Here is a 57,671-nt window from a genome sequence, read left to right as displayed (position 1 = left end):
GTAGGGATCGTCGACCTGCTGAAGGTAGGCGTGGTCACCGTCGTCGGGGAACACGTCGACGTTGCGTCGGGTCGAGCCTCCTGAGGTCGAGAAGAACCGGGCGAGGATCGGTTCGCCCTCGTGGGTGAGGACCTCACCGGCGGTGTCAGCGACGGCCGCCGCCCAGCGGGCGCCGAGTTCGGGGACCTCGATGATCTCGCGACCGTGGAAGACCTGGCACGCGACCGTCGCGCAGATGTCGAAGTCGAGCCCGCGCTCCTGGTAGGAGGCGGCCTCGATCGAGTACCAGGCGTAGGTGCGGGCGGCGACCGCCTGCGTCTTGAGCGCCTCGACGTGCCAGTGCGCCGGCATCTCGGCGAGGCCCTCGACGTAGGCGTCGAGGCCGAGCTCGTTGACGACCACGAGCCTGCCGTCAGGCCCCGGCAGGACCTCGACGGTGTCGCTGTAGCGGCCGTGGCCACCGATCGTGAACGTCGTGCCCGGTTCCGCCTCGAAGCGGTACGCGGCCGGGTGGAGCAGGACGCTGGTGTCCTCGGCGGCGGTCGCCGGCGACGGGAGCGTGGCCAGCGACGCCAGCACGAGGATGGCCGCCAGGGCGATCCGGGATGGGCGGAGCAGGGTCAGGGAGGTGGACGGCACGGTGCCCTCGTGTCGTGTGAGTGGGGGAGGGGTCATCGGTGACCGGCGAGGCGGGCCGCGCACGGGGCGCGGGACGGATCCCGATCTCGTCGCCGGTACAGCCCAACGCCCGGGGCGAGGCGAGGTTCCGTGACGCCGGTCGGCGTGCGTTCTGCGGACGCCGAGTGGCGGGTCAGTTCACGCGGCTCACTCCGGCAGGGTCAGCTGCCACAGGCTGCGCCCGAAGGTGCCCGCGACCAGGGTCCGCGTCGGGACGTTGTAGGCGAGGTCGAGTACCGGGGCCTTGGGCATGCCGTGCCCGACCGCGAGCCACGAGCCGGCGTCGGCGAGCAGGAACACGCCGACGTCGGTGCCGACGATCACCTCGTCCTCGATCAACAGCAGGTCGTTGACGGGTGCGGAGGGGAGGTCACCACTGATGTCGGTGAACGTCGCCCCGCCATCGGTGGTCTCGAACACCAGCGCCCGGTCGTCACCCTGACGGAAGCCTGTGTAGGTCACGTAGGCGTGGTCACGATCGACCGGGTCGATGACGACGCGGCTGACCCAGGTGTCCGCGACCGCCGCATCGACGCCGATCCGCGTCCAGGTCGCCAGGTTCCCCTCCGGAGCGGTCCGAGAGCGGTTTTCGACGTCGCCGCCGCCGGTCCCTGCCGTGACCGCCGATCGGCGCCCCTCCTCGGACTTCCCCGAGAAGGTACGTTATGTCAACCAAGGCGTTCAGAGGCTGCAGGCAGGTCACGAGCTGCGCCGTCGGACCCCGGTCCCCCGCGATCCTCCCTGTGTGGCTCAGTCAGTATCCGGCCGCCACCCGCCTGCGTCCGTGTACGTGATCCGGTGCCAGGTGGCACCGGATCACGTACATCGACCGTGGCGCACGCGTGGGCCCCACGCCGGATGCTTGCCTCGTCGAACAGGTGTTCGGTACGGTGGGAGACATGACGACCGAGACCGCCCGCGACCGCCTGCGCTGGTCCCTCGCGGACCGCCAGCCGCGCCTGTTCGACGACGAGCACGAACGCATCACCTACCCCGAGTTCGCCGGGATCGAGTTCCTCCACGTCCGCGCCAAGACCATCATCAACCAGATCCCGTCGGCCGCGCACCTGCCGTTCGAGCACACGATCAACGTCTACCGAGGCTGCTCTCACGGGTGCTCTTTCTGCCTGGATGGCGCGACACCGATCCTCATGGCCGACGGCCGCACGAGGCCGCTCGCCGACATCCGTCCGGGTGACGTCGTGTACGGAACGAGGCGCGATGGTTCGTACCGCCGCTACGTGCAGACCGAGGTCCGCGATCACTGGTCGACGGTCAAGCCCGCGTTCAAGATCCGCCTGGCCGATGGGACCGGGTTGATCGCAAGTGGAGAACACCGGTTCCTCACGAACCGGGGCTGGAAGCACGTGACCGGCAGCGACCAGGGGCGCCGTCGGCGGCCCCACCTCACCCTTCAGAACTCGTTGCTCGGAACCGGCGGGTTCGCCGAGGCACCCAAGGACGACGCGGAGTACCGCCGTGGGTACCTCGTGGGGATGATCCGCGGTGATGGGTCAATAGGTTCCTACTCGTACGCCTACGGGGATGTGCATCGGTTCCGACTGGCGCTGGCAGACCGGGAAGCGCTCGACCGGTCGGTTGAGTACCTGCGCGACTACGCCCTCCACCTGGAGCCGTACGTCTTCCACGAGGCCACCGATACCACACGGCAGATGCTCGCGGTACGCGCGTCCTCACGTGATGTCGTCGAGTTCATCCGCGAGCTCGTCGCCTGGCCCAGGCGAGCCGGACTGGGATGGTCGAAGGGCTTCCTCGCCGGCATGTTCGATGCCGAGGGCAGCTACAGCGCGGGCGTCTTGCGGATCGCCAACACCGACTCCACGATCCTGGAGCGCATCGTGACCGCAGCGAACTCCCTCGGCTTCGACACCGTGCTGGAACCCGCGCGGGCGAACGGCTGTCGCACGGTGCGGCTCCGAGGCGGACTGCGCGAGCACCTGCGTTTCTTCCTCACCGTGGATCCGGCTATCACCCGGAAACGTGTTCCTCCGCCCGGCTACGCCCTGAAGTCGGACGCCGATCTGCGGGTCGTCGAGATCGCACCCCTCGGCATCGACATCCCCATGTACGACGTCACAACCGGAACCGGAGACTTCATCGCCAACGGGGTGGTCAGCCACAACTGCTTCGCACGGCCCACGCACCGCTACCTCGACCTGGATCCTGGCGAGGACTTCCACCGGGTGATCGTGGTGAAGATCAACGCGGTCGAGAAGCTGCGGGCGGAGCTCGCGTCGCCGCGCTGGTCGGGCGCGACCATCGCGATGGGGACCAACACCGATCCCTACCAGCGGGCCGAGGGCCGCTACGAGCTGACCCGGGGCGTGATCGGGGAGCTGACGAGGGCCCGCAACCCCTTCTCCATCCTGACGCGGTCACCGCTGATCACCCGCGACCTCGACCTGCTCGTCGAGGCCGCGTCGTCCGCGCCCGTCTCGACGGCGTTCTCGATCGGCACGCTCGACGAGGAGCTGTGGCGCTCGCTGGAGCCCGGGGCACCCCACCCGCGCGGGCGCCTCGAGGCGGTCGCGAGCCTGCGGGAGGCGGGTCTCCCGGTCGGGGTCATGGTCGCCCCGATCCTGCCGGGCCTGACCGACAACCGGGCGCACCTCGAACCGGTCGTGCGCGCGGCCGTCGAGGCCGGCGCGACCTCGATCACGCCCATCGTGCTGCACCTGCGTCCCGGCGTCCGCGAGCACTACCTCGGCTGGCTCCGCGAACACCGCCCCGACCTGCTCACGCGCTACGAGCAGCTGTACGCGCGTGGCAGCTACGCCGAGAAGGCGGCACGCACGCGCATCGCCGGCCGCGTCCATGCGCTCGTGCGCGAGCTCGGAGGCCCGCGCGCTCGCACGTAAGGTGGATGACCGAGCCAACGCGCCGATCGGAGTGGACGTGGCCACCGTCACCGCCGAGTTGCAGGACAAGCTCCAGGTCGCCATCGACACCGGCACGCACACGTTGCTCGCCGACGAGCCCACGCGTGCGGGCGGCGACGATGCCGGCCCCGATCCCTACGAGCTGCTGCTCGCCGCGCTCGCCGCCTGCACCGCGATGACCATCCGCCTGTACTGCGAGCGCAAGGAGTGGCCGCTTCAGGGCGTCACGGCGGAGTTACGTCACGAGCGCGTCCACGCGCGCGATTGCGAGGACTGCGACGACGACCAGCGCGGCTATCTCGACCGCATCACCAGCGACATCCGCATCGACGGCGACTTCACCGACGAGCAACGCACGCGCCTGATGGAGATCGCGGTGCGCTGCCCAGTCCACAAGACGCTCGAGCGGAGCGTGAGCCTCAGCGATGACGTGACCGTCACGTAGTCCAGGGTCCGTGTACCGCTCTGCGCGGTCATCACCGACAGGACCGGTACCCCGACTGACCGCGTCGCGCGGTCACGGTGAGGTGAACTCGATCTCGTCACCGGCTGCGTCGCGGACGACGACGTCATCGAACGTCAGCCGCAGATCGAAGACTCTCCCGCGCCCGTCATCGACGTGGAACGTGACGGCGTGGGCGCGCCCATCGAGCGCCTTGCTGCGGCCCTCGAGGCTGAACTGCGGCCCCCAGGCCCCCGGGCCCGGCTCGGGGAGGTCGAACAGCGGACCGCTCAGGACCGGCCCGTCGAACCGGTCGACGATGGCCGCCAGCTGCTCCACGCCGAACGTCTCCACCACCTGGCCCTCCGGGGTCGACCGGCGCAGGCTCGCGTGCACGTCCGCCACCGGGTGCAGCAGCAGCTGCAGACGGTCGTCGCCCCGCCCCTCCCCCGCCGTCGGGTGCCGCTCCGGTGCCACCTCGACGGTCACGGCGGCCACGCGGTAGGCGGGATCGAGCTCGACGCCCCACAACCTCGCGCCCTCGAGCACGGCGTCGAGGCGGTCGAGCGCTGCGGCGGAGCTCGGCACCTCACCCTCCTGTCGGCCGCCGGAGTCTACGGACCGTCCCGCACGACCGGCCTCCGTGCCCTAGCGTTCGGGTCCGACGCAACGGGAGCCGAACCATGGCGGAGGCCGCGGACACACGCGATCGCACCAGCCTCGAGGACGTGCGCAAGCGACGCGAGTCGCTCCACGCCGCCATGGTGGCTCTGGAAGCGGCCAACGCGGCCCCGGCCGAGAGCGACTGGGGCGGGGGGGTGCTCCACGCGCTCGAGGTCACCGTCACCGTCCTGAACGAGCACGTCGCGGTGGTCGAGGCGAACGACGGCCTGTTCGTCAAGATCGCGGCCGATGCCCCGCACGTGCTCGCGCGGGTCGAGACGCTGCGGCAGGAGCATGCGGAGCTCCTGGCGCGCGCCCAGAGCCTGCTCGAGACGTGTCGGGCGGGTGCGTGCTCGGCGGATGAGCTGCGTGAGGGCGTGCTGGCGCTGGTGACGGCTCTGTCGCGTCACCGCCACCGCGGCGCCGACCTGCTGTACGAGGCCTACCAGGTGGACGTATCCGCGGCGGACTGAGCCGCTCTGGTCACGGGGCTCCGGCCTCGACCTTCTCGCCCTCGTGGATGGTGGCGGCGAGCTGCGCGGCCCGGGTCTCGGCGTCGTCGAGCAGCTCGACACCCTCCTCGCGCATGATCGCGATGCGGCGCTCCATCTCCTCGGCGATGCGCTCGTCACGCTCCGACATCTCGTCGACGTCGAGCTCGGAGAAGTCCATGACGCCCATGGACACGAAAGCGTCCTTGACCTTGCCGCTCAGCAGGCCGATGTCGCGCACGGTCGGCACGACACGGCTGAACAGCGCCATCCGGAACGCACCCATGAGCTGTGCCTTGTCGACGTAGGCGACGCACTCGTCGACGTCGAAGCCGAGGCGCTCCCACACCTGCTCGGCGAGGAAGCGGTCGCGCAGCAGGTAGCTGGCCTCGACGACGAACTCCTCACGCTCCTTGCGCTCGGCCTCGGTGAGATCCGCGTACGCGTCCTTGAGCGCGAGCCGGCCGAAGGCCACGTGGCGCGCCTCGTCCTGCATCACGTAGGCGTTGATCGAGGCGGCGAGGGGCTCGCGCGTGTAGTCACGGATCAGCGAGAACGCGGCGAGAGCGACGCCCTCGATCATCACCTGCATCCCGAGGTAGGTGAAATCCCACCGTCCGTCGGTGATGGTCTGGTCGAGCAGGGTCTGCAGGTGCGGGTTGATCGGGTAGGCCAGCTGCAGCTTCTCGTTGAGGTAGCGGGCGTAGGTCTCGACGTGGCGACCCTCGTCCATCACCTGGGTCGCGGCGTAGAACTTCGAATCGAGGTCAGGCACGGTCTGCACGATCTTCGCCGCGCAGATCAGCGCACCCTGCTCGCCGTGGAGGAACTGGCTGTTCATCCACGCCGAGGTGTGGTGGCGCACCTCGTTCTTCTCCTCGCGGCTGAGCTTGTCCCACTGGGGCGAACCGAAGATCGGCACGTACTCGTCCGGCATCATGTCGGTGTTGCCGGGGTCGAAGTCACGGTCCCAGTCGATCCGCGTGTTGGCGTTCCACTGCTTGTCCTTGCCCTTCTCGTACAGGTTCAGCAGCCGCTGGCGACCCTCGTCGTACTCCCAGTTGAAGACGGCATCGCCTCCCACCTCGGGGATGACCCACTGGGTGGTCTCGATGGGCAAGGCGTAGCGGTGCGTGCTCACGGGTCAGCCTCCTTTGATGCCGTGGACGAAGAGGTCGGCGAGGCCGGCGGCGACCTCGTCGATCGGGGCGTCGGGCGGTTCGATCACGTACGACGTCAGCAGGCGGGCGTACGCATCAGCGAAGCGGTGGACCTCGGGGTCGCTGAGATGGGTCAAGCGATCGCGCAGGACGCGCTCGAGCGCGGGTAGGGCGGCCGACACGATCGGCCCCTCCCCCGCTACGAGGTAGGGCAGGATCGCCTCCGGCTCGGTGGCCAGGAGCCGATCGAGGACGGGGTGCTCCCGGGCCAGCTGCAGCGTCGTCGCGATCGCCCGCTCGAGCGCGGGGCGCAGGTCGGTGATCCCGTCCACCGCCGCGAGCACGTCGTCGAGGAAGCGCGATTCCTCGTGTGCTACGGCCGCACGCAGGAGCGCGTCCTTGTTGCCGAAGTAGCGGTAGACGGTCTGGCGCGACACGCCAGCCTCGCGCGCGACGTCCTCGAGCGACAGCTTCCCGAGGCCGAACCGGGCCAGCGCGGTCACGGTGGCGGCGAGGATCCGCTCACGGGTGGGCGCACGTTCGCTCGGGCTCGGCATGTTACGACTCTACGCGATACGTAACATCGTGACAAGCCCCCTCCGACCTGCGACGCGAGCGGTCCGACGTCGGCGAGCGCCCCGCAAGTAGCCTCGGGATATGACGCAGGGTGTGACGCTGGCGGTGGCGTACCTCGTCGGCAGCATCCCCATCTCGAACCTGTTCGCTCGCGTCCTGCGCCGTGCCGACCTGCGACAGATCGACGTCGGCACGGTGTCGGCGACCGGGCTGTACCGGATCGCGGGCTTCGGTCCGCTCGCGACGGCCGGGCTGCTCGACATCGCCAAGGGGGCCGTCGGCCCCTTGATGGCCGGCGCCCCCGGCACGGACCGCCCGGTGCTCGCCGCGGTCTCGGCCGGTGCCGCCGTGGCCGGCCACAACTGGTCACCCTTCCTCCGCTTCGCCGGCGGACGCGGCCTGTCCCCCGCCATGGGAGCGCTCGCGGTCATCGCGTGGCCCGGCGTGTTCGTGCTGCTGGCGGGACTGGGCCTCGGCAAGCTCGCGGACCACACCGGTCTGGGGTCGTTCGTGGCGCTGCTCGCCTTGATCCCGGTCGTCGCCCTGACGCACGGGGCGACCGGTGCGCTGGCCGGCATCGCGGTCGTGACGCCGATGCTCATCAAGCGGATGCTCGGCAACGCACCGGTCACCGGCGCGGGCCGCGCCCGGGTGCTCACCAACCGGCTGCTCTACGACCGTGACCAGCTCGAGCCGTGATGACGCTCCCAGCACCCCTGCGGTCCCGACCGTTCCGCCTCCTCCTCATCGGCCAAACGGTCTCGTCGTTCGGCGACTGGATGGGCACCTTCGCGTTGATGGCGCTGGTGAAGGAGCTCTCGGGATCGGACACGGCCGTCGGCGGGATCCTCGTCCTTCGGCTCCTGCCCTCGGGCATCGCCGGGCCGCTCGCGGCCCGCCTCGTGTCGAGGTGGGACCGCCGCAGCACGATGCTCGCGATGGACCTCGCGCGCGCGGGGATGATGGCTGCCGTGCCGTTCGTCGGCGCGGTCTGGTGGGTCTACATCTGGGCCTTCACCACGGAGCTCGCGAGCCTCATCTTCCTCCCGGCGCGCGACGCCGCCATCCCCGACCTGCTGGACGAGGAGCACCTCGCGGACGCCAACTCGTTCGTGCTCGCATCGAGCTACGGCAACATCCCGATCGGTGGCGCCGCGTTCGCGCTGTTCTCCTACCTCGGCGGGCTCGACCTGCCGATCTGGATCGACGCGGGCACGTTCCTCGTGTCGTACGCGTTCCTCGCCCAGCTGCCGTCGCTGCAGGCCCGCGACCTCGACATCGAGGCTGAGGAGGTGCGCTTCCGCGACGCGTTCCGGCTCGACGTCGTGCGACGGATCATGCCCGCTGCGACCACCGTCTTCGTCGGCGTCGGAGCGCTCTTCACGCTCGGCATCCCGTTCGTCCACGAGGTCATGCGCGCATCGAGTGTCGCCTTCGGGTTCCTCGTGTCCCTGTTCGGCCTCGGCGCGACGGTCGGCCTCGTGGCGGTCCACCTGACGGGTCAGCCCACCATCCTGCGCATCCGCTCCGGCGTGGTCGTGCTCGGCGGAACGCTCGCCGCGATGAGCCTCACCTCGCTGCTGTGGCTGGCCTACATCGGCGCGGTGTCCTTCGGAGCGGCCGCGACCTACGCCCTGGTCGGCGCGGTCACCTACCTGCAGACCAACCTCGAAGGTGACGACCGCACGCTCGGCTTCGCCGTCTTCCACGTCGTGCTGCGGATCGCGATGAGCCTGGCGGCGGTGGGCGCGGGGATCGCCGCCGACGCGCTCGGGCCCGTGACGGTCCTGGGGGTGGGGACGCTGCACCCCGCCGCGACCGTGCTGTTCTGTTCCGGCTTGACGGTGATCGCCGGGGCTACCCTCCTGCACCTACCCTCAGGCCGGGAGGAGCCCACGAGTGACGACGGCGATCATCACCGACACCGCGTCCTCGATCCCTCCGACCCTGGTACGTGAGCACCACATCACGACCGTCCCGCTGCAGCTGATCCTCGACGACGACACCTACCTCGACGGCGAGATCAGCCAGCAGGTCCTGCTCGAGCGCATCCTCGCCGGTGTCTCCGCGTCCACATCGGCGCCGAGTCCCGGAGCGTTCGAGACCGCGATCACGGGCGCACTGCAGGACGCCGATGCGGTCGTGGTGCTGACCATCGCGTCAGCCATGAGCGCGACGCACAAGGCCGCCGTCGTCGCCGCCGAACGGCTCGACGACCCCCGCGTCCGCGTCGTCGACACCCGGACCGCTGCCGGCGCTCAGGGGCTGGTCGTGCTGCGCGCCGCCGAGGCAGCCGCAGCGTCTGCGGACGCCGACGAGGTGGTCGCTGCGGCAGAGCGGGTGATCGAGGACGTGCGCCTGGTCGCGACCGTGGGGGGGCTGGAGTTCCTGGTCCGGTCGGGGCGGGTGCCCGTGCTAGCGGGCAAGGCCGGCGAACGACTCGGTGTAAACCCCGTCTTCGAGTTCCGTCACGGCAAGGCGCGCCCTTCCCGGCCCTCGTTCAGCCGCGAAGCGTCGGTGCAGCGGATGCTGCACACCCTGCGGTCGTCCCGCGTCGAAGGCGCCGACCTGCACGTCGCGGTGCTGCACTCGCTGGCCGCCGACGAGGCCGAGGACCTCATGGACGCGGTCACGTCCACCGACACCCCGCGGGTCGCGTTCATCGGTGAGTTCTCCACCGGGATGGTGTTCCACACCGGGCCCGGGATCCTCGGGCTGGCGTGGTACTGGGACTGACCCTTCTAGGTCAGCGCCCTCTCGCCGTCTCGGTGACCCACGCGACCGCCTCACGGATCGCCGGCGACCCGACCGGGTCGAACGCGTGGCCCATGTCGTCGACCAGGATCAGCTTGCGTGGGCCTCCCGCGTGGCGGTACAGCTCGAGTGCGTCGCGGTGAGGCAGGAAGCGATCGACGCGTCCGTGGACGACCGCCAGAGGTGCGATCATCCGTGTCGCGAGATCCACCGGCGGACACGGGTCCGACCAGCCCTTGCGGATCTGGACGTTCATCATGCGCGCGGCGAGACGACGGCCTGGCGACGTGTGGATGACGAGCGAGGCGAGCAGCGCGTGTGCGGTCAGGGGCAGCCGCCACCGCGCCGGTGACGACACGGTCACGTAGCCATCGGCCCCCCCGATCTCGGCGGCGTACCGCAGCGTCGCGATGGCACCCATCGACGCCCCGATCACCACGACCTCGTCGGAACGCGCTCGCGCCCACCGGACGGCCGCGTCGACGTCGTGTTGCTCGAGGTCACCCAGGGTGCACTCCCCCGTCGACTCGCCGTGGCCACGGGTGTCGAAGACGAGCACGCCGTAGCCCGCATCGACGAGGTCAACCGCGACCGCGGCGACGCTCTCCTCGTTGCGGTGCGCGGCGAACCCGTGCACGAGCACGACCGTGACGGGCTGCTCACCAACGGGACCCAGGGCGTGGGCGGCGAGCTGGACACCATCAGCTGCCTCGATCGTGAGGTCGAGGGCTGTGGGCGCGAGGATCACCGGACGGCCAACCGAACGTTGTGCTTGCGGGCGACGAGTACGAACGCCAGGGTAGACCCTGCGATCGCGGCGACGGTCAGACCGGTGGAGACGGCCGTACGGGCCACCAGGAACGTCCCCACGGACTGGCTGAGCAGCAGCCACAGGCTGATCAGCCCGTTGGCCAGGAAGACGAACGCCCACAGCAGCGAGATGCGGAGGAAGAACCGGTCGAGCCAGTCGGCCGCGTGCAGGTGCTCGGGCAGGGGCACGAAGTCGTGGGCGAGCCTGCGCGCGAGGGGACGGCCGAGTGGCACCGACACCAGGAAGGCTGCGGCGACGAGCAACGTGCCCAACGTCGGCTGCAGGAAGTAGACGAACACGCTGTCGGACGCGAGCGCGACCGCGCCCCGCGCCGCGAACGCGACCGTCGTCAGGATGAGGATCCCCGGGATCGGCTGACGCTGGACACGCCGCACCACGATGGTGCCGACCGCCCACACCAGGCCTAGCACGATGGCCCCGGTGAGCCCCAGGAGCTTCAGGCCGCCGTAGAAGACGAGCAAGGGGGCGATGGTGCCCTCGATGAGGCTCCTGCCCGCGTGACGGGCGGTCGCGCGCAGCCCCGGGAGGCGCAGGATGGTCGGTTCCACGCAGCGTTCCTGTGTCCTGGGCATCACACGGACGCCGGCTCGGTCAGCATGACGTCCGAGATGCACACCTGACGTCTGCTGTCATGTTCGTCGGCACGTGGTCGTGCCAGGTGTAATCGGACCTGTCCGGCCCCGCCCGAAGCTCAGGCGTGCCCGCTGGTGTCGAACGCCTCGGGCGGCGGGCAGGCGCAGACGAGGTTGCGGTCACCGTACGCCTGATCGATGCGTGACACCGGCGGCCAGTACTTGTCGCGCCGCAGGCTAGCGACCGGGTACGCGGCCACCTCGCGGCGGTACGGGCGGTTCCACGTGTCCGTGAGGAGGTCCTCCGCGGTGTGCGGGGCGCGCACGAGCGGGTTGTCGTCGCGGGGCCACTCCCCCGCCTCGACCCGGTCGATCTCGGCACGGATGGCGATCATCGCGTCGCAGAAGCGGTCGAGCTCGGCGAGCGACTCCGACTCGGTCGGCTCGACCATGAGCGTGCCCTCGACCGGGAACGACATGGTCGGGGCGTGGAAGCCGTAGTCGATGAGGCGCTTGGCGACGTCCTCGGCCCCGATCCCCGTCCGGGCCCTGATCCCGCGCACGTCGAGGATGCACTCGTGGGCGACGAACCCGTTCTCACCGCGGTAGAGGACGGGGTAGGAGCCCTCGAGGCGGTGGGCGATGTAGTTGGCGTGCAGGATCGCCGCCTCGGTGGCTCGTCGCAGCCCCTGCGGGCCCATGAGCTGCACGTAGGCCCACGAGATCGGCAGGATGCCCGCGGAACCCCAGGGTGCGGACGCCACGGGACCCGGGCCGGTCTCCGGTCCGGCCTCGGGGCGCAACGGGTGGTTGGGCAGGTAGGGGGCCAGGTGCGCCCCGCACGCGACCGGCCCGACCCCCGGCCCTCCGCCACCGTGCGGGATGCAGAACGTCTTGTGCAGGTTGAGGTGGCTGACGTCGGCCCCGAAGCGGCCGGGGCGTGCGATGCCGACGAGCGCGTTGAGGTTGGCGCCGTCGAGGTAGACCTGACCGCCGTGGTCGTGTACGAGCGCGCAGATCTCGCGGATGCGGGACTCGAACACCCCGTGGGTGGACGGGTAGGTCACCATCAGGGTGGACAGCTGGTCGGCGTGCTCGGTTACCTTGCGCTTGAGGTCGTCGACATCGACGTTGCCGTCGTCGTCACAGGCCACGACGACGACGCGCATCCCCGCCATCACCGCGCTGGCGGCGTTGGTGCCGTGGGCTGAGGAGGGGATGAGGCAGACGTCGCGCGCCGCGTCGCCGCGTGCGTGGTGGTAGCCCGCGATGGCGAGGAGGCCGGCGAGCTCTCCCTGCGACCCAGCGTTGGGCTGCAGCGAGATCGCGTCGTAGCCGGTGATCTCGACCAGCCACGCCTCGAGTTCCTCGATCACCACGCGGTAGCCGTCGGCCTGCTCGGCGGGGACGAACGGGTGGAGATCCGCGAAGCCCGCGTAGGAGATCGGCTCCATCTCCGCGGTCGCGTTGAGCTTCATGGTGCACGACCCCAGCGGGATCATCGCTCGATCGAGTGCCACGTCCCGGTCGCGGAGTCGACGCAGGTAGCGCAGCATCTCGGTCTCGGACCGGTGATCGTGGAACACCGGGTGGGTGAGGAAGTCGGTCGAACGCTGCAACGCCGGTGGGATGGACGCGATGGCGCCGGAGGCGAGTGCGGGGACGTCGACGTCGTCGGCCCCGAACACGTGGAGCAGGCTGGCCACGTCCTCCGTCGTCGTCGTCTCGTCGAGAGCGACGACGACGGTGTCGCCATCGAGGCGCCGGAGGTTGTACCCGGCGTCGGCCGCGTCGGCGATGACGCGGTCGGCCCGCCCGGGTACCTCGATGGCGAGGGTGTCGAAGAAACGCTCGTGGCGGATGCTTCCGCCGGTCTCCGGCATGCCTGTGGCGAGCGCCCGGGCGAGGCCGTTGACCCGCTCAGCGATGCGACGCAGACCGTCGGGCCCGTGGTAGACGGCGTACATCGCCGCGATGACGGCGAGCAGGACCTGGGAGGTGCAGATGTTGCTCGTCGCGCGCTCACGGCGGATGTGCTGTTCGCGGGTCTGGAGCGCGAGGCGGTAGCCAGGCCGGCCCTCGGTGTCGATGGAGACGCCGACGAGGCGGCCGGGCAGCGCACGCTTGTGCTCCTCGCGGGTGGCGATGAAGCCCGCGTGCGGACCACCGAAGCCGAGCGGAACGCCGAAGCGCTGGCTGGTCCCGATCGCGACGTCGGCACCCAGCTCGCCGGGAGGGGTGACCGACGTCAGCGCGAGCAGGTCCGTCGCGACCGCCACGAGCGCCCCGGCGTCGCGGATCCGGGCGATGAGGTCGCGGTCGTCGTGCAACTCGCCCGTGGTGGTCGGGTTCTGCAGGAGCACGCCGAACGTACCCACGGGCAGATCCTCGCTGCGGGGGTCGGCAGCGACCACGTCGAGTCCGAGAGGAAGCAGGCGCGTCCGGACGACCTCGATCGTCTGGGGATGACACGCCGGGTCGACGACGACCACATCGCCAGCCCGCTCGTTCACGCGGTGCAGCAACGTCACCGCTTCGGCCGCTGCGGTTGCCTCGTCCAGCAGGGATGCGTTCGCCAGAGGGAAACCGGTCAGGTCGGACACGACGGTCTGGAAGATGAGCAGCGCCTCGAGCCGGCCCTGGCTGATCTCGGGCTGGTAGGGCGTGTACGCGGTGTACCAGCCCGGTTCCTCGAGGATGTTGCGGCGGATCACCGGCGGCGTGACCGTGCCGTGGAAACCCAGCCCGATGAACGAGCGCAGCAGCCGGTTGCGCCCCGAGATCTCCCGCGCTCGCGCGAGCACGTCCGACTCGCTGCTCGCCGTGGGCAGGTCCAAGGGGTCGTCGTCGCGGATGGCCGCTGGGACAGCTGCATCGATCAGGCTGTCCACGTCGGGGACACCGATGGACGCGAGCATGTCGGTGCGCTCGGCGTCCGAGGTCCCGATGTGGCGCGTGGAGAACGACGTATCGGTCGGCACCGAACGGCTCCTGGGGATCGAGGCTGGCGGCAGGCGGCATGCAACCACCCGCCTCAGGGCGGTGCGAACTGACTTCGGCGACGCCGCATCCGCGTCGTTGATAGAGCGCGACGCATTGCCCGCGACCGACAGCGCGGTGTCGGCCGCGCTGCCTCGTCGCCCCACCCGAACCCACACGGGTGACGCGGGTAGCCTCGCCTCATGCGGTTCGGAGCACACGTCCCACGCGGCAACCCCCTGGCCGAGGCCGAGCGCCGGGAGATCGACGTCGTGCAGATCTTCCTCGGCGATCCGCAGTCCTACCGCGCCCCGGCCCCGCGCGATGACGCCGCCGAGCTGATGGCCTCCGACGTGACCGTCTTCGTGCACGCGCCGTACGTCATGAACGTCGCGTCACCCAACCCCCGTATCCGCCACCCGGGCCGCAAGACCCTCGCGCAGACGTGCGATGCCGCAGCCGCCATCGGTGCCGCCGGCGTGATCGTCCACGGCGGCTTCGTCGGCGAGGACGGCGACCCCGAGGAGGGGTTCCGGAACTGGCGCACGACCCTCGACCGGCTCGACACCGATGTCCCCGTGCTGATCGAGAACACCGCCGGTGGTGACAACGCGATGGCCCGCTACGTGGATGCCATCGCGCGCCTTTGGGATGCTCTCGACGGCACCGCCACACCGTTCGGGTTCTGCCTCGACACCTGCCACCTCCACGCGGCGGGCGAGGACCTGATCACCGCCACCGGCAGGTTGCGCGACATCGTCGGTCGGATCGACCTCGTGCACCTCAACGACTCTCGGGACACGGCGGGGTCGGGGCGCGATCGCCACCAGCGCCTCGGGGCCGGCCAAGTCGATCCCGACGCGCTCGTCGCGGTCGTCAAGGAGGCCGACGCCCCCGCCGTCGTGCTCGAGACCCCCGGCGGCGCCGACGCCCATCGCACCGACCTCGACTGGATCCGCACCCGGCTGTAGGCCAGCAGACCACGGGGGATCCCCCTACGTCCCGAGCGGCCGAGACCGCGCTCTCGGCCGCGGAGGAACCGGGAACGCCCCCATCGACGACGCGGATGCGGCGTCGCCCGGCACAGACCGCGCTCTCGGCCGCGGAGGGACCGTGAACGCCCCATCGACGGTGCGGATGCACCGTCGCCCAGAACTAGTAGGGTCGGAGCGCACCCCGTCGTCGGAGGAAGACCGTGGGCCACAGCGTCGCGCGCAAGATCATCGAGGAGCACCTCGTCGAGGGGACCCCGGAGCCGGGCTCGCCCGTCGGCCTGCGGATCGATCAGACGCTGACGCAGGACGCCACCGGCACGCTCGTGATGCTCGAGCTCGAGGCGATGGGGCTGGAGCGGGTCGAGACCGAGCTATCCGCCCAGTACGTCGATCACAACCTGATCCAGGAGGACCACAAGAACCCCGACGACCACCTCTTCCTGAAGTCCGCCTGCGAGCGCTTCGGGCTGTGGTACAGCCGCCCGGGCAACGGCGTCAGCCACCCCGTGCACCAGGAGCGGTTCGGCAAGCCGGGTAGGACGATGGCCGGCTCGGACAGTCACACCCCGGCAGCGGGGGCGATCGGGATGTTCGCGGTCGGCTCAGGTGGGCTCGACGTCGCGCTGGCGATGGCGGGCGAGCCTCTTCGGATCAAGATGCCGCGGATCTGGGGGGTGCGCCTGATCGGCGAGCTCCCGGACTGGGTCTCCGCCAAGGACGTCATCCTCGAGATGCTGCGGCGTCACGGCGTGGACGGTGGCGTGGGGAAGGTCATCGAGTACCACGGCCCCGGCCTCGAGACCCTGTCGTGCATGGACCGCCACGTCATCGCGAACATGGGCGCGGAGCTCGGCGCGACGACGACGGTGTTCCCCTCCGACGCGGAGGTGCAGCGGTTCCTGACCCGGCAGGGTCGCGCCGAGGACTGGACCGAGCTGGTCGCCGACCCCGACGCGGAGTACGACGAGGAGACCGAGATCGACCTGTCGGAGCTCGAACCGCTGATCGCGCTGCCGACGTCCCCGGGCAACGTCGTGCCGGTCCGTGAGGTCGCGGGACAGCCAATCGCTCAGGCCTACATCGGCTCGTCGGCCAACCCCGGCTACCGCGACTTCGCCGTCGCCGCCGAGATCTGTCGCGCCGTCGGGCGCCCCACGGTCGGACGTGTCAGCTTCGACGTCAACCCCACATCGCGCCAGATCCTGCAGAACCTCACGCGCGACGGTCACCTGTTGTCGCTGCTCCAGGCCGGGGCGCGCATCCACCAGGCCGGCTGCAACGGTTGCATCGGGATGGGCCAGGCCCCGGCCACGGACGAGATCAGCCTGCGTACGGTCCCGCGTAACTTCCCGGGACGCTCGGGCACGCGTGAGGACAAGGTCCACCTCTGCAGCCCCGAGACGGCGACCGCGTCCGCGCTCACCGGCGTCGTCACCGATCCGCGGGAACTCGAGGACCGCTTCGGCGTCGCCTACCCGAGGGTGGTCGAGCCCGACGACATCATCATCAACACCGAGATGTTGCTCGCACCGCCACCGCCCGAGGAAGCGCGCGAGGTCGAGCTGCGCAAGGGCCCCAACATCTCGTCCATCCCGCCGATGGAGCCGCTGCCCGATGATCTTGAGCTGCCCATCCTGCTGAAGGTCGGTGACGACGTGTCCACCGACGAGATCCTGCCGGCGGGCACTCGGGTCCTGCCGTTCCGCAGCAACATCCCCGAGATCAGCCGGTTCTCGTTCGACATCATCGCCCCGACCTACCACGACCGTGCGAAGGCGATCGGCGACCACGCGGTGGTCGGCGGCAAGAACTACGGGCAGGGCTCGTCACGGGAGCACGCGGCGTTGGCGCCGCGCTACCTCGGCCTGCGCTTGGTCATCACGAAGGACTACGCCCGCATCCACTGGCAGAACCTCGTCAACTTCGGGGTGCTGCCCCTGGAGTTCGATGACGAGACCGAGTACGAGGAGCTCGCGGACGGGGACGTGCTCCGCATCGAGGGTGTGCGGGACGCGATCGCCAACGGTGTCGAGGTCAGGATCGAGAACACGACCAGAGGGCGATCGTTCAGCGCCCGGCACCGGTTGTCCGAGCGGCAGGTCGCGGTGCTGCTCGCCGGTGGGATCATCGACTGGATGAAGGACCGTCTCGGGAGGTGAGGGGACTCACTCGTCCTCGCCGTCGAGGTCGTCGTCGAGGCCGAACCGCCGCACCAGCTCGAGGTAGTCGCGTTGGTAGAACAGCTTGCAGCGCACCCCGGGGTGGTGCTCCCGGAGTAGCCGCAGCTTGCGGTTCTTCTTCGTCACCAGGCGCTGCGCCGACGTCGTGATCTCGATGTAGGTGTCGAACGCCGGGAGGTAGAAGTCCGGGCGGAACCACCGCGTCGGCCACTGGTCGTGGTCCCACTCGATGGGGAACTCGTCGGGTTCGTACTCCCACGCGATGCCGTAGAAGTCGAGCAGGCGCGCGAACCGCAGCTCGGAACGGTGCTGGAACCTGATGCGCTCGCTGGGCAGCATCCTGCCCGGGACGCGTCCGATCGGTCCCGCCGCGAGCAGATCGGTCAACCCGAGGTCCGCGACGTCGGGCACGCCTGCCGCAGGACCACGGACGGCGGCCGGGGCGGGGCGGCGGAGCTCACCGATGGAGCGATCGGAGCCGTCCGGCGCGGCAGGGGCGTCCGCCGGGCGGACCGGCGGGATCTGGTGAGGTACGGCGGCGGGCTCGCCCACGTCGCTCCTGGTTCCGGGTCAGCTGCCGGTCTCGGTGGCCTCGTCGACCGCGTCCGCCACCGCCGCGGTGAGGGGCTCCGAGGGGAACGCGGTGACCTCGCCGCGTAGCTCGTCGACGATCGGTCCGAGCGCGATCGCGAACACACCCTGGCCGCGACGGAGGACGTCGACGACCTGGGCGTCGTCCTCGACCGCGTAGACGCTGGTGTCGTCCGCCACGAGCGTGACGTCGGCGAGACTGCGCCCCCTGCGCCGCAGCTCGTCGACGACCTCACGGACACGCTGGAGGGTCACGCCCGCATCGAGCAGTCGCTTGATCACGCGTAGCTCGACCACGTCAGCGAACGAGTACAGCCGCTGGGTCCCCGACCCCTTGGCCTCGCGGACGCTGGGGACGGCGAGCCCGGTGCGCGCCCAGTAGTCGAGCTGGCGGTAGGTGATGCCCACGATCTTGATGACGACCGGACCGCGGTAGCCGCGCTCCTCGTCGCCCACGTCGAGGCGCATCTGCCGTTCATCGGTGCCCGCCATGGCCGTCTCTCCGTCTCCAGATCCCGTGGCTCCGGATCCCGTGGCTCCGGATCCCGCGGCCGGTGAGGGCGCCGGCCGGCGGGTCACACAGCCGTACTTACGTCACTGAGGCTACGGCTCGGCGGGGCCCGAGTCAACGTTCGTGGAGCACCACCCCCCTCCCCCGCTCCACCCCGACCACGCTCCGTGACCGGCCTCCCCGAGGTGGAGCGCACCCCCACTGCGCCGCTCCACCGGCAGCGTCCCGATGCTGGCAGGTGCGTGCCGTACGCCTCAGGAACCAGCGGTTGAGCCACCGGGTCCCCCTACAGGGAGAGCCGCCGAGACCGCGCTCTAGGAGGCCGGGAGGTGGGCCCGGGTCCCCCTGCGGAGAGAGCCGCCGAGACCGCGCTCTCGGCGGCGAGGGGAGCACGACGGCCGCATCGACGGCGCGGATGCGCCGTCGCCAAGATCAGTGGTCGCGGAAGTCCTCGGGCCTGACCTCGTCGAGGAACTCGCGGAACTGGCGCAGCTCCTCGTCCGCATCGATCTCGGCGCCGTCCTCGTCACGGGTCTCGATCTCCAGCCCCGCCTCCTCGAGGACGTCCTCGGCACCGAAGATGGGGACCGCGTCGAGCCGGCTGGCGAGCGCGATGGCGTCCGAGGGGCGCGACGAGATGGTGTAGCTGCGCTCGCCCTGGCTGAGGTGCAGCTCCGCGTAGAACGTGCCCTCGCGAAGCTCGGTGACGTGGACCGCCTCGAGCTGGACGCCCAGCTGCTCCATCACGTCGACGAACAGGTCGTGCGTGAGGGGCCGAGGCGTCTCGACCCCCTGGAGCGCGAACGCGATGGCGGTGGCCTCGACAGCCCCGATCCAGATGGGCAGGTAGCGCGAGCCGGTCTTCTCCTTCAGCAGCACGATGGGCTGGTTGGCGGGGAGTTCGACCCGAACCCCGACGAGTTCCAACTCGATCAACCGGTGCTCCGTCTGCGCGTGCGGGGAGGCTACCCGACGGTTCAGGTGCGTCCGGATCGCGAGAGAGCAGCGGCGACCGCGCCCTCGGGATCTGCCGCGATGGCGTCCCGGTCGTGTACCGCGAGCACCGCCGGCACGTGACGGAGGCGTCCGTCGAGATCGAGCCCGTAGCCGACGAGGTACTCGTCTCCGACCTCGAACCCCACCCAGTCCAACGGCAGCTCGGCGATGCGACGCACCCGCCGATCGAGGAAGGCACAGATGCGCAGTGACGCCGGTGAGCGCATGGCCAGGACCTGCAGCAGGTAGCCCAGCCGCAGGCCGGTGTCGACGATGTCCTCGACGATGAGCACGTGTCGATCGCGGATGTCGACGTCGAGATCCTTCACGATGCGTGCGCGTCCGCCGCCCTGCTCGTAGCGGGTGATCGCGAGGAAGTCGACGGTCAGCGCGAGCGGTACCTCGCGGACTAGGTCAGCGAGGAACACCGCGGAGCCGTGCAGCAGGGAGAGCAGCAGAGGCTGGGTCCCGCGGTAGGCGTCGGTGATGTCGGCGCCCAGTTCGGCCACACGGCCGCGGAGGAGGTCCGGCGGGATCCGGACCTCCACCGGGCTCACCGTGGCCACTCCTCTGCCGCTGTCGTCGCTCGCATGGCAGCGTACGCACGATCCCACAGCCACCACCCGATGCTCGCCTCGGCGGTGACGGCGTTGGGCTCGAGGTCGGTGCTCTTCGGACGCACGACCCACGAGCTGACCTTCACCTCGTCGATGTGCGCCTCGACGGCGATCTCCTCGACGTCGGTCTCGATGGGCATACCGATGGCACCGATCGCGGGGCGCGCCCCGACGGGAACCGTGACGACCGGCTCGAGGTCCGGGGCCAGGTCGATCCAGCCACCGGGATCACGCAGTCGCAACGAGGACGAGAGCGACACGTTGTGGAACGCGTCGAGGCCGTGGGTCAGCAACGCAGCGGCGTCCGTGAACCGGTCCTCGTCGCCGGCAGCGTCGAGGACCACGGCGACGACCTCGCGGTCCCGACGCTCGGCCGATCCGACGATCGACCACCCAGCCGCCGCCGTCTGGCCGGTCTTGATCCCGGTCGCATCGGGGTAGTTCAGGAGCAGCAGGTTCCGTGTGGTCTGTGGACCCCCGCGGGGCAGATCGACGCTCGCCAGGGTGCTGACCCGTCGGAACTCGGGGTCGGCGAGTGCGGCACGTGCGAGTGCGGCGAGGTGGCGGGCGGACAGGCGGTTGCGATCGCTGAGGCCGGTCGGATCGTCGAGCTGGATGCCCTCGAGCCCCATCGATCCGGCATCCGCACGCATGAGCCCGACGAAACGGTCGACGGACCCGCCGACGTGCGCGGCGAGCGCGACCGCGGCGTCGTTCCCGCTGCGCGCGATCATCGCCTGCAGGAGCTGCTCGACGGTCCACTGGTCCCCCGGCTGAAGTCCGACCCCGGCGCCAGCGGCGGTTTCGACCTCCTCCCCGACGGTGACGACCTCGTCCAGCCGGGCCCGTCGCAGAACCGACAGCGCCGTGAGGATCTTGATGGTCGAGGCGACGGGGCGCAGTCGATCCGCCTCGCGGGCGGCCAGTTGCTGCCCCGTGGCGACGTCGACGACCACGTAGGCGCTGGCCGACACCGGCGGCGGTTCGGGCCAGGCGGGCAGATCCGGCTGGGCGGTGAGGGCGAGCAGCACCGCGAGCGCGAGGGTCGTGCTCATGACCGCAGCAAACCTCGAAGCTCACGACCGAGGAGCGAGCGGTGCAGGGACCTTCCGTGCTGGGCGAGCTGCTCGAGCTGCTCGCCAGCGGTACGGCGGCTGTCGGGGTTGCGTTGCCGCAGCAGCGGCGAGACGAGCTGCTCGCACAACGCCACCTCACGCTCGGCGAACTGGCGGTACATGCGTAGGTGGCGGGCTTCGAGCCCGAGCTCCATCAACGACGACGCGGCCCGTGCGACCGCCAGGTCGTCGCCGTCGTAGGGCGGTTCGCGGCGCACGAGTCCGTGCTCGGCGAGCTGACGCAGATCGCCTTCCTCGAGTCCCGAGGAGTCGCACAGCTCGCGCAGTGTCAGGCTCACGTCGGTCGGACCCGCATCGAGGACGGTCTGGGGCGGTGTCTCCGCCGCGGGAGCCGCCGTCGCCTCGGTCATCGGGGCGGGTTCGGGTCGGAGTGCCGTGACCTCCGCGGGGTCGGGTTCAGCCGGGTCGGCATCGACAGGTAGCCCCGCGTCGATGCGGTCGAGCTCGTCCTTGATCACCTTCAGCGGGAGGTAGCGGTCGCGCTGTGCGCGGAGGACGTAGCGGAGACGCTCGATGTCCTGATCGGTGAACTTGCGGTAGCCGGAGTCGGTGCGGTCTGGGTTGATGAGGCCCTCGGATTCGAGGTAGCGGATCTTGCTGATCGTGATGTCCTCGAACTCGTCCTTCAGACGGTTGAGGACCTCACCGATCGTGAGCGCCTTCACCGACCGGCTCCGACGAACAGCAGCTTGAAGCGACCGATCTGCACCTCATCGCCGCTGCGGAGGACCCGTTCCTCGACCCGGTCCCCGTTGACGTACGTGCCGTTGAGACTGCCGAGGTCGCGGACAGCGAGGTCGTCCGCGCGCCGCACCACCTCGGCGTGGCGACGCGACACCGTCACGTCGTCGAGGAAGAGGTGGCTGTCGGGGTGACGACCGACCGTCGTGACGTCTCGATCGACGAGGTAGCGCGAGCCGGCGTTCGGTCCACGCACGACCACCAGCATGGCCGTGCCGGGCTCGAGGTCGGGCACGTCGCCGAAGGGGGTCTCCTCGTCCAGCACGCCGGCCTCGATGGCGGCGGTGGTGGCGTCGCCGCCGGGCTCGGCTTGCTCTGCGGATGTCGGCGCACCGCAACGCGAGCAGAAGCGGGCGTCGTCGGGCAGTTCCTGCCCGCAACTCGTGCAGTACATGGCTCCTCCATCACCGGACGCCGGGCCAGCCTGGCGGGTGGCCGGCACCGGAGCGCGCAGGTCGACCTCAGGTTGAGGTGGAACCCCGCGAAGTGGCTGGCGTCGAGCCTAGACGAGCTACCCGAGGCTCGCGCGGTACGCGTCCGCGGACAGCAGCTCGTCGACGGCTCCGGCGTCGTCGGGTTCGATGCGGATCATCCAGCCCTCGCCGTAGGGGTCGCTGTTGACGAGCTCGGGGCGCTCCTCGAGCGCCTCGTTGCGTTCGCTGATGGTGCCCGAGATGGGAGCGAACAGGTCGGAGACCGACTTGGTCGACTCGACCTCACCGAACGGCTGGCCGGCTTCGACCCGGGCGCCGGACGCCGGCAGATCGACGTACACGACGTCACCGAGCTGGTCCTGCGCGTACCAGGTGATCCCGACGAGGACGGTGTCGCCATCCCGCCGCACCCACTCGTGCTCCGCCGTGTAGCGCAGATCCTCGGGGTACGAGCCGTCGGCCACCGGTCCCTCCTGATCGCGGTCGGCCCGACTCTAGTCGACGCCCTGTGCGGGGGGTCGGTCCTCGACGACAACCGCGTCGCCGCGGCGCACCGCGACGATGTACTGAACGGCCGCGACGTAGTAGAGAACGACGTTGACGGCGAACAGCACCCACGCCACGGCGCGGACACCTTCGTGGCTGAGCTGACCTTCGGGCGAGACGACCGCCGCCAGCAGGAAGAACCCGATGGCGAACATCAGCCCGAACGTCGCCGCCTTGCCGGTCCTCGTGACCGCGGGGGGCGCGGACCCCCGCGCGAGGAAGATGGCAGCACCCAGCACGAGGAGGATGTCGCGCCCGACCAGGACGAGCACGACCCACAGCGGCAGCAAGCCCGCGATGATCATGCCGATGCCGACGAAGGCGATCATCAGGCGGTCGCTGAGCGGATCGAGGAGCTTGCCGAGCTTGGACACCTGACCGAACCGACGGGCCACGAAGCCGTCGAACCAGTCGGTGCTGCCGAAGATGAACAGCACGATGAAGGCCCGGGTGAAGTTGTCCTGGACCAGGTCGTAGAAGGCCAGGGGCAGGATCGCGATACGGGCGAACGACAGGATGTTCGGGAGGGTCCAGATGCGGTCGGTGACGACCTCCACCTCGCCGTCACGCGCGCCGATGTCGAACACGCGCACGTTCGGCCCTCCGTCTCGCCCGCCGTCAGCGTGCGGGTGTGCGGTCGGGCTGGCCGGACTTGAACCGGCGACCCCTCGCCCCCCAGACGAGTGCGCTACCTAACTGCGCCACAGCCCGTGGTCCGGCCGCCTGAACGAGCGGCTCGACCGAGACGCGACGGTACCGGCTCGTCTCGGACCCCGCCACATCGGTGGCGACGTCAGGGCCGCGGATGGGATCGGCGCTCGTGGCTCCGCCGGCTGCGTTCCTCGAGCACCAACGGGACGCCAGGGAAGCCGTAGCGCTCGCGCAGCTGGTTCTCGAGGTACCGGCGGTAGGGCGCTGGCACGGGCCTGTTGGCGAACAGCAGGAACCGGGGCGGTCTCGCGGTCGTCTGCGTCACGTAGCGGATCCGCAGCGGGCGCTGGCCGACGCGGGGTGGCGTCTGGCGCTGGGTGACCTCGTCCAGCCACCGGTTGAGCTCGGCAGTGGGGACGCGGCGACGGTACGCGTCGAAGACGGTGCGCAGCTGGGGAACAACACGCTGCACGGATCGACCCGAGAGGGCCGAGATGTTCACGCGAGGGGCCCACGCGGCGAAGTGCAGCATCCGGTCGACCTCGCGCTTCAGAGCGAAGCGGCGGTCCTCGTCGACGAGGTCCCACTTGTTGAACACCTGCACGATGCCGCACCCGGCTTCGCGAACCATCGCGGCGAGCCGCTGATCCTGCTCGCCGATGGGTTCGCTGGCGTCGACCACGAACAGGGCCAGGTCGGCGTCCTCGACCGCGCGGCGGGTCCGATCCACGCTGTAGAGCTCTGTGTCCTCACCCGTGCGATAGCGGCGACGCAGGCCGGCGGTGTCGACGAACACCCACGGCTCGCCATCGACCTCGATGGTCGTGTCCACCGCGTCTCGAGTCGTGTGTGGCACGGCGTCCACGATCGATCGTTCCTCGCCCAGCAGTCGGTTGAACAGCGAGGACTTGCCGACGTTGGGACGCCCGACGATGGCGACCCGGGGAGGGTCGTCGTCGGTGACCTCCGCCGGTCCCTGAGGGAGGGTCGCGACGACCTGGTCGAGCAGATCGCCCACGCCTCGGCCGTGCTGGGCGGAGACGGGGACGGGTTCGCCGATCCCGAGCCCGTACAGCTCGTGGATGGCCAACTCCTGCTTGGGCGAGTCGACCTTGTTCGCGACGAGCAGGACGGGCCGGTCGGCGCGTCGGAGCAGGCGGGCGTAGCGCTCGTCGTCCTCGAGCGCACCCACGCTCGCGTCGACGACGAAGAGGATGAGGTCGCCGGAGTCGATCGCGCGCTCCGCCTGTCGGACTACCTCGGCGGACAGTCCCTCGGCAGCGTGCTCCCACCCGCCCGTGTCCACGACGAGGAACGGCCGACCCGCCCAGCGTGCGAGGTGCTCGGTTCGGTCGCGCGTGACCCCGGGCTTCCGTTCGACGATCGTCACCCGCGCACCGAGGATGCGATTGACGAGCGTCGACTTGCCGACGTTAGGTCGGCCTACGACGACGACGCGTGGGAGGCGGTCGTGGACGCGGACCGGTGCCAACCGTCGGGCCGCGCGGGCGCGCTCGGCGATCGCCTCGACGACCTCGTCGATGCCGAGGTCGGTGGTGTCGAGTTGCCACGCGTCCGGGGCGGCCTCCAACGGAGCCACCTGACGGGATGAATCGAGTCGGTCGCGCTCGACCAGCTCCGCTTCGACCGCTTCGAGGTCCGCGGTACCCACCTGCGCTCCGCGTCGTCGCGCGCGCTCCTGCGGTGACGCCGTCAGGAACACCTTGAGATCCGCGTCCGGCAGCACGACCGTGCCGATGTCGCGACCCTCGATCACGCCACCCTCGATCCGCGCTGCGTCCCGTTGGAGCGGCATCACGGCGTCACGGACACCAGGGTGAGCCGAGACCACGGAGACCGCCGCGGTCACATCGGGGCCCCGGATCTCGTCCTCTACGTCCTCACCGTCGAGGTAGGTCCGGTCGTCGACGCGCTCGATGTGCACCTCGTCGGCCGCCTCGGTCGCCGCGTCGGCATCGCTCGGAGCGGCACCGCGACGCAGCACCTCGAGGGTCACGGCGCGGTAGTACGCCCCCGTGTCGAGGTGGGGGACCTCCAGCACCTCGGCCAACCGTCGGGCGACCGTCGACTTGCCCGAGCCCGCCGGACCGTCGATGGCGACGATGGGACCGCGTCGGCTCACCGACCCGTCTCCTGGACCTGCACCCGGCCGCCGAGCGCACGCAGATCCTCGAGGAACGTCGGGTAGCTCGTGGCGATCACGTCCGCTCCGACGACCGTGACGGGATCGGTGGCAACGGTTCCGGCGATCGCCGCCGTCATCGCGATGCGGTGGTCGCCGGCCGCGTCCACGATCCCACCGCGCGGTCGCTGTCCGCCGGGGACCCGGAACCCGTCGGGGCGTGCCTGCAGGTCCAGTCCCAGGTTGCGGAACGCCGCCGCGAGCGCGTCGATCCGGTCCGACTCCTTGACCCGTAGCTCAGCGGCATCACGGACCTCGAGCCCGTCCTCGCTCATCGCCCCGGCGAGGGCGAGGACGGGGAGCTCGTCGATGGCGTCGACGGTCGCCTGACCCCGGATCTCCGCACGTGCCAGCGCTCGGCCCGTGACCGTGACGTCAGCGGTGGACTCCCCCGAGACCTCGCGTCGTGCCCGTACGCTCACCGTCGCTCCCATCTCCTCGAGAGCTCGCAGCACGCCGACACGGCGTGGGTTCACGCCCACTTCCGACACCGTCACGCTGGTCCCCGCGATCGCGGCGCCGACCCACCAGAAGGCCGCGCTCGAGAGGTCCCCCGGCACGACGAGCGGGGCCGCACGCAGAGGTCCCGCGGCGACAGAGACCTCCTCCACGTCGGTCACGGACGTGCTCACGGCCACGCCGAGGTGGGCGAGCATGCGCTCGGTGTGGTCGCGACTCGGCGCCGGCGACCGCACGACCGTGGTGCCCTCCGCGGCCAGACCCGCGATGAGCACGCACGACTTCACCTGGGCGCTGGCCACGGGGCTGTCGTAGCTGGTACCGACCAAGCCGCCGCCGCGAACGACCAGCGGCGGGAAACGGTCCGAACGCGCCAGGACCTCGGCCCCCATGGCCCGCAACGGCACCGCGACGCGGTCGACCGGTCGTCGTCTCAGGCTGTCGTCGCCGGAGAGGACCGCCATACCGTCGATGCCCGCCACGACGCCGCTCAGCAGCCGCAGAGCTGTCCCCGAGTTGCCGCAACCGAGCACATCCGAGGCCTCGCGCAGCGGCCCGGTGACCTGGCCGTCCAGGCCGGTCCCGGCCTCGTCGAGCGTGATCTCCGCGCCGAGGGTGCGCAGCGCCCGCGCCGTTGCGGCCACGTCGGCGCTCCTGGGCACGTTGGTGACGTGGACCGGGTGCCCGACGAGTGCCCCGAGGATCAGCGCGCGGTGGCCGACCGACTTGTCCCCCGGCACGGTGAGCTCGCCCGAGAGCACGCCCGGGTGCACCGTGATCCGGGGCCCGATCACCATCGTCTCCGTCGCCGTTGGCGTGGGAGCGTGCCACACCACCTCCCACCGCCTCGCGCCCCAGGTGCCGTGCCGGTCGCCCCGGGCCGACAGCCGACCTTTAGCCGTTTGTCGACTTACCGCTACATCGACCCGTTCTATCGATAGATCGACACGGGGTGCTCGCGCTTCCGTTCCGGCTCAGCGCACCTCGACGTGGGTCGCGTAGCCTCGATCGGCGAGTACCTGCTGGGCCCGACGCAGCGCCTCCTCGCCCGCGATGGCGATGACCATCGCGCCGCGGCCGCCGTCGCTGGCGTGACGCATCGCGAGGTCCTCGATGTTGACCCCGACCTCCCCCAGCGCCGTCGTCACCTCGGCCAGCGCCCCTGGCCGGTCCGGGATCGGCACGAGCAGATCGATGAGGTCCGCCGCCTCGCCGCGCCGTGGCAGCGACCGCCGTGCCCGCCGCGCGTCGGCCAGGAAGCGGTGGAGTCGCTCCTCGTCGTCCGCCTCGAGCAGGCGTCGCAGGGACTCGAGGCGTTCCGCGTAGCGGATCAGCTGCTCGAGGACCGCGACGCGGTTCTCACGGAGGATCCCCGTCCACAGGTCCGGATCGCTCGCCGCGACCCTCGTCACGTCCCGGAACCCCCCCGCGGTCAGGGCGAGCACGGCGTCACGGTCGTCGGCGGTGTCCGCGGCGTGGGCCATCAGGAGCGAGGCCAGCACCTGGGGCAGGTGGCTGACCACGGCGACGAGCCGGTCGTGCAGCTCGGGGTCGACCGCCAGCACCCGCGCCCCCATCTGACGGAGCAGATCGCCCAGGACCCCGAACGCCGTCTCCTGCACCCCGGCGGTGGGGGTCAATAGGTACGTCGCCCCCTGGAAGAGTGTTCCATCCGCCGCATCGACCCCGCTGGCCTCGCTGCCCGCCATCGGATGGCCCCCTATGAACGCGATTCCGGGCGGGAGCTCAGCCTCAAGCTCCAGTACAAGGTTAGACTTCACACTTCCAAGATCTGTCAGGAGTGCACCGCTACGCATCCACTTCGCAGCATCGAGGGCCACCTGGGTGATGGTTGGGACCGGGGTGGCGATCACGACCAGGTCGGCGTCCGCCACGGCTCCAGCGACGTCGGTGGTCCAATGCGTCCCGACACCGAGTTCGCGTGCCCGCTCGACGACCGCTGCACGGCGGTCGACGATGGTCACGGCCTCTACGCCGGGCACGGTGCCGGCGGCCAGCGCGAAGGAGCCGCCCATCAGGCCGCACCCGATCACGGTGATCCGCCCCAGCGAGGAGTCAGCCACCCGCGTCCTCCTCCCGGCCCGCCCCTGACGCGCCACCTGCGAGGACGCGCCCAGATCGATGCTGAGGCACGCAACGGCCCCGCGGGTCACTCCGGTACCCCACGAGGGCACCCGGCGAGGTCCGTGACCGCTCCGGAGCCTGCCAGCGCCATCGGCGACCCTGCTCGGTGCTCACTCCGGCAGGTCCGTGCGCAGCTGGCGGGCCCCGTGCAGGTAGACGTGCCGCAGCTCGGTCGGGCCCCGGGTCGTGTAGCAGTGCACGAGGACCCGGACGCACCGGGCGATGCCCGTCTCGACCGCCAGCTCGCGGGCGCACAGCAGCGGGACGTGGGTCGTCCCCGCCTCCCGAGCGGCCTCCGCCGGGAAGGCGGAGCGGATGTCCTCGGTCGCGGTGAACACGAGGCTGATCAGGTCGTCCTCGGTAAGCGCGTTGCGCTCGAGCACCGCCGCCATCAGCTCCTGGGTGCGCGCGATCAGGTGGCCGCGTTCGTCGCGCTCGAGCGTCGTCGCCCCACGTATCGCTCGGACCCGCTCCCCTGCGCTCACCCCAGCCCCCCCGCTCGTGGATCGACGCGCCGAGGCGCCCGCGCCTGCGGACCCGGCCCGTCACCAGCTCCGCCCGTACCGCGGACGCGAGCGGCCACGCGCGGCGCGAGGCTGGTGCAGCGTCCGGGGGACGCGCTCGAACCCCGCGCCACAGATCCTCCGCCTCCCGTCGTCGAACCGATGAGCGCGGAACCGATAAGCGCTGAACCGATATATCGACTTATCGCTGAGTCGGCCAGTCGGTATATCGATCCCTCCACTTGCACCAGGGCTCCCACCTGGACCATCATCGTCGACCCCGCCGCGATCGTCCCTCTCGCCCACGCCGTGGGCCGCCGGACGCCCCGTCCTCCACCGCGGCGAAGAGCTGACCGATCTCGGGCTGGGTCAGGAAACGCCACTTGCCCTGTCGGAGCTCACCCAGCTCGACCCCGCCGTAGCCCACTCTCGCGAGGCGCTCGAGCATCAGGCCGACCCCTCCGACGAGGCGGCGCACCTCGCGGTTGCGTCCCTCGGTCAGGACGATCTCGAGCAGGGTCCGGCCCGCGTTGTGATCGACGAGACGGACACTGCGCGGCCGGGCCGGTCCGTCCTCGAGCTCGACGCCGTCCCGCAGTGCGTCGAGCGTCGGGCGTCTGACGTCCCCCCTGATCAGGGCGAGGTACACCCGTGGGACCTCGTAGGAGGGGTGCATCAGCTTGTGCGCGAGGTCCCCGTCGTTGGTGAGGAGCAACAGCCCCTCGGTGTCCTTGTCCAGCCGGCCCACGGGGAACAACCGCTGTGGCAGGTTCACGAGGTCCACGAAGGTGGGCCGGCCCTCCGGATCGTCGGCCGTGGTGACCACTCCCTGTGGCTTGTTGAGCGCCACGTAGACGAGGTCGGGGCGGACGTTGACGCGCTCGCCGTCGACGCGGATCTCCGCCTCCGTCGGGTCCGCCTTGTCGCCCAACGTGGCCACGCGACCATCGACGGTCACCCGGCCGTCCGCGATGAGCTCTTCGCTGGCGCGGCGGGACGCGACGCCGGCTGCCGCCAACATCTTCTGGAGGCGTTCCGCACTCACGAGGGACGCTCGCCTGCGGCGTCGTCGTGCTCCGCCGTCCCCGCCGGGTGATCGGCCTCTGTCTTGCCACCGTCGGGCGCGGACGCGTCATCGGCACCAGCCGCGTCGGAGTCGGCCTCGTCGGTGGGGTCCTCCGTCGCCGCCATGGCCTCACGTAGCCGCTTGCTCGCCGAGCGGGCCGCCTGATCGAGGGCGTCGGTCAGGCGCGCGATCTCGGCCTCATCCGCGTGCGGGCGGGCATCCGGCGCCCACCGGCCCCGGCCCGTCGCCGGCAGTTCCTCACCCGCAGCGATGCGGCGTCTCGCCTCGCGGAGGTCACCCGGCAGAGGCTCGTCGGGTGCCGGGGTGTCCGCAAGGAACTCCGCCAACGGCGGCAGCTCGCCGATGTCGCGCAGCCCCAGCTTCTCGAGGAACCCGCGGGTCGTGCCGTAGAGGATGGCCTGACCCGGCCCCGGATCGCGCCCCACCTCCTCGACGAGGTCCCGACTGACCAAGGTGCGCAACGCCCCGTCGGGGTTGACGCCGCGGATGTCCGCGATGTCCTGACGGGCGACGGGCTGTTTGTAGGCCACCACGGCCAACGTCTCGAGCGCCGCCTGGCTCAGACGACCGGTCCGGCCGTCGAGCACGTACCGCTCCACCGCCTCCGCAACGGCCGGCGCCGTGTAGAGGCGCCACCCACCCGCCGCCTCCGTGAGCAGCAAACCCCGCTCCTCGGCCTCCAGCTGCGCCTGCAGCTGCCGCAACAGCGTCGCGATCTCGTCCAGGCCGACCTCGAGGACGCGTGACAAGGTGGCCTCGTCGAGCGGCTCGTCCGCGACGAACAGCACCGCTTCGAGCGCCTGCTGGCGGTTCGTCGAGCTCACGCGGACAGCTCGTCGCCACCGACGACCGCGAGGCTGGCGGCAGGCGCGTCGGCTCGCCGACGCACCCCGATGGGGCCGCGGACGCCCTCCTGGGTGAGATCCACCTGATCCAGCTTGTACAGCTCGAGCAGAGCGAGGAAGAAGGCGATGCGGTCCGCCAGGCTGCGACCCTCGACGAGCTCGTCGAGCTCGGCCGCCCGGTCGTCTCGCAGCCACCGCAGCAGCGAGGCAGCCGCTTCCCGGATCGACAGGGAGGCCTGGTGGACGTGCTGGAGGTCGATCGTGGGGGTGGGCCGGGGACGCAGCGCGGCGGCAGCCAAGGCGGCGAGTCCGGACGCGTCGAGAGGCAGGGGCGCGGCGGGGGTGAGACGACGGAAGCGCGGTTCGAGGGTCGCGAACCGACCGTAGCGGTCGCCGTGGGCCTGCCACCGCTCCTGCACTATCGCGGCCGCTCCGCGAACCGCACGGTACTCCAGCAGCCGCGCGTACAGCAGGTCCCGCGCCTCGCCGAGCAGCTCTTCCACCTGCTCGTCGGGCTCGGGCAGCAACCGCAGCGCCTTGAGCTCGATGAGCGTGGCCGCCACGACCAGGAACCGGGTCGCGGTCTCGAGGTCGAGCTGCTCGAGATCGCCGAGGTGCGCGATGAAATCCGCCGTGATGTCGGCGAGATCGACCTCGTGGACGTCCACCTTCCGGCGCGCGATGAGCTGCCACAGCAGGTCGAACGGACCCTCGAACGCGGCGATCCGAACCTCGTACGTCATGCCGCTCCGGTCCGTGGTGGTTGCGCCGGAGGGTACACACGGTGCCGCTGGCCCCGCGAGCACCGCCGTCCTCTCGCAGCTACCGGCCACTTCAGTGCGGTTGAGAGGCTTTCTCGTTCTATCGACTTATCGTTTCATCGAGTTGTAGATCTGGTGATGTAGATGTTCATCGAGAGGCACCCGCAGACGCTCCTCCGACCTCCGGTGACGCGGGCCGACCTCGCGGTAGCGCGGCACGGCGCTCCCCCGCTCGGTCTCCGCCGAGCTGGTGGCCCGGCCCCCGGACGCGACCACCGCTGCCGACGCGGGCCTCGTCGTCGTGGTGTCGGCCCGGCGGTCGGCCCGCCGCGCCGCGGCCGAGGGTCGGGATCTCGATGTGTGGGTCCACGCGGAGTTCACGCGGTGCCACGGTCCGGCGATCGAGCACCGGCGTCCTCTCCGCAGCTACAGGCCGACTCCGGCCTGGCGAAGAGCCTTCCTCGATTTATCGATTCACCTCTTCATCTCTTCAGCTATTTATCCATCTCCCGATGAAGACGTTCATTCGAGGAGAGCCAGCAGGCACCCCCCGGCCCTCCGCTGACACGGGTCGGCGTTCCCTCCGGCCCAGTGGCGCGGCATGGCCCGCCCCGCCCGGGTCGCCCGCGGAGCTGGTGGCTGCTCCCCTCCCGCCCCCGCGAGGACCGCCGCCGACGCGGGCCTCGTCGTCGTGCGTCGGGCCCGAGCGTCGACCCGCGCGCTGCGGCCTCGGGTCGGGATCCCAGCGTGGGGATCCGCGCTGAGGTTCGCGCGGCCCCGGTGCGGCGATCGGGCAGCCCGGGGTCGACGCCCCCGCGACGGCGAGCCCCGGACGACTCCCCACCCTCGAGGTCCCTCAACAAAGCAGGAGCGGGGCCTCCTAGGCGTGGAGAAGATCTATCGATGCATCGATGGAGCGATCCATCGACGTACCGATACATCGACTTCTATGGCTTGATCGGAAGCGGGGGAGGCAGCGCCGGCGCCGCGTGATCGCGGCCCGCCGGGACTGACGGCGGCGGGCCGTGGCTGGGCCCCGATCCCGAGCTCGACCGTGGCCGCACCGCCTCCACCGACCCTCCGGATCGCCACGGATCCGCCAATCGGCGTGTGTGGCCTACCCTTGAGGTCGCCTGGATCCCGAACGGGCCGCAGGATCGATCTGAGCGCGTCACACCTGGTCACGAACGTGCTGAGGTCCCAGCAGGCACGCGGGCGAGGAGCCAGGGCTCGGACGCCACGGGCTGCTTACCCAACTCGATGATCTCGGTCAACTGCTGCGTAGCGGCAGCCGCGTCGTCCTCGGTCCGGGCGTGCACTCGCACCGCCCACTCCCCCGGTCCGAGCTCGTCGCCGACACGTACGGCGAGCTCGAGGCCGACGGCCGGATCGACGTCCTCGCCCCGGCGACTGCGGCCGGCGCCGAGACGTACCGCCAGGATCCCGAGCCCCAGTGCGTCGATCCGCCGCACCGTGCCTGGGCCGGGGACCCAGTCACGCCTGATCGGTGCCCTTGGCAGGACGCTCCAGGGATCATCTGCGACACTGGGAGAACCTCCCTGTGCACTTATGAGTTCCCTAAACTTCTCCAGGGCCGTACCTCCGTCCAAGGCGGCGTGGGCGCGCGATCGCGCCTCGGCCCCCGCGACGCCGGTCATCTGCAGGAGCTCCTCGACGCACACGAGGGCGTGGTCGCGCAACGCGCCCGCCGGGGACTCGCCGCGCAGCACGCCGATCGCGGCCGCGACCTCGAGGGCGTTGCCCACCGCGTCCGCCAGCGGCTGCGCCATCGCCGTGACGATCGCTCGAGTCCGTCGGCCGGCGCCCTCGCCGAGGCGCACGCACAGCTCCGCGAGAGCGGTGGCCACGGCACGCTCCTGCAGGAACGCGCCGCGACCGGCCTTGACGTCCAGGAGGATGTGGGTTGCCCCTCCGGCGATCTTCTTGCTCATCACGCTGGCCGCGATCAACGCCGGGCTCGCGACCGTGCCCGTGACGTCACGCAACGCGTAGATCCGCCGGTCGGCGGGAACGAGCTGGTCCGTCGTGGCCGCGATGGCCACCCCGATGCGCTCGATCTGCTCGCGGAACGCGTCGGTACTGAGCGCCACGTCGAACCCGGGCACGGCCTCGAGCTTGTCGAGCGTGCCTCCGGTGTGCCCCAGTCCCCGCCCCGACAGCTTCGCGACCTGCAGGCCGCAGGCGGCTGCGAGCGGCGCCACGACGAGCGTCGCCGCATCCCCCACACCCCCCGTCGAGTGCTTGTCCACGGTCGGACCGGTGAGCGAGGACAGGTCCACGACCTCACCGGAGGCGACGTAGGCGGCCGTCAACGCCGCCGCCTCGTCGTCACTGAAGCCCTGGATCACCCCCGCCATGAGCAGCGCCGTCAGCTGCTCGTCGCCGACCTGCCCCTCGAGGTACGCCGGGACCAGCGCCGCGATCTCCTCCGCCGAGAGCTCGCCCCCGAGGCGCTTGCGGTCGATCAGACGCACGACGTCGAGGCCGCTGACCGTCACGCGGAGACCGCCGGGTCACCGCCTACATGTCGATGTGTCGATGTGTCGACTTGTCGGGTGTCGATGTGTCGACACATCGATGAACCGATCGTCGTAGCGGTACCGGCACCGGGCGGGTCAGCTGAGGCGCCGGACGACCGCGCTGTCGGGCCCGCGCTCGTGCAGGTCGGCCAGGAGCTCGCCGATGGCCTCGCGCACGATGCGGCCGCGGTCGACGCTGATGTCGAACTCCGCACGCAGCCGCAGCCGGGCCTGCTCGAGGTCGAGCAGCTCCTGGCTCGTGAGGTAGACGGTGATCTTCTCGTCGTGTCTGACGCGGCCGCTGGCCTCGGGCGGCTCAGCCGCCTCGGGGGCTGGCTCGGACTTCGCGGGCGCGGACGTGGGAGCGGGTTCGGCGGCGGCCTCGCCACGCAGCGGCGTGACGCGACCCCCGGTGGGCCGGAACAGCTCGTCGGCCCCGGGCAGGCTAGCTCGACGACTCACGGGACAGCACCTCCCTCGCGAGGTCACGGTACGCGTCCGACCCCTTGGAGCGCGGCGCGTACGTCAGGATCGACTCGCCCACGACCGGTGCCTCGGCGAACCGGATGGTCTTGTTGATGGTGGTCTTGAACACGACGTCCCCGAACGCGTCTCGGACGCGGTCCAGAACCTCCCTGGCATGGATGGTTCTTCCATCGAAGATGGTCGCGACGATACCCTCGAGTGCGAGTTCAGGATTGAGGCGGCTCCGGACCTTGTCGATCGTGTCCATCAGCAGGCTCATCCCGCGTAGCGCGAAGTACTCGCACTCGAGCGGCACGATCACCCGATCCGCGGCGGTCAGACCGTTGATCGTGAGCAGGCCCAGGCTCGGGGGGCAGTCGATGAGGATGAAGTCGTAGCGGAAGCGGACCCGGTCGATGACCCGTCGCAGCGCCTGTTCGCGAGCGACCTCCTGCACCAGCGCGAGCTCGGCTGCGGCGAGGTCGATGTTGGCGGGTAGCACGTGCATGCCGTCGATGCCGGAGCCGGCGATGACGTCATCGGGGTGGGACCCGTCCTGCATCAGCAGGTTGTAGATCGTCGACTGCAGCTGGTGGGGCTCCAGACCCAGCCCCACGCCCAGCGACCCCTGCGGGTCCATGTCCACGAGCAGGACGCGGGAACCCAGTTCCGCCAGGGCCGCCCCGAGGCTGATGACCGTGGTGGTCTTGCCCACCCCGCCCTTCTGGTTCGCGAAGGCGAGGACGCGCGCGGGATCGCGTACCTCCGGACCCCCACCGGGGCGCAGCACGTCGCGCCGTGTCAGGGCCCGTGCCTGGTCGGCACCCCACGTACCGGGGTCCAGGATCGCCCGCTCCCTTGGAGATGAGGACGGGGACGGGACGGGATCGGGCGCGTTGCGGACGGCCTCGTCGCCACGGTCATCGCGACCAGCCGGAGCGGGCGTCTGAGCGCCGGTCGCAACGTCGGGGGTCGTCCCCGTCGGAGGCGTGGACGCCGTCCGCTCGAGGGGCAACCGCGGCTCCGCTTCGCGCGGATCGGGTGCCGTCTCGGGAGACCCGCTACGGCCGGGAGCGACATCGTGATCCACCGCCACAGCCGTCTCCGACGGCTCGGTGGGCTGGCGCGGCGACCCGGCTTCACGCGCCTCGCTCTGGAGCTCGGCGGACCGACCCGACTGGGCCGGGGTCATCTCCGGCAACGGGGCATCCCCCGGAGGGCCCTCGTCCTGCGGTTCGTCGTGGTCGTGCTGCGGTGTGGGCTCGATCACGTGCTCCCCCTGGGCGACCCTCGGAAGGGCTGGATCGACGGGGCGGTCAACTTGTCGACACAGCGATATCTCGCCACATCGACGTGGACCCTACTCCGCCCCCCCGCACTCCGGCAACCCCCCATCTCCAGGCGGCCAGTGCGATGAGCGACACGCCACGAGGGAGTCGTCGATGCCCAGGGGTAAAGGACGGCGCGGAGAGCCGGGGCGACACGCTGTCGACAGATCGATGAAGTCACCTGTCTACTTATCGCTGTCGACTTCTCTCCTTGTTCATCTGTCGACTCCCCTCCCCCGGACAGGATCCCCCTGCTTCCTCCAAGCCCTGGCCACGTCCGCGACCACGACCTTGGCATCGGCGGCCAGCGGACAGTCGCCCTGCCACGTCCGCGACGACGACCTTGGCATCGGCGGCCAGCGGACGGTCGCCCTGCTCGGCACGGACGGGGTCGGGGCGCCAGCTGATCCGTGGCCGGGAGAAGGCCCACGCGGAGCCCGCGCCTGACCGATGACCGGAGGGCTCGCCACCCGTCGCGGCGAGGCTCTTGCAGGCTCATCCAGCTCCGTACGCCGAGTCCGCTGGTTGAACCGCCCAGGCTCCCGGCAACTCGGCCAAGTCAGGCGTGGTCGCCTGGCCTATAGCGCAGCTTTAGGGAGCCTCATGGGAACACGCTCTGAGTGTGTCATCGAAAAGGCGCATAACCGCTGTGGGCGCCGCTGGAGCCCGCTGGATCGCAGGTGGGGGCCCGGTGACTCCCTCTCCAGCCGCAGGCGCCAGGGGCTCTCCGAGCGCGACGAGCCGGCCCCCCCAGCTCCCCGCTCTTCCTGCACCGCCCATGCGGAAACGGAAGGTTCGGGACCGCAATATCCGCCCTCGAAGCGACCTGGGAGGACGGGCCCTCGAGCGGCGCTCCCGCGCTCGAGCCGACGGAATCCGCTGGCAGATGGGCGCGGAGGCCGGGGTCAGCTCTTGGAGGCGCAGTCCACGCAGCGGACCGACAACGGCCTCGCCTCGAGGCGGGCATCCTGGATCTGCTGCCCGCACGACTCGCACACCCCGTACGTACCCTCGTCCATGCTGGTCAGCGCCCGCTCGACCTGCGCCAACCGGTTCCGCGCGGCATCGATGAGCGCGAGGATCTCGCTGCGCTCCTCGGTCGCCTGCGCCGAGTCCGCGAACCCCTCGTTGGCGATCTGGAGATCCTTGACCTCCTCGCCGTACGGGTCCGCGCCGTGGCTCTCGAGGACGTCGAGCTGTTGCTGACGCTCGTCCTCGAGTTCCTTGCGGAGCCGATCAAGGGTGGACTGATCCATGCAGGGCGACCTCGGTTGGGACGGTGGACGTTGTCGTGGGCTTCGACCACCGAGCCTAGCGGGTCCGTTTCGCCCGTGGGTGGGCCCGCTCGTACACCTCCCGCAGGTGCCGGCGGCTCACGAGCGTGTAGACCTGTGTGGTCGTCACGCTCGCGTGCCCGAGCAGCTCCTGGACCGTGCGGACGTCGGCTCCCCCATCCAACAGGTGGGTCGCGAACGAGTGCCGCAGCGTGTGGGGTGAGACGTCCTCAGCGAGACCGGCGCGGTCGGCGTGGCGCTTGACGATCTTCCATGCCCCCTGACGCGTCAACCGACCGCCCCGTGAGTTCGTGAACAGGCCGGGGCCTCGCGGCTGCAGACTCGGGCGACCGCGAACCAGCCACGCCTCGAGGACATCGGCGGCTGCGCGGTGGAACGGCACGATGCGCTGTTTGCGCCCCTTGCCGGTCACGTGCAGCAGCTGCTCGACCGGGTCGACATCGTCGACATCGAGCGCCGTCAGCTCGCTGATCCGCAGCCCGGATCCGTACAGCAGCTCCAGCATCGCCCGATCGCGCAGCGCCAGGGGACGGTCCCCCACGGGCTGGGCGAGCAAGCGTTCAGCCTGGACCCGCGAGAGCGGCTTGGGCAGCGACCTGGGGCTGCGTGGGGTGCCCACGTCAGCGGCCACATCGTCGACGATCACCCCCTCGCGGGCGAGGAACCGGTACAGACCCCGGACCGCGACGACCGCCCTGGCGATGGTGGACGATGCGTACAGTCGACCCTGGGCGGTCCGTCGCTGGCGCAACCACGGCACGAACGCCTCGATGTCCTCGGGAGCGACCGTGCGAGGATCAACGATGCCGTGCTCGATCAGGTAGCCCGCGAACAGGCGCAGATCCCGTCGGTACGCGCCGATGGTGTTGTCCGCCAGTCCGCGCTCGACGCGGAGGTGGTCGAGGTAGGCGCGCAGCGGGGCGGGGAGCTCCTCCGGAGGTGCGCTCACGGGTACCGCAACCGCCTACAGCACGTCGGCCAGGGGCACGAACTCCCGCCCATGGGCCTCGGCGACACCGGGGTTGGTCACCGCGCCGCGGATGACGTTGACGCCGAGCGCCAGGCCCGGATCGGCCTCGATCGCGCCTGTGGCGTCCGCGGCCAGGCGCTCGGCGTAGGCCAGCGTCACGTTGGTGAGCGCGTAGGTCGAGGTGTGCGGGACGGCCCCGGGCATGTTGCCGACGCAGTAGTGCACGACATCGTGGACCACGTAGGTGGGGTCATCGTGGGTGGTGACGCGGCTCGTTTCGATGCAGCCACCCTGGTCGATCGAGATGTCCACGACGACCGCCCCAGGCCGCATCGTCGCGACCATCTCCTCGGTGATGACGCGGGGCGCCTTGGCTCCGGGGACGAGGACCGCTCCGATCACGAGATCAGCCTCGGGGAGCACTTCCTCGAGGGTGAGCCGGTTGGACATCAGCGTCGAGATGCGGCCCTTGTGGATCGAATCGATGTAGCGCAGCTTGCCCACGTCGAGATCGAGCACCGTGACCCGCGCTTCCATCCCCGAGGCCAGCCACGCGGCGTTGCGCCCCGCCGTCCCCGCACCGATCACGAGCACGTGGGCCGGCGACACCCCCGACACGCCACCGAGGAGGATCCCTCGTCCTCCGTGCTCGCGTTGGAGGGTGGCCGCGCCAACCTGCGGGGCCATCCGGCCCGCGACCTCCGACATCGGGGCGAGCAGCGGCAGACCCCCGTCGGGACCCTCCACCGTCTCGTAGGCGATCGCGGTGGCGCCGGACGCCACGAGGGCGTCGGTGAGGGCTTCGTCCGCCGCGAGGTGCAGGTAGGTGAACAACGTCAGATCTTCCCGGAGGTAGCCGTACTCGGACTCCACGGGCTCTTTGACCTTGAGGACGAGCTCGGCATCGCTCCAGACGTCCTCGGCGTGCTCGACGATCCTGGCCCCGGCGGCCGCGAGGAAGTCGTCGGGTACCGAAGAGCCGACCCCGGCACCACTCTCGACGAGCACATCGTGACCAGCGAGGGTGAGCTCGCGGACGCCGGCAGGCGTGATCGCGATCCGGTGCTCCTGCGGCTTGATCTCGCGGGGAACCCCGACGCGCACGCGCTGCTCCTGGTCGCTGGTGCGCGAGCCTAGTCCCGCGACCGACACCCTCCCGGAGGTCAGGCGGCGTTCCCCTGATGGTGGGCGGCGAACAGCAGGCCGACGACGGTCTTCGCATCGGGGATACGTCCGTCCCTGACCGCCTCGACGGCGGCCTGGAGCGGCAACCGCACGACCTCCATCGCCGCCTCCTCGGCAGTCGCGACGAAGTCGTCGGGGCGGGGCACGGCACGCAGTCCCGTCGCGAGGAAGATGTGCGTGCGTTCGTCGGTCCAACCGACCGAGTTGGCGATCGTCACGAGCAGCTCGAGCCGCTCCGTCTCGTAGCCGATCTCCTCGGTCAACTCTCGGCGCGCCGCAGCCGCCGGTGGTTCACCCTCGACGTCGAGCTTGCCGGCTGGCACCTCGAGCAGGCTGGTACCGAACGGGTGGCGGTACTGGCGCAGGAGGATGACCGTCCCGTCGTCGAGCAGAGGGACCATCGCCACGGCGTCGTCCTGCAGGACCACCTCGCGCTCGACATCCTCGCCCTGGGGCGTGCGGACGACGTCGCGACGGACGGTCGACCACCCGTTGTAGACGATCTCGCTCGCGACGGTCTCGAACCAGGCAGGCACTAGGTGGCCTCGACCTCGACCGCCTGCTGCAGCTCGCCGACGGTGTGCTCGTCGAGGTCGACGGGCAGCTGGCCACGGGTCTCGCGCATGCGCTGCAGGCTCGCCGCCAGGAAGCCGGAGAAGAGCGGATGAGGCCGGTTGGGTCGGGACTTGAACTCCGGGTGTGCCTGCGTCGCCACGAACCAAGGATGATCGGCCAGCTCGATGAACTCGACCAGCCGCTCGTCCGGCGACAGACCGCTGAACACCAGGCCCGCGTCGGCGAGGCGCGCGCGGTAGCGGTTGTTCACCTCGTAGCGGTGACGATGGCGCTCGTAGACGACCTCGTCACCGTACGCCGCGTAGGTCCGGGTGCCCGGCACGAGGCGGGCGGGGTAGGCGCCCAACCTCATCGTGCCGCCGAGCGCCTCGACGTCGCGCTGGTCGTGCATGAGGTCGATGACGGGGTCGGGGGTGGCGGGTTCGAACTCCGACGAGTGCGCGTGCTCGAGATCGGCGACGTCGCGTGCGAACTCGATGACCGCGCACTGCAAACCCAGGCACAGCCCCAGGAAGGGCACCTCACGTTCTCGCGCGTAGCGGACCGCCGTGATCTTGCCCTCGACGCCGCGTACGCCGAAGCCTCCTGGCACGAGCACGCCGTGGCACGGTGCGAGGACGGTCTCCGCCCCGTCCTCGAGGAGGTCGTCCGACGACAGCCAACGGATATCGACGTTCACACCGTGTTCGATGCCCGCGTGGCGGAGTGCTTCCGCTACCGAAAGGTACGCATCCGGAAGTTCGACGTACTTGCCCACGAGGCCGACGGTCACGGTCTCGCGGGCGGAACGGACGCGTTGCACGAGTCGGGCCCAGTCGGCGAGATCGGGTTCGTGCTCCGGCAACGCGAGCCGACGGCACACGACATCGTCGATGCCCTCGTCCCGGAGGGCGAGCGGCACCTCGTACAGAGACGATCGGTCGACCGCCGCGATCACCCCCTCGATGTCGACGTCAGACTGCAACGCGATCTTCCGTCTCAGCTTGTCGTCGAGCTCGCGATCGCTGCGCAGGACGAGGACGTCGGGCTGGATACCGATCGAGCGCAGCTCGCGCACCGAGTGCTGCGTCGGCTTGGTCTTCAGCTCGCCCGCCGCCGCGATGTAGGGGACCAGAGCGACGTGGACGTAACAGACGTTGTCCCGGCCGACGTCGTAGCGCAGCTGGCGGATCGCCTCGAGGAAGGGAAGTCCCTCGATGTCGCCCACGGTGCCGCCGACCTCGGTGATCACCACGTCGACGTCGTCGGCTAGGGCGTGGATCCGGTCCTTGATCTCGTTGGTGATGTGCGGGATCACCTGGACGGTCTTGCCGAGGTAGTCGCCGCGGCGTTCCTTGGTGATCACCGACATCCAGATCTGTCCCGAGGTCACGGAGGAGCCGCGGTGCAACGGCTCGTCGACGAACCGCTCGTAGTGCCCCAGGTCGAGGTCGGTCTCGCCGCCGTCCTCGGTCACGAACACCTCGCCGTGCTCGAACGGGTTCATCGTTCCCGGATCGACGTTGATGTACGGGTCGAGCTTCTGCAGCGTGACGCGGAGGCCTCGAGCCTTCAGCAGCCGGCCGAGCGAGGCAGCGGTGATGCCCTTGCCCAGAGCCGACGAGACGCCGCCCGTGACGAAGATGTGCTTTGCCACGCTCTCTCCTGACCCACATCCGTCGGGCCCGTGGTCGCGGCCCGGACCACGGTACCCACCACCCCCCGGTCCCTCCAACGACCGCGCGCCGACCGCCTCCCGCGAGGCGCTCAGCCGCCGGCGCCGACGGGGCGGACCGCATCGGCAGGCTTCACCTCGAGGTGGACGTGCGGCCAGCGGTCTTCGGGGAAGTAGCGGTCGATGTGGGAGGCGAACGGGAAGCGGTTCGGTCCCGCCGCGAGGACGCTCACGCCCGCCTCGACGCGGTCCCCGCTGGCCACGGTCACCTCACGCACGTGGATCAGCACGACGCGTAGATGTGGGGCGTCCTCGGGAGCGATCTCGATTCGAGTGTCGGGGTACTTGCCGTACAGCGTGTAGGGCTCGACCAGAACGACCGTGCCCGTGACGGGGCTGGTGACGGTCTCGTCGTCGTGCATCACCAGGTCCACAGCCGACGTGGCCGGCTGTGGACGGCCACGCGACGACAGCACGAGGTACCCGGGCCCGTCCTCGGGTGGGGGCAGCGTGAACTTCGTCGTGTTCTCGTTCGCGAGTCCGTGCCCGTGGGGCTGCAGAGCGACCGCATCCGCGAACGACGCCTCGTGGTAGCCGACGAGGAGGACCTCCTCGCCGGGCAACACAAGCGTCAAGCGGCCGATCAGCGCGAACGGCTGCGCCAGCGCGTCAGTGTCGGGGTCGTCAGCGGCCAGCGCGGACGGTGCGGCCCCGGCCCGTGCGGGCGCCGCTCCAGGGACCGCGCCGGTGGCGGGTCCGCCGCCGCCACCGGCCACGATGAGGGGAACGCTCACGAGCAGCGCGACCGCCACGAAGGCGGCGACACGGCGGGCACGCCGGCGCGGCGCGGCGAAGAGCGGTCGCTTCGGCCCCCCGGTACCTCCGGGAAGGCTGCGTGCGGTGAACGCGTCGGTCGGTTGCATGGACTCGCGGTCGCAGGGTCGCCGGACGGTAGCGACGGCACCGCGCGGGGCCAAAGCACCCGCTCAGCCCGCGCGGCGAGCGGCCGCCTCCTCCAGCAGAACGCGCGCGTGCTCGAGGCCCTCGGCCCGGTCAGCGTGCCCACCGAGCATCCGTGACAGCTCGGCAGCGCGGTCGTCGCGGTGCACCTCGCGCGCCGTGGTCACGGCGCGGCCCCCGTCGAGCCCCTTCTCGACGACATGGTGGACGTCCGCGAACGCCGCCAGCTGAGCGAGGTGGGTGACACACAGCACCTGCCTCCCCGCCGCTCCCGCCGCGAGCCGGGCCAGCTTCTCCCCCACGGCCATGGCGGTCGCCCCGCCCACGCCGGCGTCCACCTCGTCGAACACGAGGACGTCAGCCTCCACCACGTCTGCCAGCGCGACCTCGAGCGCGAGCGCGACCCGCGACCGTTCCCCACCGGATGCCGCGCGTCCCAGTGGTCGCGGCGGGTCACCGGGGTTAGGCGCCAGGAGGAAGGTGATGCGGTCGCCGCCGTGGGGTCCGGGCGCGTCGGCCTCGGCGACGTCGACCTCGAAGTGCGCAGCCGGCATCCCGAGGGCCGCGAGGTGCACGTCGACCGCTGGGGCGAGCGCGTCGGCAGCGACTAGGCGCCCCCGTCTCAGGTCGTCGATCAGCGAGCGGACCTCGTGCTCTGACGCCTCGAGCTGTGCCAGGAGCGTCTCCACCTCGTCCGTCTCGGCCTTCAGCGTTGAGAGCCGCAGCCGCGCCTCCTCGGCGTACCCGAGGATCCCGGCGACGTCGTCGCCGTACTTTCGTTGGAGCTGGGCGATCAGGCGTGAGCGCTCACGCAGCTCCTCGAGGTGCTCGGGGTCGACCTCGATGCGCTCGGCGAGTGCACGCACATCGCGGGCCAGCTCGGTCGCTTCGGCGACCAGAGCCTCGGCGCGATCCCTCACGTCGGCGAGCTGACGGTCGCTCACATGGACACGTCGGAGCGCCTGTACGGTGCGACCGAGGGGCTCGCCCGCTCCCTCGCTGCCCAGTGCCGCGGCGGCCTCCTGCGCGGCGAGCACCAGCTCCTCCCCGTGCTCGAGCAGCTCGAGCTCGTCGTCGAGGTGCACGTCGACCTCGGGGTCGAGCGCCGCACGGTTGATCTCGTCCACCTCGAACTCGAGGCGATCGATCTCGCGGGCGCGGTCGCGGGCGCGTTCCCGCAGCGCCTCGAGTCGTTGGGCCGTGTCCTGCCACCGGCTGTAGGCCTCCTGGTACCGGTCGAGGATCCGCCCGTGCGCAGCGCCGGCGAACCGGTCCAGCAGGGTGCGTTGCCGCTCGGGTCGGGCCAGCTCGACGTGCTCGTGCTGCGCGTGCACCTCGACCACGGCCCCGAGGATCTCGGTCAGCGCGGTCACGGTGGCGAGGCGGCCGTCGATGCGGACGCGGCTACGGCCCTCCGCCGCGATCTCCCGAGAGACCACCAGCTCGTCGTCGCCCTCGATCCAGTCTCGGGCGGTGGAGGGCGCCGGACGTATCCGGGCCTCGACGAGCGCGCGCTCGTGACCCGCCCGTACGAGCGTCGTGTCAGCGCGCGCGCCGAGCAGCAGCTGGAGAGCGGTCACCACCATCGTCTTACCGGCTCCGGTCTCGCCGGTCACGACGGTCAGCCCCGGTGACAGGCGCAGCGTGACGTCCTCGATGACACCCAGGGCCGTGATGTGGAGCTCGTCGATCACGTCCGCATCTCAGTGGAGGCCGAACTTGCGACGGACGAGCGAGTAGAAGTCGAGCGAGTCCACCCGGGCGAGCCGCACGGGACGGCCGTTGCCGACGGCCTCCACCGCCCCGCCTGGCGGGATCGTGACCGGCTCGCGGCCGTCACACGACGCGATCGCGGCGGACTGATCGGGGACGACCTCCACCCTGACCGGCTCGTCCGCGCCCGCGACGAGCGTGCGGTCGAACAGCGAGTGCGGGGCGACCGGCACGACGAGGGTCGCCGCCACGCGCGGTGAGAGGATCGGGCCTCCCGCGCTGAACGCGTAGGCGGTCGATCCCGTGACGGTGGCGACGACGAGAGCATCGGCGGGGACCTTGGCGAACAGCGACCCGCCGACGTGGACGTCGAGCAGGAGCAGCCGCTGTCGCGCCGTCTTCTCGATCGAGATCTCGTTGAGCGCCCAGCCGCGGTACTGCACCGTCCCGTGCTCGTCCTCGGCGGTGACCTCGAGCGTGGCGCGGTCCTCCACCGTGAAACCCCCACCGGCGATAGCAGCGAGGGCCTCGTCCAGTCCGTGCAGTTCGACCTCGGCTAGGAACCCCAGGCGTCCGAGGTTGACCCCGAGGACGGGAACGTCGGCGTCGCGACAGAGGTGGGCGGCGCGGAGGAAGGTGCCGTCCCCGCCGAACGAGATCGCCAGGTCGAGACCGTCGGCGAAGCCGCTCGCAGGCTCGTCGGCCCGCCCCTCACCGTCCGCTGCGGTGACGACGTCCACCCCCAGGCTGGTCAGGCGGTCAGCCGCCTGCGCGGCGGTCGTGCGGGAGCCCTCACGCCCTGAGTGGACGACCAGACCGACCTTCACGTGCTGCCTCTCAGGAGCTGTTCGGCTTCCTCGATCGCGGTATCGACGCGCTCGAGCGTCTCGGGACCGGGAGCCTCGGAACGGGCGTGGAGGAGGTACTCGACGTTGCCTGCCGGTCCGGGGTGCGACGACGGAACCACATCCACGGGGCGCCACCCTAGCTCCCGGAAGGTCTCCGCCACGGAGAGGACCGACCTCCTCCACACAACGCGATCGCGCACCACTCCCCCGCGACCGACGTCGCCACGGTCGGCCTCGAACTGCGGCTTGATGAGGACGACGGCATCGGCCGGTGAGGCGAGGACGGCGACGAGCGCCGGGAGCACCAAGCGCAAGGAGATGAACGAGAGGTCGGCCACCAGCAGGTCCGGCGGCGGTGACGGGATCTGCTCGGGGCGCAGCGTCCGCACGTTCGTGCGTTCGAGGACGGTGACGCGCTCATCGGTGCGGATGCGTTGGTGGAGCTGGCCGTAGCCAACATCGACAGCTACGACGCTCGCGGCGCCGTGTTGCAACAGGCAGTCGGTGAAGCCACCCGTCGACGCGCCTGCATCGAGGCAGCGTCGCCCCGTCGCGTCCACATCGAAGCGCGTCAGTGCCCCTTCGAGCTTGTCGCCGCCCCGGCTCACGTACCGCCGCGGTGGGGCGAGGACGACGATGGCTTCGTCAGGAGCGACCTGAGTCGCGGCCTTCAGGGCGGGACCCCCGGCCACGGTCACCAGACCAGCAGCGATGGCGTCACGCGCCTCCTCACGGCTGTCGACGAGACCGCGTCGGACCAGCTCCCGGTCGAGTCGCTGGCGGCGCGCCCCGATGGTCAGACCTCGTCGAGGGCTGCCAGCTCCGCGGCGAGGATGCCGTGCACGTTCTCGAGGACCGCCGGACGCTCGTCGATCACGAGGTCGTCGACGCCCCCCAGCAGCTCGCGTGCCGTCGCCAACGCGTCCTGGTCCGAGGCGTCGGTCACGATGACTTCTTCTTGGTCGACTGCTTCTTCGCGGTCTTCTTGGTCGTCTTCTTGGTCGTCTTCTTGGCGGTCTTCTTGGCTGTTGGCTTCGCGGCGGCCTTGCTGCCCGATGCTCCGCCTGACGCCTTCTTCTTCGTCGCGGACTGCTTCTTGGTGGTTCCGCCGCCGCCCTTGCCGGACGTCGCGGCCGCCAGCTCGCGCTTGAGTTGGCTCACCTGTTTCTCGAGGCGCTCGACCTCCGAGCGGCTCGCGATGCCCATGCGTCCGATCGCACGCTGGGTCTCGGCCCGCACGAGCGCGACCAGCGCCTCGCGGTTCTTCTTCGACCGGTCCAGCAACTCCTCGACCATGTCCCCGGCCTGATCGGCAGCAGCCTCGCCCTGTTTGACGACCTGACGGACGATCTGCTCAGCCCGGCTCTTGGTCACGTTGGTCAGTCCGTTCGCGGCTTCGAGGTAGCGCGAGAGAGCGCTCGCCATGTGTTCCTCCTGAAGGCCCTCGTCCGTCGGAGACTACCAGTGGCCACCACACCCACTGGTACAGTGCCGCCCGGTTCAGTGCTCAAGTAGCGGAGCGGTAGCGCGAACTCAGTGCTCAAGTAGCGGCGCCGACGCATCAGGAACGGAGGACACGGCGACGGTGGCGACCGAGGAAGAGGTGGAAGCCGTTCTCGAGCAGCTCGTGCAGCGCATCTCCCGCATCGACCCTTCGTACCGCGCCATGCTGCCGACCCGACGCACCATCCAGGCCGAGTGCCCTGACATCGGGGTCGTGTACCACACCGACCTGCGACAGGGGCGACTCAGTGGCCTGCAGCGGGGCAGTGCCCCCCGTGCCGACATCCGTTTGCGCTGCAGCTCCGACGATCTGCTCTTGCTCGCCGCCGGCGAACTCGACCCCAGCGTCGCGTACGCGTCCGATCGCCTCTCGATCCAGGCGAGCGTGACCGATCTGCTCCGGCTGCGGGCGGTGCTCTGATGGCCTCCCTGCGCCCCGCCCCTTTCCAGGGCCGCCGCTGGGTCGTCGGCACGGCGGTGCGGGTCGCGGCCTCAGCGGCGCTCGGCCCCCGACTCGCCGAACGCGACCGTCGTCGCGATGCGACGGGCGACCTGCCACTTCAGGCACCCATCGGCGAGCACCGCTCCGTCGAGGCCGACGACGGCACGGTGTTGCACGCCAGCGTCCTCAACGGTTCGAGCACGGGACCGACCTTCGTACTCACGCACGGGCTGTGCTGCGACCACCGCGTGTGGCATCCCATCTCGCGACGGCTCGCGGCTGCGGGTCGCGTCGTGCTGTGGGACCTGCGAGGTCACGGACGCAGCACCGCAGCGGACGACGACGATCTGACCCCCGCGCAGCACGCACGCGATCTGGCCGCGGTGATCGACCAGGAGGCCGCGGGGCCGGTCCTGCTGCTGGGACACTCACTGGGCGGCATGACCTCGATCCGTTACCTCCTCGACGCTGAGCCAGACGCATCCAGAGTCGCCGCGAGCGTGCTCATCGCCACCCCCACGGCGGACATCGTCACCTCGGCGCTGTCAGGGCGCGGTACCTCGCGCATCGAAGCGGCCGCGGGGCGACGCCTCATCCGCGCGCTCCTCGGCAACGATCGCCTCGACCGACGCTTCGTCTCCGGCGAGACCAGTAGCACGCGGGACCGCGGCTACTCGCTGATCCGCGCCACGGGGTTCGGTCACCATCCGGTCGCCGCTCAGGTTGCGCTCGTGCACGAGATGATCGCGGCGACGGCCATGGATGTCCGGCGTCGCTGCTTCGAGGGCATGACCGCGACCGATCTGCGACGCGCGGCACAGGGGCTCGACGTCCCCACGCTGGTCGTCATCGGGGCACGCGACCGGCTCGTCAACCCGCACCAGTCACGCCAGTTCGCCCGGGCACTGCCGGACGGCCACGTCCTCACCTTCCGCAACGCGGGTCACGCCGTCGTGCTCGAACGCGCGCCACACATCGCGTCGCGGACGCTGCGACTGGCCGAGCAGGTGCTCGCCGGGCGCGTCGATCTCGCAGCGGTCGCCGCCGGCTGATCGGGAAGGCCCAGCGTGGTCCTGCCAGTCGGGGACATCAACCCCACCCATCGCACGCCCTTCGTGACGCTCCTGCTCCTCGCCGCCAACGTGCTCGTCTTCCTGCTCGTGCAGCCCCACCTCGGCGGCGTCTTCGGCGAGGACATCGAACGCATGACCCAACGCGAAGCCGCCATCGCCTTCTGCACCGAGGAGGCGTTCTACCTGCGGTGGGCGGCGATCCCGGAGGAGATCCTGGACCTGCAGCCTCTGACCGAGCAGCAGGTCCAGCAGGTCGCCACTCGCGGCTGTGAACCGTTCCGCGAGCCCCCCGTCACGAAGCCGGTGATCCTCAGCATCTTCACCGCGCTGTTCCTGCACGCTGGTCTGGGTCACCTGCTCGGCAACATGCTGTTCCTGTGGATCTTCGGCAACAACGTCGAGGACCGCCTGGGCCACGTCCGGTTCCTGCTCTTCTACGCCATCGGAGGGGTCGCGGCGACGTACGCGTTCGCCCTGTTCAACCGCGGGTCGCTCGTCCCGCTGCTCGGCGCATCGGGCGCGATCGCGGCGGTGCTCGGGGCCTACCTGCTGCTGTTCCCGCACGCGCGCATCCGCGTCTACGCACCTTTCCCGCTGTACTTCCTGGCGCCGCTGGTGGGAGGACGGATCGCGTTCTGGTTCCTCATCTTCGCCATCGTCGAGCTCCCGGCGTTCCTGGTCCTCCTGCTGTGGTTCGGGCTTCAGGTCCTCGCATCAGCCCAGCCGTTGGAGGGCGGCATCGCCTTCGAGGCACACGCAGCGGGTTTCCTCGCCGGCATGCTCATGGTGGCGTTGGTCGACCGGGACCGGACACGGCAGCGTCGCACGTGGTGACCTTCGAGCCCTTCCGGACGATGCGTTTCGACGGGGCCGCTGTCGACCTCGCAGCCGTCACCGCCCCCCCGTACGACGCCATCGATGCCGATGAGCAACGCCGCCTGTACGACCTCGACCCTCACAACGTCGTCCGGCTCGAGCTGGGTATGCGCGATCCCGACCACCCGGCCGACAACCGCTACACGAGAGCCGCCGACCAGGTCCGCACCTGGCTCGCCGAGGGGGTCCTCGCGGTCGAGGGCACCGCCGCGCTCTGGCTGTACGAGGAGGTGTTCGATCACGCCGGTGAGCGGCGTCACCAGCGGGGCCTGATCGGTGCCCTCGGTGTCACGCCGTGGGAGGCACGACAGGTGCTGCCACACGAGCGCGTCTTCCGCGAGCACGTCGAGGACCGCAAGGCGCTCCTGCGTGAGGTGCCGATCAACCTCTCGCCGGTCTTCCTGCTCGTCCCTGAGGACACGTGGCTGACCCCGGTCCTCGAGGTCCTCGACGACGAACCGACCAGCTCGTTCACCGACCGGGAGGGGATCGACCACCGTCTGTGGCGCATCTCCGATCGCGGGACGCACCGCGAGGTCACGGCCGCGCTCGAGCGCCACTCCCTGCTGATGGCCGATGGTCACCACCGCTACACCACGGCGTTGGAGCACCGCACCGAGGTGGGGGGCCGCGGCAGCGACGCGACGCTGGCCTACATCGTCCCCGATCCCCACGGCCCGGTCGTCAGGCCGATGCACCGGCTGATCCGGCGCGTGCCCGACCAGCTGGTCGGAAGGCTGCGCACCGCAGGGTTCTCGTTCCACCCCTTCGACGGCGATGTGACGGCGCTGCTGGACGTGGTGAGCACGTTCGAGGAGCGCTGCTTCGGCCTGGTCTGGGGCGCCGGCAACAACCTGGTGCGGGTCCGCGATCCCGACGCGGTCGAGCGGGTCTTCCCCACGGGCACACCGGGCCTCGTGCGGCGCCTCGACGTCGCGCTCCTGCAGGCAACGATCACCGGTCCGCTGGGTGTCCGCGACCGCATCGAGGACCTGCTCTACACCCCCGACGCGGAAGCTGCAGCGGCTGCCGTCGCCGCCGGACTGGCCGATGCGCTGTTGCTCGTGAAGGCACCGTCCGTCGCCGACGTCCGTCGGACCGCTGCCGCCGGGCACCTGCTGCCGCCGAAGAGCACCGCGTTCCACCCCAAACCGCGTACCGGCCTGGTCATGCGGCCCCTCGATGCGGACGTACCGTCGGGGAACCGCTGAGCTGCGGGACGCCATGGGTAGTCTCGCGGTGCAGGAGGTGCCGATGCCGATGAAGGACCTGCCGGTGCTCGGCTGGAAGGAGCAGGCCGCGCTCCCCCGCTGGGGCATCGATCGTCTCCGCGTCAAGCTCGACACCGGTGCCCGGACCAGCGCGCTGCACGTCGAGGAGCTGCACCACATCGGAGAGCACGAGCTCGACGGTCACCTCCTGCCGATCCTGCGTTTCGCCGTGCTCGTCGGCAGCCGGGACGAGCCTCAGCGCCGATGGGTCGAGACGCCTGCGGTGGGCTTCAAGCGTGTGCGCGACACCGGTGCCCGCGAGGAGCACCGTCCGGTCGTGCGTACCCAGGTCGTCTGCGGGCCACTCGACCGCGAGACCGAGCTCACGATCACCGACCGCACCGGGATGAACTTCCGCATGATCCTCGGCCGGTTGACGCTGCAAGGTGCGTGCCTGGTCGACCCGATGCACGGGTACCGCCACTCCCCGACCCCGCCCCGCCGGCCACGGAAGTGACCGCGCTCGTCGTCGCCGGCGAGGCGATCGTCCCGGGGACGCGGGTCGACCTGTTCCCGACCGTCTCGGAGTCGTACACCGGAGCGCGGACCGACATCCCGATGACCGTGCTGCACGGCGTGGAACCGGGTCCGCGGGTGTTCGTCACGGCCGCGGTCCACGGCGATGAGCTCAACGGCACCGCGACCTGCCAGGAGCTGCTGAGCGTGCTCGATCCGGCGGAGCTGAGCGGGATCCTGATCATCGTGCCTATCGTGAACGTCCTCGGGGCACAGATCCACTCCCGCTACCTGCCCGACCGACGCGACCTCAACCGAAGCTTCCCGGGTACCACGTCCGGATCGATGGCCTCCCGGATGGCACGGGTCCTCATGGACGAGGTCGTCCGCGGCAGCGACGTCGGCATCGATCTGCACACCGCGGCGAACCGGCGCACGAACATCCCTCAGCTACGGGTCGAGACCACCGACCAGCGAGCCATCGAGCTCGCGATGGCGTTCGGTGCGCCCTACATCCTCGATGCGGCGAATCGTCCGGGCTCGCTGAGGGAGGTGGCCACGAGCGAGGGGGTGTGCGTGCTCACCTACGAGGGCGGCGAACCGTTGCGCTTCGATCCGGAGGCGATAGAGGTGGCGCTAACGGGCACGCTGCGGCTCCTGGATCACCTCGGGATGCGCGATTCCGGGCCACCTCCCGCAGCGCAGTCCCCGCTGGTGATGCACGAGTCTCGCTGGATCCGCGCCGAGCGCGGCGGCATCCTCGAGCTCCACGCGGAGCCGGGTGACGCCGTGACGATCGGCCAGCCGCTATGGACGACGACGACCCCGCTCGGGATGGAGCGTTCGACGGTCGAGTCGCCCTACGACGCGGTCGTCATCGGCGGCACGACGGTCCCGCTCGTCGCGCCGGGCGACGCCGTGCTCCACCTCGGCCTCCCCGGCGAACGCGAGCCGGCCGAGGACGATCCCAGCGCCGAGGAGGACGCGCTGGCGATCCCCGGCGACATCGGCTGACGCGGCCGGCTACCGCCGGGCGACCGTCTCGGCCACGACCTGCAGACGGCTGCGTCGCTGTCCGCCCGCGTCCCAGAACCGACGCTGGAGCCAGCCGCTGACGACGACCTCGTCGCCTTCGTCCAGTCCGGCCGCATGCCTGACCGTCCGCGCCGTCGCTTGCCCCACAGCGCGCCTCTCACCCCTCCGTGGCGGCGGCCCTACCGCGACCGGGAGGCTGTCCACGCGGTCTCCGTCGGGGCGCCGGACGACGACGCGCAACAGCACGATCGTCGCTCCCGACTCGAGTTCCTTGATGTCCGGTGGGGCGCTGAGGTAGCCGCTCAGGCGGATCTCGTTGGCGGCCGTCGCCTCGCTCGTCGTGGTCATCGCCTTCTCCTTCTGGGTCGTTGCCTCGCCCCCGCCAGGCGCCCCGACGCTACTCAGGGGTGGTGACATCACGACCGTTATCCTGCTCGCGTCTGTGGATGGAGCTGACGTGACCGACATCCCGCTCCCCGACGCGCCCCCCATCAGCGACCACGGTGACGGCATCCGCGCCATCGACACCATGATGGGCGGCCTCACGTCCGTCACCGCCGGCTACCTCATCGAGGCCCCGCGTCCAGCCCTGATCGAGTGTGGTCCCGCCCTGTCGATCGACCACGTGATCGACGGTCTGCGTGCCATCGGGATGGATCCCGAAGACCTGGCCTACATGATCGTGACCCACATCCACCTCGACCACGCCGGCGGGGCTGGTGACGTCGCGGCGGCGTTCCCGAACGCAACCGTCGTGGTCAGCGAGGTCGGGGCGCGCCACATGCACGATCCCGAGCGGCTGAACGCGTCGGCGAGGCAGGTCTACGGCGAGCTGTACGAACGCATCTACGGCGACTGCACCCCGATCGCCCAGGACCGGCTCCGCGGCGTCGCCGACGGCGACACGATCGATCTGGGCGGTGGCCGCGAACTCGAGCTGCTCTACACCCCCGGTCACGCCAAGCACCACGTCGCCGTGGCCGACAGCGACACGGGGAGCATCTTCGTCGGCGACTCCGTTGGGGTGAAGATGCCGGGGATGGAGGTGCTGCGCCCCGCGACCCCGCCCCCCGACTTCCACCTCGAGGCAGCCCTGGCGTCGCTCGACCGGATGGCGCAACGTGACCCGTCGCGCATCTACCTCGCCCACTACGGACCGGTCGACCCGCCCGACGAAGCGCTCGACGCGGCCGTGGACCGGCTACAGGCGTGGGCCGACACAGCCGAGGCGGCCTACCACGAGTCCGACGAGCTCGACCACGTCGCCGAGACGCTCGCCCAACGCTTCGCGCAGGAGATCCCCCGGACGGCGATCGAGGCGGACCCGGACCTGGCTGGGCGGGTCGACCTGCTCAGCGGCTACCGGAGCAACGCGGCCGGTTTCGTGCGCTACTTCAAGCGCCGCGACGAGGGCACGCTGACCCCGGTCGGCTGAGCTACTACCGCGCGAACGTCCAGGTTCCCGCTGCGGCGATCTCGAGGACGATGTCATCGCCGTGGACCACGGCGCGTAGTGCCCCGTCCTCGAGCACCTCGCCGTCCTCGAAGCCTTCGAGGTCCGCGCCCGCGCCCACGAGCCACACCGTGCTCGGCCCGTCGGTGGTGATCGTCACCGTGATCGGCTCTGCGAAGTCAAGGCCGGCGCGCGTGACGTCGAAGGACACCTCGCCGACGTTGATCAGGGTCGCGTTCATCGCGTTGGCCGTCGCCGCTTCGGTAGCGAGCCAGTCGAGTCCGTACCGGACGAAGGGCGAGCTGTGCCCGGCCGAGGTCGCCGAGACCGGCGCTGCGGGGGTCGCGAGGTGGTCGTCGGGGCGCGACTCCGACACGGCGTCGACCATCCCGTAGTTGCTGAAGTCGTCGGGGTCGGGATCGCGCACCTCGATGTCGTCGACCCAGTAGGCACCGTCGGGATCGAAGTCGAAGGGCTCGCCGTCCCAGCGCACGGTGTTCAGGGCCCGGACGAGGGCGGGCACGATCTTGTAGGTCACGTGGCGCGGGTTCTGGGGCGCCGTGAAGCGCTGCAGGTACGCGGCGCCGTCGGCCCACTCGTCGAACAGCGCCTGGCTGAAGTGCTCGTAGCCGAGGAAGGTCTGCATCTCGACCCGGTAGCCGAGCTCGACCAGCCGCGCCGCCATCCGCTGCACACCGGTCACCGGCACGAGCTCGTCGTTGGTGCCGTGGTCGATGTGCAGCGGGTAGTGACGGGCGTTCTCGAGGATGCGGTAGTTGAGTTGCGCCGCAGCGTCCCCGCTGTTGGCCTCGATGTAGCAGATGCCCTCGCTGCCGTTGCTGAAGGTCTCGCAGTGCTCCCCGTCCGGTAGCCCCGTCCAGGCGCCCTGGGTGACCGCGCCCGAGACCGAGTGGCCTGCTGCGAACAGGTCGGGGTACAGCAGTCCGAGCAGGTAGGTGCCGTAGCCGCCCATCGAGTACCCGGCGAGGTAGCGTCGTTGGCTGTCGATGTTGGGCACCAGCGCGTGGACGTCCTCGAACACCTCGAAGAAGTCCTGGTGCGAGCGAGACACGTACCAGTACGAAGTCCCTCGCCCGTGCGGGGTGATGACGACGTTGCCCTGGTCCTTGAGGATGCCGTTGGTCCACTGATCCTCGCGGGCGTGCTCGTGGATGATCCGGGGCGTGATCGTGGCGCCGCTGTGCGCCTTTCCGCCGCGGTAGTGGAGCCAGAACGTCGCGGGTGTCGCGACCTCAGGGTCGAAGTCGTTGGGGATGTAGAGCCCGTAGGGCTGCCAGCGCCCGTCCTTGCTCCGCTCGGTCGAGATCTTGTCGCCCGACGGGAACTGGCGCTCGTGGTAGCCGGCGCCGGGGCGCGCGGACTGGGTCCGGCCCGTGCGGAGGTCCTCGAGCGCGATGGGGCCGCTCGAGAAGCCGTCGACGTGGGAGCCGTCCGGGGCGCCGCCGTGGAGCGCGAAGGCTTGGAGGCGGTCGTTGTAGATGTCGATCGGCTCGGCGTGCCGGAACGCGATGTTGTGGGGCGTGAAACCGCCGTCCTCTCCGACCTGACCGGTCACGACCGACAGGTCGAGCGTGTGGCCGTCGCTGACGAGGTCTGCTGGCACCGCGATCTCGAGGGCGTTGTTCCACCCCGTCGCGTCCGCGGCGACCACCACGCCGTCCGCCAGCTCGCTGACGCCGGTGCCGACGAGGAGCACCTGGTCGAAGCGGTGGTCCTCCGGGAGGCCGAGCGCGCTGTCGGCGGGCGAGCCGCCCTCGCCGGTGTCGGCGAGCAGCAGAACTCCGAGGTCGTCCACCTCGGACATGTTCGTGGTGCGGATCAGCAGGTGCACGGTGTCGGCGTCAGCGCCGACCCGCAACTCACGGAGGTCCCCGACGGCGAGATCGCGGTTGGTGTTGCCGTACTCCTCGTCCGCCCCGATGGGGTAGGGAACCCCGAGCTGCATCTCGAGCGTGCGGAGGGTGTCATCGATGCGCTCGGCCCGGCGCTCCTCGTAGAAGGTGCCGGCGAACTGGTTCCAGCGCTCGATGTCCTCGCCCGCGTCGGCGCCGTAGGCGTCCCAGAGGTAGTCGGTGTGGATGAGCTCGCCGTGGTCGTAGTGGCTGGTGCCGGCGATGTGGACCGACGTGCCGACCCAGTCGCTGGGGTCGCCGTCGACGGTCTTCGAGGACGGCGCGGCGGGAGCGAGCTCCTCGACGACCAGCGAGCCGCGGTCGACCGCGTCGGAAAGGACCGGCAGCTGGTCGGGGACCTCGTCGGGGATGATCGACGGGGCGGCCGCGACCAGGCCGAGAGCGGCTACCAGAGCGAGCGAGCTGCTGCGTCCACGCACAGGGGGAACTCCAGGGAAGGGTCTACGTGGAGCTTCGACCCGGGGGGCGCGGAACCCTTCCCGTCAGAGCTGCGCGAGGCGCTGCTTCACGTCAAAGAAATCGGCATCCTCGGCCGCGATGGCGTCGAACAGCTCCTTCGCGGCCGCGGTGTCGCCGTCACGCTCGGCCAGGTCGGCGGCGACGTACCACAGCCGCAGGTGGTGATCGGCTGGCGGCCCGGGTTCGCGCTGGTCGAGCGCCGCGCGCAGGACCGCCCTCCCAGCGGAGGCATCGCCAGCGTCGCCCAGCGCCGAAGCCCACACGATCAGGCCCTCGATCCAGCGGTCGCGGCCGACCTCCTCGGGCTGCATCTGACGCACGTACTCGGCCACCTTCGCGGGCGGCCGCCCGGTCGCGCGGAGGCAGTCCGCGATGAGGTGGTTCTGATCCTGGCTGCCCGAGAAGCGTCGGTACGCCTGCAGGTCGGTCAGCGCCCCGCGGTAGTCCTCGGCCTGGTAGCGGGCGATCCCGGCGGTCTCGCGGATCACCGCGGAGCGGGGCGCCTTGTCGGCCGCCCACGCCAGGAAGCGCAGGGCAGCCTCGGGCTCGCCGTCCTCGACCAGCTGCGTGCCCTCCTCCAGTGCGAGCGCGACCTTGCGGGTATCGGCCTTGTGCACGTGCTGGCGGATCTCGCGGTACACGTCGCGGGGCAGGTCCGGCTCGACCCCATCCGGCAGTGGAGGCTCGGGGACGTCCTCGCGTTTGGGGCGAGCGGGGCGGCGGGGCGGTGGTGGTCTGTTGCTCACGAGGTCCTCGTCGGCGAGGTGTGGCGAACGTAGCTGTGCACGACGGAGCCGCCCCACCCGTGAGGGTGGGGCGGCTCCGATGAGGGTTCCCGCAGCGACCTACTCTCCCAAGGGGTCTCCCCCTCAGTACCATCGGCGCAGGAGGGCTTAACTACCGGGTTCGGAATGTGACCGGGTGTGTCCCCTCCGCTATGACCACGGAAGAACCTTGTTCAGTTGTGGGGTCTGGTCCACGATCCTCGTGAACCCCAGAGCGAGCGCGAGCGGGTACGGCAAGCCCTCGGCCTATTAGTACCGGTCAGCTCCACACGTTGCCGTGCTTCCACCTCCGGCCTATCAACCCCGTGGTCTTCGGGGGGCCTTACTCCCTTGAAGGGATGGGAGATCTCATCTCGAGATGTGCTTCGCGCTTAGATGCCTTCAGCGCTTATCACGTCCGCACGTAGCCAACCGGCCGTGCCCTTGGCAGGACAACCGGCACACTAGAGGTGCGTCCACCCCGGTCCTCTCGTACTAGGGGCAGCTTCTCTCAAATCTCCAACGCGCGCAGCGGATAGGGACCGACAGATCTGTTACCTCCACCCTTCGACGCCTCCGACCGCGTTACCGCGGTCGTGCTCCGGGTGGTGACCAGGTCGTTTCCGCCTGGCTCTGCATGTCGCCATGCAGCTCGGACTGTATCTTCACCCCCTTGCGGGGGGTTCGGCGTGCAGTCTCTGAGGGTTCTCTCCTCCTACCACGTCCGAGAGATCGAACTTCCGGTACTGCCCGTCACCGTTCATAGTGAAGGCCAGTCGAACCAAGCGTTCGAAGCCTGATCGGTCTCGGTGCTCGCCGGCTGCCATAGCCCGGACGATCACCGCGAACACGCGGAACGTGTCGTTCTTCTCGGAGCGCAGCGGGTTCCTCTCGAAGAAGGGGATGACCTTCCCGAGGAGTTCAGCACGGTTGCGCACGACCAGCACGTACGTGCGGTCGCGGGGACGGCGGCGATCGTTCTCGACGATCCGGCCGCAATCCAGCACCGTGCGCAGTTCCTCGAGGACGGTCGCCCGCTCGGTGTTCTGACTGACCCGGAACTCCGGGACCAGTTGGAAACCACGCGGGAGATCGGGGCGTCGTGTCACCCCGACCGAGAAGCACCCTTCTCCGTCGACGAACCCAGCTAGGTAGGACTCGAGCCTTCCCTGCTGATCGTCCGCATCACCTGTCGGTTTGTCACTGTCCATGCATCGCAGGCTATGGCGGGCCTGTGACACGCAGACGAGTACCGCAGGATACTTGCGGGTTTTCCAGCATATAGCCGAATTTATAGACAGCGCGGATAGCTGTTCACTGTCTCACGACGTTCTGAACCCAGCTCGCGTACCGCTTTAATGGGCGAACAGCCCAACCCTTGGGACCTGCTCCAGCCCCAGGATGCGATGAGCCGACATCGAGG

General features: G+C 70.4%; 56 protein-coding genes, 1 tRNA gene and 2 rRNA genes (1 of these 59 running past the window's edge). 15 read left to right on the top strand and 44 right to left on the bottom strand.

Annotated elements, in window-relative coordinates; translation table 11 throughout:
- On the bottom strand, positions 1-639 hold the 5' end (the start) of the coding sequence (locus tag KY469_07725; protein MBW3662972.1) for a SpoIID/LytB domain-containing protein. The gene continues 813 nt to the left of window position 1, outside the view; the window shows 639 of its 1,452 coding nt (coding positions 1-639); its start codon is at positions 637-639; its stop codon lies off the left edge, out of view.
- A 186-nt stretch (positions 640-825) separates the two neighbouring features.
- Positions 826-1,140, bottom strand: coding sequence for a hypothetical protein (locus KY469_07720; protein MBW3662971.1), 315 nt, complete (start codon positions 1,138-1,140; stop codon positions 826-828).
- A 437-nt stretch (positions 1,141-1,577) separates the two neighbouring features.
- On the opposite strand from KY469_07720, the gene KY469_07715 reads away from it, so the two are divergent.
- Together KY469_07715 and KY469_07710 are read left to right on the top strand one after the other, a co-directional pair.
- Positions 1,578-3,557, top strand: coding sequence for a radical SAM protein (locus tag KY469_07715; protein MBW3662970.1), 1,980 nt, complete (start codon positions 1,578-1,580; stop codon positions 3,555-3,557).
- A 37-nt stretch (positions 3,558-3,594) separates the two neighbouring features.
- Positions 3,595-4,023 (top strand): OsmC family protein, encoded by a 429-nt coding sequence (locus KY469_07710; protein MBW3662969.1) that lies wholly within the window; start codon positions 3,595-3,597, stop codon positions 4,021-4,023.
- Between the two features lie 72 nt (positions 4,024-4,095).
- Here the strand turns inward: KY469_07710 and KY469_07705 are convergent, their stop codons facing one another.
- The gene (locus KY469_07705; protein ID MBW3662968.1) at positions 4,096-4,608 is read right to left on the bottom strand and encodes a hypothetical protein; all 513 of its coding nucleotides are present in this window, start codon (positions 4,606-4,608) and stop codon (positions 4,096-4,098) included.
- Between the two features lie 95 nt (positions 4,609-4,703).
- Between KY469_07705 and KY469_07700 the strand changes: the two genes are divergently transcribed.
- Complete coding sequence (locus KY469_07700) at positions 4,704-5,156, top strand: hypothetical protein (protein MBW3662967.1); 453 nt, start codon at positions 4,704-4,706, stop codon at positions 5,154-5,156.
- Positions 5,157-5,166: 10 nt separating this feature from the next.
- Here the strand turns inward: KY469_07700 and KY469_07695 are convergent, their stop codons facing one another.
- Positions 5,167-6,315, bottom strand: a complete 1,149-nt coding sequence (locus tag KY469_07695) for a ferritin-like domain-containing protein (GenBank protein MBW3662966.1) — start codon at positions 6,313-6,315, stop codon at positions 5,167-5,169.
- A gap of 3 nt (positions 6,316-6,318) precedes the next feature.
- Complete coding sequence (locus KY469_07690; protein MBW3662965.1) at positions 6,319-6,891, bottom strand: TetR/AcrR family transcriptional regulator; 573 nt, start codon at positions 6,889-6,891, stop codon at positions 6,319-6,321.
- A gap of 100 nt (positions 6,892-6,991) precedes the next feature.
- On the opposite strand from KY469_07690, the gene KY469_07685 reads away from it, so the two are divergent.
- The 3 genes from KY469_07685 to KY469_07675 are packed head-to-tail and all read left to right on the top strand — an operon-like array spanning position 6,992 to position 9,646.
- Positions 6,992-7,609, top strand: coding sequence for a glycerol-3-phosphate acyltransferase (locus KY469_07685; protein ID MBW3662964.1), 618 nt, complete (start codon positions 6,992-6,994; stop codon positions 7,607-7,609).
- Positions 7,609-8,868, top strand: a complete 1,260-nt coding sequence (locus KY469_07680) for an MFS transporter (GenBank protein MBW3662963.1) — start codon at positions 7,609-7,611, stop codon at positions 8,866-8,868. The genes KY469_07685 and KY469_07680 overlap by 1 nt, the downstream gene beginning before the upstream one ends.
- Positions 8,810-9,646, top strand: a complete 837-nt coding sequence (locus KY469_07675; GenBank protein MBW3662962.1) for a DegV family protein — start codon at positions 8,810-8,812, stop codon at positions 9,644-9,646. The genes KY469_07680 and KY469_07675 overlap by 59 nt, the downstream gene beginning before the upstream one ends.
- A 10-nt stretch (positions 9,647-9,656) precedes the next feature.
- Here the strand turns inward: KY469_07675 and KY469_07670 are convergent, their stop codons facing one another.
- The 3 genes from KY469_07670 to gcvP form a co-directional block, all read right to left on the bottom strand.
- The gene (locus tag KY469_07670) at positions 9,657-10,412 is read right to left on the bottom strand and encodes a lysophospholipase (protein ID MBW3662961.1); all 756 of its coding nucleotides are present in this window, start codon (positions 10,410-10,412) and stop codon (positions 9,657-9,659) included.
- Positions 10,409-11,044, bottom strand: coding sequence for a DUF3159 domain-containing protein (locus KY469_07665; protein ID MBW3662960.1), 636 nt, complete (start codon positions 11,042-11,044; stop codon positions 10,409-10,411). The genes KY469_07670 and KY469_07665 overlap by 4 nt, the downstream gene beginning before the upstream one ends.
- Before the next feature lie 143 nt (positions 11,045-11,187).
- Positions 11,188-14,082: an aminomethyl-transferring glycine dehydrogenase gene (gene gcvP / locus KY469_07660; GenBank protein MBW3662959.1), complete on the bottom strand. Its 2,895-nt coding sequence runs from the start codon at positions 14,080-14,082 to the stop codon at positions 11,188-11,190.
- Between the two features lie 168 nt (positions 14,083-14,250).
- On the opposite strand from gcvP, the gene KY469_07655 reads away from it, so the two are divergent.
- Positions 14,251-15,018: a deoxyribonuclease IV gene (locus tag KY469_07655; GenBank protein ID MBW3662958.1), complete on the top strand. Its 768-nt coding sequence runs from the start codon at positions 14,251-14,253 to the stop codon at positions 15,016-15,018.
- 224 nt (positions 15,019-15,242) lie between these two features.
- Entirely contained in the window at positions 15,243-17,201 is a 1,959-nt protein-coding gene (locus KY469_07650) for an aconitate hydratase (GenBank protein ID MBW3662957.1), read from the top strand.
- 6 nt (positions 17,202-17,207) lie between these two features.
- On the opposite strand, the gene KY469_07645 is transcribed toward KY469_07650, so the two are convergent.
- The 31 genes from KY469_07645 to KY469_07495 form a co-directional block, all read right to left on the bottom strand.
- A complete protein-coding gene (locus tag KY469_07645) occupies positions 17,208-17,774 on the bottom strand; it encodes a hypothetical protein (protein MBW3662956.1) in 567 nt (188 codons plus the stop codon).
- An 18-nt stretch (positions 17,775-17,792) separates the two neighbouring features.
- Positions 17,793-18,281: a MerR family transcriptional regulator gene (locus KY469_07640; GenBank protein MBW3662955.1), complete on the bottom strand. Its 489-nt coding sequence runs from the start codon at positions 18,279-18,281 to the stop codon at positions 17,793-17,795.
- Positions 18,282-18,756: 475 nt separating this feature from the next.
- On the bottom strand, positions 18,757-19,260 hold the full coding sequence (locus KY469_07635; protein MBW3662954.1) for a bifunctional nuclease family protein: 504 nt from the start codon (positions 19,258-19,260) through the stop codon (positions 18,757-18,759).
- Positions 19,261-19,301: 41 nt separating this feature from the next.
- Positions 19,302-19,877, bottom strand: a complete 576-nt coding sequence (gene hpt / locus KY469_07630) for a hypoxanthine phosphoribosyltransferase (GenBank protein MBW3662953.1) — start codon at positions 19,875-19,877, stop codon at positions 19,302-19,304.
- Positions 19,874-20,992 (bottom strand): serine hydrolase, encoded by a 1,119-nt coding sequence (locus KY469_07625; protein MBW3662952.1) that lies wholly within the window; start codon positions 20,990-20,992, stop codon positions 19,874-19,876. Before KY469_07625 ends, hpt begins: the two co-directional genes overlap by 4 nt.
- Positions 20,989-21,738: a MerR family transcriptional regulator gene (locus tag KY469_07620; GenBank protein MBW3662951.1), complete on the bottom strand. Its 750-nt coding sequence runs from the start codon at positions 21,736-21,738 to the stop codon at positions 20,989-20,991. The genes KY469_07625 and KY469_07620 overlap by 4 nt, the downstream gene beginning before the upstream one ends.
- Positions 21,735-22,208: a zinc-ribbon and FHA domain-containing protein gene (locus KY469_07615; GenBank protein ID MBW3662950.1), complete on the bottom strand. Its 474-nt coding sequence runs from the start codon at positions 22,206-22,208 to the stop codon at positions 21,735-21,737. Before KY469_07615 ends, KY469_07620 begins: the two co-directional genes overlap by 4 nt.
- A gap of 117 nt (positions 22,209-22,325) precedes the next feature.
- Complete coding sequence (gcvH, locus tag KY469_07610) at positions 22,326-22,712, bottom strand: glycine cleavage system protein GcvH (GenBank protein MBW3662949.1); 387 nt, start codon at positions 22,710-22,712, stop codon at positions 22,326-22,328.
- A gap of 30 nt (positions 22,713-22,742) precedes the next feature.
- A complete protein-coding gene (locus KY469_07605; protein MBW3662948.1) occupies positions 22,743-23,387 on the bottom strand; it encodes a CDP-alcohol phosphatidyltransferase family protein in 645 nt (214 codons plus the stop codon).
- Positions 23,388-23,431: 44 nt separating this feature from the next.
- Positions 23,432-23,505 (bottom strand) — tRNA-Pro (locus KY469_07600).
- Positions 23,506-23,587: 82 nt separating this feature from the next.
- Positions 23,588-25,588: a ribosome biogenesis GTPase Der gene (gene der, locus KY469_07595; GenBank protein MBW3662947.1), complete on the bottom strand. Its 2,001-nt coding sequence runs from the start codon at positions 25,586-25,588 to the stop codon at positions 23,588-23,590.
- A complete protein-coding gene (gene aroA, locus KY469_07590) occupies positions 25,585-26,904 on the bottom strand; it encodes a 3-phosphoshikimate 1-carboxyvinyltransferase (GenBank protein MBW3662946.1) in 1,320 nt (439 codons plus the stop codon). Before aroA ends, der begins: the two co-directional genes overlap by 4 nt.
- A gap of 177 nt (positions 26,905-27,081) precedes the next feature.
- Positions 27,082-28,191: a prephenate dehydrogenase/arogenate dehydrogenase family protein gene (locus KY469_07585; GenBank protein MBW3662945.1), complete on the bottom strand. Its 1,110-nt coding sequence runs from the start codon at positions 28,189-28,191 to the stop codon at positions 27,082-27,084.
- A gap of 171 nt (positions 28,192-28,362) precedes the next feature.
- A complete protein-coding gene (gene aroH, locus KY469_07580; GenBank protein MBW3662944.1) occupies positions 28,363-28,737 on the bottom strand; it encodes a chorismate mutase in 375 nt (124 codons plus the stop codon).
- 286 nt (positions 28,738-29,023) lie between these two features.
- Complete coding sequence (locus KY469_07575; protein MBW3662943.1) at positions 29,024-29,776, bottom strand: rRNA pseudouridine synthase; 753 nt, start codon at positions 29,774-29,776, stop codon at positions 29,024-29,026.
- Positions 29,777-29,796: 20 nt separating this feature from the next.
- Entirely contained in the window at positions 29,797-30,666 is an 870-nt protein-coding gene (gene scpB / locus KY469_07570; GenBank protein MBW3662942.1) for an SMC-Scp complex subunit ScpB, read from the bottom strand.
- Positions 30,663-31,430 (bottom strand): segregation/condensation protein A, encoded by a 768-nt coding sequence (locus tag KY469_07565; GenBank protein ID MBW3662941.1) that lies wholly within the window; start codon positions 31,428-31,430, stop codon positions 30,663-30,665. The genes scpB and KY469_07565 overlap by 4 nt, the downstream gene beginning before the upstream one ends.
- A gap of 1,199 nt (positions 31,431-32,629) precedes the next feature.
- A complete protein-coding gene (locus KY469_07560) occupies positions 32,630-33,967 on the bottom strand; it encodes a thymidine phosphorylase (GenBank protein ID MBW3662940.1) in 1,338 nt (445 codons plus the stop codon).
- Between the two features lie 117 nt (positions 33,968-34,084).
- On the bottom strand, positions 34,085-34,450 hold the full coding sequence (locus tag KY469_07555; protein MBW3662939.1) for a hypothetical protein: 366 nt from the start codon (positions 34,448-34,450) through the stop codon (positions 34,085-34,087).
- On the bottom strand, positions 34,434-35,645 hold the full coding sequence (locus tag KY469_07550; GenBank protein ID MBW3662938.1) for a ParA family protein: 1,212 nt from the start codon (positions 35,643-35,645) through the stop codon (positions 34,434-34,436). The genes KY469_07555 and KY469_07550 overlap by 17 nt, the downstream gene beginning before the upstream one ends.
- Before the next feature lie 1,041 nt (positions 35,646-36,686).
- On the bottom strand, positions 36,687-37,037 hold the full coding sequence (locus KY469_07545) for a TraR/DksA C4-type zinc finger protein (protein ID MBW3662937.1): 351 nt from the start codon (positions 37,035-37,037) through the stop codon (positions 36,687-36,689).
- A gap of 55 nt (positions 37,038-37,092) precedes the next feature.
- Entirely contained in the window at positions 37,093-38,025 is a 933-nt protein-coding gene (gene xerD, locus KY469_07540; GenBank protein ID MBW3662936.1) for a site-specific tyrosine recombinase XerD, read from the bottom strand.
- Positions 38,026-38,040: 15 nt separating this feature from the next.
- Entirely contained in the window at positions 38,041-39,150 is a 1,110-nt protein-coding gene (gene ald, locus KY469_07535) for an alanine dehydrogenase (GenBank protein MBW3662935.1), read from the bottom strand.
- Between the two features lie 59 nt (positions 39,151-39,209).
- Complete coding sequence (locus KY469_07530) at positions 39,210-39,767, bottom strand: NUDIX hydrolase (GenBank protein MBW3662934.1); 558 nt, start codon at positions 39,765-39,767, stop codon at positions 39,210-39,212.
- Positions 39,767-41,443, bottom strand: coding sequence for a CTP synthase (locus tag KY469_07525; protein ID MBW3662933.1), 1,677 nt, complete (start codon positions 41,441-41,443; stop codon positions 39,767-39,769). Before KY469_07525 ends, KY469_07530 begins: the two co-directional genes overlap by 1 nt.
- Before the next feature lie 110 nt (positions 41,444-41,553).
- Positions 41,554-42,384 (bottom strand): M23 family metallopeptidase, encoded by an 831-nt coding sequence (locus tag KY469_07520; GenBank protein MBW3662932.1) that lies wholly within the window; start codon positions 42,382-42,384, stop codon positions 41,554-41,556.
- 63 nt (positions 42,385-42,447) lie between these two features.
- Positions 42,448-44,115: a DNA repair protein RecN gene (recN, locus tag KY469_07515; GenBank protein MBW3662931.1), complete on the bottom strand. Its 1,668-nt coding sequence runs from the start codon at positions 44,113-44,115 to the stop codon at positions 42,448-42,450.
- Positions 44,116-44,124: 9 nt separating this feature from the next.
- Complete coding sequence (locus KY469_07510) at positions 44,125-44,961, bottom strand: NAD(+)/NADH kinase (GenBank protein ID MBW3662930.1); 837 nt, start codon at positions 44,959-44,961, stop codon at positions 44,125-44,127.
- Complete coding sequence (locus KY469_07505; GenBank protein MBW3662929.1) at positions 44,958-45,776, bottom strand: TlyA family RNA methyltransferase; 819 nt, start codon at positions 45,774-45,776, stop codon at positions 44,958-44,960. Before KY469_07505 ends, KY469_07510 begins: the two co-directional genes overlap by 4 nt.
- A gap of 2 nt (positions 45,777-45,778) precedes the next feature.
- Positions 45,779-45,928: a hypothetical protein gene (locus tag KY469_07500; protein MBW3662928.1), complete on the bottom strand. Its 150-nt coding sequence runs from the start codon at positions 45,926-45,928 to the stop codon at positions 45,779-45,781.
- The gene (locus KY469_07495) at positions 45,925-46,407 is read right to left on the bottom strand and encodes a phasin family protein (GenBank protein ID MBW3662927.1); all 483 of its coding nucleotides are present in this window, start codon (positions 46,405-46,407) and stop codon (positions 45,925-45,927) included. The genes KY469_07500 and KY469_07495 overlap by 4 nt, the downstream gene beginning before the upstream one ends.
- Positions 46,408-46,567: 160 nt before the next feature.
- On the opposite strand from KY469_07495, the gene KY469_07490 reads away from it, so the two are divergent.
- From KY469_07490 to KY469_07465, 6 genes are read left to right on the top strand one after another with little or no spacing between them, the layout of a single operon-like run.
- On the top strand, positions 46,568-46,906 hold the full coding sequence (locus KY469_07490) for an SCP2 sterol-binding domain-containing protein (GenBank protein ID MBW3662926.1): 339 nt from the start codon (positions 46,568-46,570) through the stop codon (positions 46,904-46,906).
- Positions 46,906-47,979 carry an alpha/beta hydrolase gene (locus KY469_07485; GenBank protein MBW3662925.1) on the top strand — a complete coding sequence of 358 codons (1,074 nt, stop codon included), beginning with the start codon at positions 46,906-46,908 and terminating at the stop codon, positions 47,977-47,979. The genes KY469_07490 and KY469_07485 overlap by 1 nt, the downstream gene beginning before the upstream one ends.
- Before the next feature lie 15 nt (positions 47,980-47,994).
- Positions 47,995-48,834, top strand: a complete 840-nt coding sequence (locus KY469_07480) for a rhomboid family intramembrane serine protease (GenBank protein ID MBW3662924.1) — start codon at positions 47,995-47,997, stop codon at positions 48,832-48,834.
- Positions 48,828-50,087 (top strand): DUF1015 domain-containing protein, encoded by a 1,260-nt coding sequence (locus KY469_07475; GenBank protein ID MBW3662923.1) that lies wholly within the window; start codon positions 48,828-48,830, stop codon positions 50,085-50,087. Before KY469_07480 ends, KY469_07475 begins: the two co-directional genes overlap by 7 nt.
- A 43-nt stretch (positions 50,088-50,130) precedes the next feature.
- Entirely contained in the window at positions 50,131-50,604 is a 474-nt protein-coding gene (locus KY469_07470; protein MBW3662922.1) for a RimK/LysX family protein, read from the top strand.
- Positions 50,601-51,617 (top strand): succinylglutamate desuccinylase/aspartoacylase family protein, encoded by a 1,017-nt coding sequence (locus KY469_07465; GenBank protein ID MBW3662921.1) that lies wholly within the window; start codon positions 50,601-50,603, stop codon positions 51,615-51,617. The genes KY469_07470 and KY469_07465 overlap by 4 nt, the downstream gene beginning before the upstream one ends.
- Before the next feature lie 9 nt (positions 51,618-51,626).
- Here KY469_07465 and KY469_07460 read toward each other — a convergent pair whose 3' ends face one another.
- Positions 51,627-51,986: a hypothetical protein gene (locus KY469_07460; protein MBW3662920.1), complete on the bottom strand. Its 360-nt coding sequence runs from the start codon at positions 51,984-51,986 to the stop codon at positions 51,627-51,629.
- 109 nt (positions 51,987-52,095) lie between these two features.
- Between KY469_07460 and KY469_07455 the strand changes: the two genes are divergently transcribed.
- Positions 52,096-53,073, top strand: a complete 978-nt coding sequence (locus KY469_07455; protein ID MBW3662919.1) for an MBL fold metallo-hydrolase — start codon at positions 52,096-52,098, stop codon at positions 53,071-53,073.
- Between the two features lie 4 nt (positions 53,074-53,077).
- Here the strand turns inward: KY469_07455 and KY469_07450 are convergent, their stop codons facing one another.
- The 4 genes from KY469_07450 to KY469_07435 all read right to left on the bottom strand — a co-directional run.
- Positions 53,078-55,444, bottom strand: coding sequence for a prolyl oligopeptidase family serine peptidase (locus tag KY469_07450; GenBank protein ID MBW3662918.1), 2,367 nt, complete (start codon positions 55,442-55,444; stop codon positions 53,078-53,080).
- Between the two features lie 63 nt (positions 55,445-55,507).
- Positions 55,508-56,230 carry a hypothetical protein gene (locus KY469_07445; GenBank protein ID MBW3662917.1) on the bottom strand — a complete coding sequence of 241 codons (723 nt, stop codon included), beginning with the start codon at positions 56,228-56,230 and terminating at the stop codon, positions 55,508-55,510.
- A gap of 86 nt (positions 56,231-56,316) precedes the next feature.
- Positions 56,317-56,433: ribosomal RNA gene (gene rrf, locus KY469_07440) — 5S ribosomal RNA — on the bottom strand.
- Between the two features lie 65 nt (positions 56,434-56,498).
- Positions 56,499-57,671, bottom strand: a 23S ribosomal RNA gene (locus KY469_07435); the annotation flags it as partial.

This window comes from Actinomycetota bacterium, from assembly GCA_019347575.1.
Lineage (GTDB): Bacteria > Actinomycetota > Nitriliruptoria > Nitriliruptorales > Nitriliruptoraceae > JAHWKY01.
Note: the sequence above shows the minus strand (reverse complement) of the source record. Positions and strands in the feature narration are given on the sequence as shown.

Bases quoted from the DNA above. Each gene is read 5' to 3' on its own strand.
- KY469_07715 (MBW3662970.1), top strand. From the start codon at position 1,578: ATGACGACCGAGACCGCCCGCGACCGCCTGCGCTGGTCCCTCGCGGAC.
- KY469_07700 (MBW3662967.1), top strand. From the start codon at position 4,704: ATGGCGGAGGCCGCGGACACACGCGATCGCACCAGCCTCGAGGACGTG.
- KY469_07690 (MBW3662965.1), bottom strand. From the start codon at position 6,891: ATGCCGAGCCCGAGCGAACGTGCGCCCACCCGTGAGCGGATCCTCGCC.
- KY469_07685 (MBW3662964.1), top strand. From the start codon at position 6,992: ATGACGCAGGGTGTGACGCTGGCGGTGGCGTACCTCGTCGGCAGCATC.
- KY469_07680 (MBW3662963.1), top strand. From the start codon at position 7,609: ATGACGCTCCCAGCACCCCTGCGGTCCCGACCGTTCCGCCTCCTCCTC.
- KY469_07655 (MBW3662958.1), top strand. From the start codon at position 14,251: ATGCGGTTCGGAGCACACGTCCCACGCGGCAACCCCCTGGCCGAGGCC.
- KY469_07640 (MBW3662955.1), bottom strand. From the start codon at position 18,281: ATGCGCCTCGACGTGGGCGACGAGGAGCGCGGCTACCGCGGTCCGGTC.
- KY469_07625 (MBW3662952.1), bottom strand. From the start codon at position 20,992: ATGAGCACGACCCTCGCGCTCGCGGTGCTGCTCGCCCTCACCGCCCAG.
- KY469_07615 (MBW3662950.1), bottom strand. From the start codon at position 22,208: ATGTACTGCACGAGTTGCGGGCAGGAACTGCCCGACGACGCCCGCTTC.
- aroA (MBW3662946.1), bottom strand. From the start codon at position 26,904: ATGGTGATCGGGCCCCGGATCACGGTGCACCCGGGCGTGCTCTCGGGC.
- KY469_07575 (MBW3662943.1), bottom strand. From the start codon at position 29,776: ATGTTGGCGGCAGCCGGCGTCGCGTCCCGCCGCGCCAGCGAAGAGCTC.
- KY469_07565 (MBW3662941.1), bottom strand. From the start codon at position 31,430: ATGACGTACGAGGTTCGGATCGCCGCGTTCGAGGGTCCGTTCGACCTG.
- KY469_07550 (MBW3662938.1), bottom strand. From the start codon at position 35,645: ATGACCCCGGCCCAGTCGGGTCGGTCCGCCGAGCTCCAGAGCGAGGCG.
- KY469_07545 (MBW3662937.1), bottom strand. From the start codon at position 37,037: ATGGATCAGTCCACCCTTGATCGGCTCCGCAAGGAACTCGAGGACGAG.
- KY469_07520 (MBW3662932.1), bottom strand. From the start codon at position 42,384: ATGCAACCGACCGACGCGTTCACCGCACGCAGCCTTCCCGGAGGTACC.
- KY469_07495 (MBW3662927.1), bottom strand. From the start codon at position 46,407: ATGGCGAGCGCTCTCTCGCGCTACCTCGAAGCCGCGAACGGACTGACC.
- KY469_07485 (MBW3662925.1), top strand. From the start codon at position 46,906: ATGGCCTCCCTGCGCCCCGCCCCTTTCCAGGGCCGCCGCTGGGTCGTC.
- KY469_07470 (MBW3662922.1), top strand. From the start codon at position 50,131: ATGCCGATGAAGGACCTGCCGGTGCTCGGCTGGAAGGAGCAGGCCGCG.
- KY469_07460 (MBW3662920.1), bottom strand. From the start codon at position 51,986: ATGACCACGACGAGCGAGGCGACGGCCGCCAACGAGATCCGCCTGAGC.